A 55674-nucleotide genomic window follows, 5' to 3' on the forward strand; every position below is an offset into this window, starting at 1 on the left:
CGAGATACCAGCAGGCTGCTCGCCCACCTGCCCTCGCCGGCCACGCTGAAACCTGCTCCAACCCACTCGCCTTTTGTTCAGGGGTTATTGTCGCAATTGAGCTGAGCCAAGACGCTTGAGATTTATTTCTGGGGCGGTGCATCCATAACCCAACCTGGCGGGTAGTGGTTATCAGGCAGTCAGTGATTGCCATGCCCATGATCCCCAAGGAGTGCACACCATGAACCTCAAACCCATCTGCGCCCTGCTCGCCAGCTGCCTTGCGCTTGGCGTTACCACCGCCCATGCCCAGTCGGGTATACCGGACCCGATCAAGGTACCCGACGGCCACGTGATCGTGATGAAGACCGTAGGGGTGGGTGAGATCACCTACGAATGCCGCGACAAAGCCAATGCGCCCGGGCAGACAGAGTGGTTTTTTGTCGGGCCCAAGGCGGTGCTGAAAGACCGGGCCGGCAATACCGTGGGCAACTACTTCGGCCCACCGGCCACCTGGCAAGCCAAAGACGGTTCGAAGGTGACCGGCACCCAACTGGCCGTGGCACCTGCAGCGAAAGCCGACTTGCCCTACCAGTTGGTCAAGGCCAACCCAGCAGAAGGCCAGGGCGCCATGGAGGGGGTGAGTTACATTCAGCGCCTTGCCACCCGCGGCGGTATCGCCCCGGCCGAGGCCTGTAATGCACAGAACAAAGGCAAGCAGCAGGTCGTCAAGTATCAGGCTGATTACGTGTTCTGGGCAGCGAAGTGACCGGGCACTGACCAGCGCACTGGCCATTGATCATCTACGCTGCAGTCGAGCCCCTGGCCAGCCGGCCCGGGGCCGCGCCCACTGCCCAATGACCGCAAGGAACGCCGCCCATTGAACGCACCTGTTGTTCCTTTTGATTTCGAAGGTTGCCTGGCGGCCTGCGCCAACGGAGACCGCCGTGCATTGCAGGCGCTGTACGAACACGAGGGCGCCCGCCTGCTGGGCGTTGCCCAGCGTATCAGCCGTGACCGGGCCACGGCCGAAGACATCGTGCATGACGCCTTCATGCGTATCTGGACCGGTGCCGGCAGTTATGACCCCGCACGCGGTTCGGCGCGCGGCTGGGTGTACAGCGTGACGCGGCATCTGGCCCTGAACTTCATGCGCGACAGCCGACGCGAAACGGACCTCGACGACGCAGCCATGGCCGCAACCCCGACAATACCGCCGGAGGTCGAAGCCGCGCAGTTGTGGTCCGGCTCCGGGAAGCTTTACCACTGCCTTGAACAGCTGCAACCGGGCCCGCTGCGCTGCATTCTGCATGCTTACGTGGACGGTTGCAGCAATGCCGAGATCGCCACCTTGCTCGGTGCGCCGCTGGGCACGGTAAAGGCATGGATCAAACGAAGCCTGAAGGCGCTTAGAGCGTGCATGACATGAACCAGACAGCTGATGATGCCCATGACGACGAGCTTCACGCGCTGGCAGGCGAGTACGTGCTCGGCACCCTCGACGGCGAAGCTCACGCCGCCCTGCACAAGCTTCTGGGCACCGACCCCACCCTGAGGGCTGCCGTGGATGCCTGGGAGGCGCGGCTGCTCGACCTGACTCAACAGGCCCAACCCGTCCCCCCCAGCCCCCGCTTGTGGCGGCGTATTGAACGCAGCCTCAGCCAAACCCTGCAGGGCCGGCAGCGCCCTGTTGCACGTGGTTGGAATCGCCTGGGGCTGTGGCAGGGCCTGAGCGCCGCAGGGCTGGCCGCCAGCCTGCTGCTGGCGCTGGCCTTACTGACCCAAGCCCCACCCATGACAACCTACCTGGTAGTGCTGGCAGCCCCCTCCGGTCAAGCACCAGGCTGGGTGGTGCAAGCCAACGATGCCCGCATGATCGAGTTGCTCCCGTTGGGCGACGATGAAGTGCCGCCGGGCATGGCGTTGCAGTTCTGGACCAAGGGTGAACAGTGGCAGGCCCCGGTTTCCCTGGGGTTGGTCAAACCGGGCGAACCCTACCGTGTGCCGCTCAAAGGCTTGCCCGCAGTCGAGCCGAATCAGCTGTTCGAGCTGACCCTGGAGAAAGCCGGCGGCTCACCGACAGGCGCCCCTACCGGGCCAGTGAAGTTCATCGGCCGCGCAGTGAAAGTGATTTGATCAGCCACTCACTCGGCTGGGGTCGCGGCTTCACTCGCGGCCTGCGCTGCCAGCTTCTCCCGGTCGGCCTTGCTGATGTATTTGGGCTTGGTGCTGCGCGGGGCGAGCTTGGCGCTGGCTTTCTTGGCGTGGGCCTTGAGGAGTTGCTTGATTTTCTTCTGGCGGTTCATGGCTGGCTTCTGGCGGGTTACATGGCGGCCATCATACCCTGCCCCGGGGAACCAGACGTCAACCTCGTCGTAAAACTCAGGGGGCGGTGCACGTAGACGCTGTCCTGATACGGAACTGAACCTGTACGCTTCAGCGTCCCAAGCCCAGGAAGCCGACCATGCACAGCGAGCCCAACCACGCCCCTGCCTCCGACTGGGTCATCCGCAGCGCCCAGCCTGGCAGCGTGGAACGGATCGAAGCCTGGTTCGGCAGCCATGGGTACGACCCGCATCGGCACGACACCTACTCCATCGGCCGTACCCTGGCCGGGGTGCAGAGTTTTCACTACAAAGGCTCGCTGTGCCATGGCGTGCCGGGCAACACGCTGGTGTTGCACCCCGACGAATTGCATGACGGCATGGCCGGCACCGCTGCGGGTTTTCGCTACCGCATGGCCTATATCGACCCGGCGCTGATACAGCAGGTACTGGGGGGCGAGCCGCTGCCGTTCATTGCTGGCGGCGTGTCCAGCGACCCGCGCCTGTTCCACGCCAGTCAGGCCTTTGTCCAGGCACTCGACCACCCCCTGGAAAGGCTGGAGGAACAGGACGCCGTGTACGACCTGGCCATGGCCCTGCGCGCCGTGGGCGGTAAGCCGCGTGGGCGCAAGCGCCTGGATTACCGCTCGGCTGAGCGGGCCAGGGCCTTCATCATGGAGCACCAGCAGGCGGGCATAACCCTGGAGATGCTCGAAAAGGCCAGCGGCCGCGAGCAATGGAGCCTGTCCAGAGACTTCCGCGCGTTGTATGGCACCAGCCCTTACCGCTTCGTGACCCTGCGGCGCCTGGACACGGTCCGCAGGCTGTTACTCGATGGCTTCACGCTGGTGGACGCGGCCCTGGCCGCGGGCTTTCATGACCAGAGCCACATGACCCGTCACTTCACCCGCAGTTTCGGGGTGCCCCCCGCCCGCTGGGTTGAGCGCTTGCGCGCTGGGCGCTGAGTTGCAGGATCGTACAAGAAGCCGTTGCGCCCGCTGGGTAGGCTTGGCTCTCCAACAACGGAGAACCCGCCATGCCCGCATCAAAGCAGCAAGCCCCTGCACAGCCTGTGAACCTGAAGGCAAAAGCATCCATGATCGACCAGCAATGGAGCCCCCGGGTGGTCGCGGAAATGAACGACTACCAGTTCAAGGTGGTGCGTATCGAGGGCGAATTCATCTGGCATTCGCACCCAGAAACCGATGAGGCGTTTCTGGTCCTGGAGGGCACATTGCGCATCGACCTGCCAGCAGGTTGTGTGTGGGTGCAGCCGGGTGAGTTGTTTGTGGTGCCGCGAGGTGTAGAGCACAGGACGGCTGCACAGGGAGAAGCGAAACTGATGATGATCGAGCCACGCGGGGTGCTGAATACGGGCCATGAGGGGGGTGAGCGCACGGCGCAGAACGACCTCTGGATCTAGGGCCGCTTAGCGGCCCATCGCCGGCAACTCTGCCATTCGACCTGTGGGAGCGGGTTTACCCGCGAAACGGCCTGGGCCAAACTCGAGCCCAAACCGCCACAGCTGGAACGCGCCATGCTCACCACCCTTGCCATTGGTAATTACCGCTCGATCAACCACCTGGTGCTGCCCCTGGGCCAGCTCAACCTGGTGACCGGCGCCAATGGCAGCGGCAAGTCCAACCTGTACAAGGCCTTGCGCCTGCTGGCCGAAACGGCCCAGGGCGGGGTGATCGAGGCGCTGGCGCGGGAAGGCGGGCTGGACTCCACCTGGTGGGCGGGCCCGGAAATGAGCGCGCGCATGAAACGCGGTGAAGTGCCCATTGAAGGCCAGCACCCGAAGGAGGTCCGCCGCCTGCGCCTGGGGTTCGCCACCGAGGATTTCGGCTTCGCCATCTCCCTCGGCCTGCCCATTCCCCTGCCCTATCCCTCCGCCTTCATGCTCGACCCGGAAATCAAGTGGGAAGCCATCTGGGGCGCCGGGGCCTATCGCCCCGCGTCGTTGCTGGTCGAGCGCAAGAACGCCCTGGTACGCGCGCGCGAGGGCAAGGGCTGGGCGGTGCTGGACCAGCATGCAGACAGCTGCGAAAGCTTCTTCAACATCGTCGGCCGCCCACGCCAGGCGCCGGAAATCGGCGAGCTGCGCGCGTTCATCAACAGCTGGCGGTTCTATGACCACTTTCGCATCGACCGCGACGCCCCGTGCCGGCAGCCGCAACTGGGCACCCGCTCACCGGTGCTGCACCATGACGGGCGCAACCTGGCCTCGGCCCTGCAAACCATTATCGAAATCGGTGACGTCGAGGACCTGACCGCCGCCCTGGATGATGCCTTCCCCGGCAGCCAGCTGGAGATCGACGCACCACCAGGCGGGTTGTTCAGTGTAAGGCTGCATCAGCACGGGTTGCTGCGCCCATTGGGTGGTGCAGAGCTGTCGGACGGCACCCTGCGCTACTTGCTGTTGATGGCAGCCCTGCTCACCCCGCGGCCACCGTCCCTGATGGTGCTGAACGAACCCGAAACCAGCCTGCACGCCGACCTGCTGCCTGCACTGGCGCGGCTGATCATCCGCGCGTCGCAGCGCAGCCAGGTGTGGGTGGTGTCGCACAGCGCCGCACTGATCCAGGCCTTGAAGGCCTGCGAGGGGTGCAATGTGCTGGAACTGGAAAAGGTGCAGGGCCAGACCCAGTTGCGCGGCGTCGGGCTGCTGGATGAGCCGTTGTGGCGCTGGGTGGACTGAAGAGCCGTTGCTCGATGTGTAGCTCAGGGCTGTAAGCCACTCTGTGCGCTGCGTCACGTTCCGACGCAACTAGCACATCCGTACTATTTCCACCCCTTGCCCCCCTCCCGATACTCCCCCTGTTAACCGTTGCACACAGGAACGCCAGCGCCTTCAGGGCCGGCGGCCACGCCAGTGGCATCTAATGGAGTATCTGGAGTCGCTATGAACCCCCTATTCAGACTATCCCCGCTCACCTTGGCGATCACCCTCGCCGTGTTGCCGGACGCACACGCCGCGGACTATATCCTCAACAGTGGGCAGGACACCTTCAGCACTGACCGCGCCTATGACGGCACCGTCTCGCTGCGGCCCGGCGACGGTGTGCCTGCCAGCCTGACCATCAACAATGGCGCCGAACTCACCAGCAAAGGCGGCCGCATCGGTGGCACTTTCACTAACGACCAAGCCAGCACCGCCATGGCGACGGTCACAGTCCAAGGGCCGGGCACCCGCTGGACGGTCCCACGCACCAATGCCGTATTGGGCAACACCATCGTGGTTGGCGGCGCAGGCCAAGGCACGCTGAACGTGCTGGATGGCGGGCAGGTGTCTGTGCGTGACCTTCAGCTCAGCGACAACGGCAATGCGGGCAATGGCCTGTCCCGGGCAAACCTGGTGGTGAGCGGTCAAGGCTCGAAGGTGGATACGGTACAAGTCAGTTCTGGGGGGGTGTTCCTGTACGACTCGCGCATCACCCTCAAAGAGGGCGGGCAACTGGCCAGCGAACGCGTAGCCATCAACTCCATCAGCGATTTGTCGGGCGCTGGAACCCGCTGGGACAACACCGGCACCTTCCGCAACCGCAACGACCTGAGCTTGAGCAGCGGCGCCGTGCTGACCAGCGATTCGATGACCCTGGGCTCGGCCAACACCAGCCGCAACACCCTGGTCAGCGTAGCGGGTGAAGGCACACGCCTGGCCACCCGCGCCATGACCTTGGGCACCACCACGTCGAGCACCATCCTGGTGTTGGCCGACGGGGCGGAGTTAAGCAGCACTGACGGTATCGACATCAGTGAATTGACCAGTATCAACAGTGCCGCACGCGGCACCCTCGCCATCGGCGGTGCCGTGGTGCGTGACGACAGCCGCACCGACATTGATGGGATCACCGCTGGCCCCGCCAAGGCAGCCGGTCGTGTGGATCCGCAAACCGCCATACGCTTTGGCGCTGGCAGTGGTTCACTGGCGTTCAACCACACCGACAACAACCTGCAGTTCGCCAACAGCATCAGCGGCGCTGGCCGGGTGTATGCGTTCAGCGGCGATACCACCCTGAGCGGCGACGTGACCGGGTTGTCGGGCAGCACCGTGGTACGCGGCGGGCGCTTGGTGCTGGCCGGCGACGTGGACCAGACCAACCCGCGGGGCACCTCGCTGCTGAGTGTGGGCAACGGCACGCTGGTGGTGAACGGCACCGTGGGCCACACCGACACCGCAGGCAATTACAGCAACCGCGCCCAGGTGCTGGACGGTGGTGTACTGGCGGGTACCGGCCAAGTGGGCGCTACCCAGGTGGCCTCGGGCGGTACCCTGTCGCCGGGCGAAGGCGCGCTGGGCACCTTGTCGATCAAGGGTGACCTGGACATGGCCGCCGGCTCGCGCTACGCCGCCGACATCGCCGGCAATGGCGGCTCCGACCGCGTGAACGTCAGCGGCGCCGCCACCCTGCGTGGCACCCGCGTCGATGTCACCACGCTGAACGAGGCGCAAAGCTACCAGACCGGGCAAACCTACACCCTGCTGGCGGCCCAAGGCGGCGTGAAAGACGGCGCAGCGGCTGGCACCGCTTATGCCCAGGCCTTTACCAACTCGGCGTTCCTCAACGTAAGCCTGCAGCGCACCGCCAACGAGCTGAACCTCACCATTGCGCAGAAAACCACCACGCCACCGGTTGAACCGCCCGTGGAGCCGCCAGTCGAGCCGCCGGTTGAGCCACCTGTCGAGCCGCCTGTACAGCCACCCGTGGAGCCGCCTGTGCAACCCCCGGTAGAGCCACCCGTTGAGCCGCCGGTACAGCCACCTGTTCAACCCCCGGTAGAACCGCCGGTGCAGCCACCCGTGCAGCCCCCTGTCGAGCCACCGGTACAGCCGCCGGTCGAACCACCGGTCCAGCCACCTGTGCAGCCCCCGGTCCAGCCGCCAGAAGCCGGCACCCCTGGCATCTTCCAGACCGTGGCACTCACCCAGAACCAGTGGAACACCGCAGGCGCGCTGAGCGTGCTGGAACAGAGCGGCGAACCGCTGCGCCTGTACAACAACCTGCTGGTGCTGGACGCCGCCAGCGCCCGCAACGCCATCGACCAGTTGTCTGGCGACTACCACAGCAGCACCGGTACCGCGCTGATCGCCAACAGCCAGGTGGTCTCCGGCGTGCTGGGTACCCGCCTGCGCGGCCTGCTGGACAGCAACACCGTGCGCATGCCGTTGGGGGCGTCGAACCTGATGCCCACTACTCCGGAAGCACAGGGTGGTGCATGGGCGCAAACCTTCGGTAACTGGTCGAAGCTGGACGGTAACAACGGCTCCAGCGGCCTGCACCAGAGAACCGGCGGTGTGCTGGTTGGCGCAGACGGCAGCATCACCCAGGACTGGCGCGCCGGCGTGTACGGCGGCTACAGCCGCTCCAAGTTCGATGCCGACGACCGCGACGCCAAGGGCCACAGCGATAACTATCACCTGGGCCTGTACACCGGCGCCCAGTTCGATGCCCTGCGCCTGAGCGCAGACGTGGGCTACACCTGGCACAAGCTGGACAGCACGCGCAACGTGGCCTTTGCCGGCTTCAACGACCACTTGAAGGGCAAGCGCGACGCCAACACTCTGCAAGCCAGTGGCGAGGCGGCCTACCGCATCGGCCTGGGCGCAGTGGCGCTGGAGCCGTTCGTGGGCGTGTCGTACGTGAAGTACGATGCTGACAGCTTCCGCGAAAAAGGCGGTGCCGCGGCCCTGAAGGTGTCCAGCGAGAAACAGGACACCTGGTTCTCGACCGTGGGCATGCGTGCCTCTACCCACACCCGCGTGGCCAACCACGATACCCAGCTGTTCGGCTCGCTGGGCTGGCGCCGGGCCTATGGTGACCTGGACCCGCGCAACGAACAGGCGTTTGCCGGTGGGCCTGACTTCGCTGTGCAAGGCATTGCGCAAACGCGCAACGTGGCGCTGACCGAAGTGGGGGCCAAAGTGCAGTTGAACCGGCAGACCGAGGTCGGGCTGTCGTATCAGGGGCAGTTTGGGTCGGACACGCGGTTCCACTCGGTGAATGCGGGGGTTACGGTTCGGTTCTGAGGCCGGTGAGCCTTGGTATTCGGGGGCCGCTTGGCGGCCCTCGATCCTCAACACAAGCTCAGTCCCGATACCCCGGCGCTACCCGGTCCAGCATCCTTACCATTGCCTTCCACGCCAACGCCCCTGCATCGTGGTCGGTCAACTGCCCCTCCATCACCGGCCGCCCAGGGTCATTGAACTGCCGTTCGGTGTGCACGCACACCTCATGGGCCGGCAACACCAGCTTGCCACTGGCCATGGCGGTTACCTGGATCTCGCAGGCCTTCTCCAGGTAATACATGCGCATGAACGCCTCCCCCACCGTGCGCCCAACCGTCAGCAGGCCATGGTTACGCATAATCATCACCGGCTGCTGACCCAGGTCGGCCACCAGGCGCTGCTGTTCATCCAGGTTCAGCGCCACCCCTTCGTAATCGTGGTAGGCCACCTTCCCATAGAACTCCATCGACATCTGGTTCACCGGCAGCAAACCGCATTCCAGCGCCGCCACCGCGCACCCGGCCCGGGTGTGGGTGTGCAACACGCACTGGGCGTCTTCCCGTGCCCCATGGATGGCGCTATGGATCACAAAGCCGGCCGGGTTGACCGGGTATTGCGAAGGCTCGACGGCATTACCCTGCAGGTCGATCTTCACCAGGCTCGACGCGGTGATTTCCTCGTACAGCAACCCGTACGGGTTGATCAGGAAGTGGTGCTCCGGCCCCGGCACCCGCACCGAGATATGGTTGAAGATCAGGTCGGTCATGCGCAGGTGTGCGATCAACCGGTAGCAGGCGGCCAGTTCTTCGCGCAGCTCACGTTCATGCTTCATGTTCTTGCAGCCTCCCAGGCCATTGAAGTGGGGGCAGCGGTTACTTGCTGGCCCAGGCGTTGAACCGCTCTTCCAACTCATCACCATGGTCTACCCAGAACGCCACGTCCATCGACAGCGCGCCCTGCAGGTTCTGCCTGGAGGTGGGCACCCACTGGGCCAGGCCCGGGTCGAGTGCAGCGGCAGCCTGGGTATTGGTAGGCCCGTAGGGGATCTGCTGCACGTAACGCACCTGCACCTCGGGCTGGTTGGCATAGGCAATCAGCCGCTTGGCCTGCGCCACATGCTTGGAGCCCTTGATGATCGCCCAGTAGTCCATGCCATACAGGCTGCCCGGCCAGACCACCGCCAACGGCGCCCCGGCCTGCGCTGCGGCGGCAATGCGCCCGCTGTAGGTCGAGGTCATTACCACGTCCCCTGCGGTGAGCCACTGCGCCGGCTGGGCGCCCGCCTCCCACCACTGGATATAGGGCTTGAGCTCGCTGAGCTTGGCGAAGGCCCGGTCTACCCCCTGCGGGGTCGCCAGCACCTTGTAGACGTCCTCCACCTTGACCCCGTCTGCCATCAGTGCGAACTCCAGGTTGTATACCGCGCGCTTGCGCAGGCCGCGCTTGCCCGGGTACGTCTTCACGTCCCAGAAGTCTGCCCACGAGGTGGGCGCCTGGGCCAGCTTGTTGCGGTCGTAGGCAATGGCCACGCTCCACACCAGCGCCGCCGAGCCACAGGCCTGCGCGGCCTCGGGGATCAACTGGTCGGCGTGGCCGAGCTTGGCCCAGTCCAGCTGTTCGTACATGCCTTCATCGCAGCCACGCATCAGGTCGGGGCCCTCGATCTGCACCACGTCCCAATCCACATGGCCGGTATCGACCATTACCTTGATGCGGGCCATTTCCCCGTTGTACTCACTCTGGATCAGCTTGCTGTTGTCCTGCGCACTGAACGGCTGGAACACCGCCACATCCTGGGCTTTCTGGCCGGCGCCACCGTAGCCGACCACCACCATGTCCGGTGCAGCCTGGGCAGTGGCCATGCCAAGGCACAGCAGCAACGCGCCAAGGCCGGGCTTTTGTGCAAACGCTTTCATCGGTGAACCCTCTTTTTGTTTTTGTGGGTGACTGAAAACTAGTCCCGCAATAGTAAAAAAACAAGTTGATTTTTTACTATGGGTACATTTTCATTGAAGAATAAAAACAAAGCCGGAGCTCAACACCATGGCGACCTTCCCGCACCTGTTCCAGCCGCTGCAGATCCGTGGCAAGCGCCTTAAAAACCGCATCATGTCCAGCGGCCACGACACCTCGATGCCCACCGACAACCTGGTGAACGACCGCCTTGTCGCCTACCACAAGGCTCGCGCCGAGGGTGGCGTCGGGCTGATCGTGCTGCAGGTGGCCGGCGTGCACGACAGCGCGCGCTACACCTCCCATGTGCTGATGGCCACCGATGACAGCTGCATCGAGGGCTACCGCCGGCTGGCCGAGGTGTGCCATGCCGAGGGCACCGTGGTGCTGTCGCAGGTGTTCCACCCCGGGCGCGAGATCATGGAGTCCGCCGACGGCCTGCTCGCTGTTGCCTACTCGGCCTCCGCCGTGCCCAACGAGCGCTTCCGGGTGATGCCACGGGCGCTGGACCAGGCCATGATCGACGAGATCGTCGCCGGTTACGCCGCCGCCGCACGCCGCCTGCACCAGGCCGGTATTGATGGCGTCGAGGTGGTGGCCAGCCACGGCTACTTGCCGGCGCAATTCCTCAACCCGCGGGTGAACCGCCGCAGTGACGGCTACAACGGTACGCTGGAGCAGCGCCTGCGCTTTTTGCGCGAAGTGCTGGCGGCCGTGCGCGATGCCACCGACGAGCAGTTCATCATCGGCCTGCGCATCAGCGCCGATGAACGCGATGCCGAAGGCCTTACGGAAGATGAATCGCTCACGGCTGTGGGGGCCCTGCAAGGCAGCCTCGACTACGTGCACATCGTGGCGGGCACCTCGGCGTCGCTCGGCGGCGCCGTTCATATTGTGCCGCCGATGGCCATCGAGGCAGCCTACCTGGCCCGCGAGGCAGAAACCTTCAAGTCGCGCCTGAACATTCCGCTGTTCGTGACCGGCCGCATCAACCAGCCCCAGGAAGCCGAGTTGATTCTGGCGCGCGGCCAGGCCGACGTGTGCGGCATGACCCGCGCGCTGATCTGCGACCCGCTGATGCCGAACAAGGCCGACAGCGGCCGGGCTGAAGACGTGCGCGCCTGCATCGCCTGCAACCAGGCGTGCATCGGGCACTTTCACCGCGGCCTGCCGATTTCCTGCATCCAGCACCCGGAAACCGGGCGCGAACAACAATACGGCCAGTTGCCCCAAGCCGCCACGCGCAAACGCGTCATGGTGGTGGGCGGCGGCCCGGCCGGCATGAAAGCCGCTGCCGTGGCGGCGGCGCGGGGGCACCAGGTAACGCTGTACGAGGCCAGCGCCCAGCTGGGCGGCCAGGTACTGCTGGCCCAGTTGCTGCCGCGCCGCGCAGAATTTGGCGGTGCCAGCACCAACCTGCAGCGGGAGATGCAACTGGCCGGTGTCGAGGTGGTGCGCAACACCCGGGTAGACCGGGCACTGGTCGAACGTGTACGCCCGGACGCAGTGGTTGTGGCCACCGGTGCGGAGCCCTACTGGCCGCACTTCGAACGCGCCGGCGAACTGCAAGTGGTAGACGCCTGGCAACTGTTGCGTGACCAGGTGAAGCCCGGCCGCTCGGTGCTGGTGATGGACTGGCGTTGCGACTGGATTGGCCCAGGCATCGCCGAACGGCTGGTGCGTGCCGGCCATCAGGTGCAACTGGCGGTAAACGGCACCCACTGCGGCGAGAGCCTGCCGCTGTATGTGCGTGACCAGCTGGCCGGCGCGCTGCACAAGCTGGCAATACCCATCACCCCCTATGCCCGGCTGTACGGCTGCGACGACAACACCGTCTACCTGCAGCACACCGCCAGCGGCGAAGCGATGCTGTTCGAACACATCGACACCCTGGTGCTGTGCATGGGCCACCAGCCGGTCGATACCCTGGCCGAGCAGATCCGCGACCTGGCGCCTGTCTACCGCATCGGCGACTGCCTGGCCCCGCGCACGGCTGAAGAGGCGATCCATGAAGGTTTGAAAGTCGCCGCCGCCTTGTGAGCCTGTTTATACTCCGAGGCTTTGCAGGGTCGATCGGACATCGCCATGAGTCGCCACATCAGCAAAGCGCCACAGGCCGAGGACGGCGCCAGCGCGCCGCAGTTTCTGGGTACGCGCATCCGCGGCCTGCGCAAGCGCCGCGGCATGACCCTGGCCGAACTGGCCGCACAAAGCGAGCTCACGGCTGGCTACATCAGCCAGCTGGAGCGCAACCTGTCGTACCCGTCCATCCCGGCGCTGTTCAACATCGCCCGCAGCCTGGGCGTGACCATCCAGTGGTTTTTCGCAAGCGAAGCGGTCACTGCGCCCGAGGATGAAGGCTACGTGGTGCGCAAGAACAGCCGGCTGAGCGTGTATTACGAAGACGGCATCGTCGACCAGTTGCTCACCCCCCAGCCCAACCGCGAGCTGGAGATGCTGCATTCACGCTTCCCGCCGGGCACCTACAGCCAGACCAGCTACAGCCATGAAGGCGAAGAAGCGGGCTACGTGCTTAGCGGCCAGTTCGAGTTGTGGGTGGGCGAGCGGCATTTTGTGCTGGAAGAAGGCGACAGTTTCAGCTTCTCCAGCCAGAAGCCGCACCGCTATGGCAACCCTGGTGAAGCTGACGCTATTGTGATCTGGGTGATTACACCGCCGACCTTCTAACGGCCCAAACTTACAGGCAGTCCCCTGAAGGAGCCGGCCTGCCGGCGATGCGCTGCAAAGTAGCCCCAGCCCCCTATAAAAGGCCCCCGCCATGCCCCTACAACACAGACCCGTAACGCCCGAAGACATCCCAACCCTTTGCACCTTCCCGCAAAACGCTCAGGAACTGTTCTACATGTTCCCCAAAGCTCGCTACCCCCTCACCGAGCATCAGCTCTCCACCGCCATCGCCCAGCGCACCGAGTCCACAGTGTTCGAGAAAAACAACCGCACCGTCGGCTTTGCCAACTTCTACAAAGCCGAGATGCACGGCGTGTGCTGCATCGGTAACGTCATCGTTGCCCCTGACGCACGCGGCCAAGGCGTGGCGAGTTACATCGTGGAAACGATGACAGCGCTGGCATTTGACCGTTATCAGGCCACGGCGGTACACATTGCGTGCTTCAACGAGAACACTGCGGGTTTACTGCTGTACCCGAAACTGGGTTTCTTGCCTTTCGCAGTGGAAGAAAGATGCTCCCCAGAGGGGCACCGGGTGGCACTGATCCATATGAGCCGGGGTAGCGCGGGGCTGGGCTCATAAGCGGGGTTAGGGCCACTGGGCGGCCCTAAAGGTCTCTCAGTGCCGAGCATCACGGCAATATGGAATGCGCCGTTTCACGCCCGCATGGGGTTTGAGGCGATAGCCAGTCACGACCTGGAACCAAGGCTTGCGGCGATATTGAGTGAGGAATACCAACACGGGTTTGCTCCGAACAGTCGATGTGCCATGGCTTGGGCGGTGGCTTAGTACAGAATGCTCGGGCCACTCAGCCATTTGGAAAGCAGGCTGTTGGCACCAAGGCAGCGTGAGGCTGATTCAACGCCGCGGTATCCGATCTTGCTCAGCCACCGTTGCATTCAGCCGCCTGAGCATGGCCATGAGATTCCCATGCAATCCCGTACGGGTAGGTTTACGGCGCACCAGTTGCTGCTGAATCAGATATCCTGGGCCGTTGTAGACCTCTTCAAACGTACCGTCCCGGTTCATGCGAATACCGAGGTAATAGTCAGGCACATGGTGCACCGGGAATGTAAGGGTGGTGCCGAAGGTGGTCTTGATTTGCACATTGCGCCCCGCATCACAAATTGCATCGTGATGCCTGGTGAGCCCATCATTGAGTACCAGCCTGTACGCCAGGCTGGCCACAACCTCGCCGATATCGCCGACCAGCCTGCCGTCCAGGGTAAAGGGCTTGCCTGGATAGGCCGCCTGCAGTTGCCCAACAGCGGCGAATAGATCGTGTAGTGCGTTTTTGATCTTCAGTTCAATGGTCGCATCCATGGGCGTGCCTTAGCTGATAGCAGATTCGTGAGTGGTCAACGCACAGCGTCCCAGTGCCCAAGGCGCGTCGTTGCGGAGCTGGACGCTAACCTGATGCTGACCGAGCGCAGGTGTAGCCTGATCGCAAGCGGACCAAATCCCAGGGCTGATATATCAGTACTTGGCGCACACCACCAGGGTGCGCACAGTTGTGGATGCGATTACAGCAGCCTTCTCTGAATCAACCTCGGTATAGAAAAGGCCCGCCCAGCCACCCTTGACCCGCCTCACCCCCCGCCGCATGCTTGATCGCTCCACCCACGCTCAAGGACTGATCGCATGAAGCTGGAAACCCTCGCCCTCCACGCGGGCTTCACCTCCGACCCCACCACCCGGGCCGCGGCGGTGCCCATTTACCAGACCACCTCGTTCACCTTCGACGACACCCAGCACGGTGCCGACCTGTTCGACCTGAAGGTGGCCGGCAACATCTACTCGCGCATCATGAACCCCACCAACGACGTGCTGGAGCAGCGCATGGCCGCCCTGGAAGGTGGGGTGGGCGCGCTGGCGGTGGCCTCGGGCATGGCCGCCATCACCTACGCCATCCAGACCGTGGCCGAGGCTGGCGATAACATTGTTTCGGTGGCCAAGCTGTACGGCGGCACCTACAACCTGCTGGCCCACACCCTGCCGCGCATGGGCATCACCACTCGCTTCGCAGCCCACGACAACATCGCCGCCCTTGAGGCGTTGATCGATGAGCGCACCAAGGCGGTGTTCTGCGAGTCCATCGGCAACCCTGCCGGCAACATCGTGGATATCGCCGCACTGGCCGAGGCCGCCCACCGCCATGGCGTGCCGCTGATCGTCGACAACACCGTCGCCACCCCCGTGCTGTGCCGGCCGTTCGAACACGGCGCCGACATCGTCGTGCACTCGCTGACCAAGTACATCGGCGGCCACGGCACCAGCATCGGCGGCATCGTCATCGACTCCGGCACATTCCCCTGGGCCGACAACAAAGAACGTTTCGCCCTACTGAACACACCCGACCCGTCCTACCACGGCGTTACCTACACAGAAGCCTTCGGCCCCGCCGCCTTCATCGGCCGCTGCCGCGTGGTGCCCCTGCGCAACACGGGCGCGGCGCTGGCACCGTTCAACGCTTTCATGATTCTGCAAGGCCTGGAAACCCTGGCCCTGCGCATGGAACGCCACACCGAGAACGCCCTGAAGGTAGCCCGCTACCTGCAAGGCCACGAGCAAGTGGCGTGGGTTAAATACGCCGGCCTGCCCGACCACCCCGAACATGCACTGGCCCAGCGCTACACCGGCGGCAAGCCAGCGTCGACTCTGTCGTTCGGCATCAAGGGTGGCCAGGCGGCCGGTGCGCGCTTCATTGATGCCCTGCAACTGGTGCTGCGCCTGGTGAACATCGGCGACGCCAAGTCACTGGCCTGCCACCCCGCCTCCACCACCCACCGCCAGCTCAACGACGAAGAACTGGAAAAGGCCGGCGTGCCACGGGACATGGTACGGCTGTCGATCGGCATCGAGCACAGCGACGACATCCTCGCCGACCTGGCCCAGGCCCTGGAGGCCAGCCGCGGTTGACTCACCAGCGCCCTACCCAATGCCGACGGCGGGCGTCACTTCTGCATAACCGGATTGCCTTGCGATGACCCTGTTCTACCTGAAACTCATCGTCACCCCGCTGCTGATGTGGGCCATCTCCCTCGCGTCGCGGCGCTGGGGCGGCTTGTTGGGCGGGCTGCTGTCCGGGTTACCGATCACCTCGGCATTGGTGATGACTTTTTTGTGCCTGGAACAAGGCACAGCGTTCGCCCTTGGGGCCGTGCCTGGCGCGCTGGGCGGGCTGGCAGCGGTGCAGGCAACCTATGCTTTTTACCTGTTCGCTACGCGCAGGCTAGGCGTGGGGGCTGCAGTAGGGCTGGCGATACTGTTCTATGGCGTGGCTGCCTATGCCTTTACCCATTGGGGCAGTTTGTACCTGTCGATTGGCGTGGCGCTGGTGCTGATTGCCGTGTTGATAAACGCCAGTGGGCGCGAGCCCAAGCCAAAGGCCATGGCCCTGTCTCGACAGCGGTATTGGGAGATTCCCCTGCGCATGGTGTCGGCCACGTCCCTACTGATGGTTACCACCAGCCTGGCCAACTGGCTGGGGCCGGCGACCAGCGGGATGCTGGCGCCGATACCGGTGATTGCCTGGCCGTTGGTGGTGTTCGCGCATGTGCAAAACGGGCGCGCCGGCATGGCCGCGATGGTGCGGGGGAATGCGATTGGGGCGGTGGGGGTGATTGCGTTTTATCTGGTGTTGGCGGGGGTACTGGCGGCGTGGGGCGTGGGGCTTGCGGTCAGCCTGGCCATGGGGTGTGCCGTGATGCTGACCGTGGGGCTGGCGGCGGTGTTGCGGCGCAGGTAGCCCCTTTGTAAGAACAACTGACTTACACAGAATCTCAAAATTGGCGCAGTTCACTCTTGTGGGAGCGGGTTCACCCGCGAACACCGGCGCCAGCCGGTGCCATCCACCCTGATGTCAAGCAGCGCCCACCCGCTCCCCAGGCCAAATCACCGCCTGGGCCACAATCACATGCGTGCCATTGAACGTAAGCGCAGGCCCGCCATGAAGCTGATAGCCCAGCTGCAGGGCATCACTGACCCTGCGGCAAAAGGCAGCGTCATCGGGGCCGGTCAGAACGCGGTAAATGGGCATGCCGTCGGGTGGCAGGTTCATCGGGTTGATCCTTGGTGCGGTAGGTGTGGGGTTCCAATACTACTTGGAAACAGCCTGCAACCCGCAACGCAGGGCTGTCTATGTAAAACGCGATGGTGTTCCTGATAAACAATCAGAATTTAACCCTTTCTTGTAGGCCGTTTCCCAAAGATACTCCGTGAGCCTGTTTTTCGTTGCGCAAGGAAATCGTCGGTCCTAGTCTCGGCCCGTCGCTGCAAATTCAGCGACCGGTTTTGACAGACCGTCGATTGTTGTCCGTGTGCATACGCTTATGGCGGCTGTACGTGCGGGCACCTTCGTGTGCGCCGAGTGCCAACAATCTCGGTCTGTCAACCCGCGTACAGCTGCCACCCTCCCGTTTGACAGCGAGGTGGATAGCAGCTCAACCATTGTTGGAGCGTGAGCATGCTGAAAATCGTCCCAGACCCACCCCGTCACATTCTTTCCCTAGAAGACACACTAATCCAGGCCACGGATTACGCCCTGTGCGCGGCAACCGTCGTGCAGCATGCAATGGCACTACAGCCCAAATCGCCCGCGTCGGTGCTCATCATGGCGTCCATGCACGAACTGGAAACGCTGAGGGCATTGCTTGAGTCGGCATTGATCCAGGTGCAGATGCCCTCAGAACCAAGGGCCTGGCACTAAAGCCTGGTTGTGTAACGCCTGGGCTGTTAGAGCCACCAGGGTTTCCAGCCCAGGCAACGATGTCTTTAGGGGAGCTACCACCGTGCCCACAGAAGAAAACAAATTCACCGTCGGTAAAACCACCTTCTACCAAGGTGCCAATCAAACCCATCCCCTCTTCCGCATCGAACCTGGAATCCCCTGGCAAAGTGCACGTGAGCAGGCCTCGGAACTGATGGGCTATGCGCGGGATATGACGCTGGATGGTTTGATGGAAGATAAGCCCCAGTTGATCTGGGCATCCCACTATCTGTGCGCGCTGGCCAAGGCGCTGATGGATGATGCTGAGCTGGGCATGATGCGTTGATTCGCGCTGTCTGCAACCAAGCTGGCTCAGCAGCCATCAAAAAGCCCAGCATTGGGCTGGGCTTTATCCCTCAGGCCGAGGCTGTCCAGACAGCAAGCTCATAACCATCTGGATCGATGAAGTGGAATCGCTTCCCGCCAGGAAAGGTGAAAACTTCCCGGCTGATAATTCCGCCAGCAGCCTTAACCCGGGCCTCAGCTCCAGCAAGGTCGTCTGAGTACAAGATGACCAATGGGCCGCCTGGCCTGACTGGCTCGCCAGTGGTGAAGCCGCCGGTCAACCGACCGTCGCTGAACTCGGTGTATGTTGGGCCGTAATCGACGAAGGTCCAGCTGAACACCGCGCCGTAAAAATCCTTGCTGCGCTGAATGTCCTGGACGTTGAACTCAATGTTGTCGATCTGGCGGTCTGTTCCTCTGCTGCTCATGGGCACCTCCTTGTAAGAGGGTGGAATCTACCATAGCGACAATGGACCTGTTGCATCCTGTCCACGTATTCACTCTGGACAGTAGGTAATTAGAGTGCGCTGCTCGGGTAAGCGTCATCCATCGCGCCGGCTTTAAAAGATCATGGACCTACTCTCCGTGCTCGTTAGTCCCACTCATCCAATGCTCGCAGACGCTGAAGAGCGTGTTTGTACTTACACATTAAGGAGAAGCCACTGCGAGCGGTTCCAGACACACTTTGTTGGTAGATTCCCTCACAATCCGATTTAACATATTCCTTCCAATGAGACTGTGAAGCCTTGAGTAGAACAGGAACTTCCTCATAAGTCGAATAACTATCGGGGTGCTCAGTCATCTGCTGGGCGTGAGCCAATTTCTCCTGGTACTTAAGCTCGACTTTGTCGTCAGCACTGCGCTTCATTACGGAAAGACACATGTCGCTGTCATTCGTGGTATGAACATCTGGTCTGCGTAAGCACTCCTGCCAGACAGCTTCAACCTTCGCAGCGACTGGCGAACCGCCTCGTCTAACTCCTCTTCGCGGCCAACGTCAGCATGGGAAGTACTCATCACGAGCAGCGATCCCATGCAGATCCCTGTAAATACATTTTTCATGTGGCTCACTCCTTGAGATAGCGCTAAAGACAGTGAATATTGCCGTAATCAGAAGCTCCACGCTATGAGACGGGGCGTTTTCAATTTTGTGGCTCGGATCAGGCAGCATGCTGACAGGGCGAGCGGTATGAGCAGTGCACTCGCTTAGCTCCAGCGCAGCCTCAGCGCCCCCTGAACTGGATGTGCTTATCTACAACATCGGCATCTGGGAGCAATATGCGTTCACCGAGCAGTACGCAGTTCTGAGCGACAGTGGTGCCTCGATCAGCAGGCTGGTGAACGTGAACATCACCGCCACGCTGCTACTGCTAAAACGCTTGATCCCGAAGTTGCTCGGTTCGTCCAGGCCGCAAGTCATTCTGACGGGCTCCACCTCGGCACTGCGCCAGAGCGGCAGGCCAGAAGTGTCGTTCGGTGCAACCAAGGCCGCGCTCAATGGACTTGCAGACGCGCTACGTCAGAGTTTCAGGCAGCAGAACCTAGCGGTGACTGTGCTGCAATTAGGGTATCTGATACGGTTGACCCGTTATCTACGCCGATGGGGGATGCTCTAGAGCGAAGCGGTGGCGAGCGGATTCCCGTCCACGATGTGGTTGGGATGGTGGGTACGCTTATGCGGCTTTCTACCGCGTCCTTTGTGCCCGAGCTGGTGATGCCGGCGATCAGGGATGAGCGGTTCTGATCGGGTGGTGATGATATGCCACGTGCATCACCTGGATCGGATGTGACGTTGTCTGTGCGAAAAAATCGGAATTAGCCCCTTCCTTGTAAGCCGTTTCCCAAAGATACTCCGGGCGCACGTTTTTCGTTGCACATGAGCAGTGTGGATTCTAGTCTCGCCCGGTCGCTGCCAATTCAGCGACCGGTTTTGACAGACCGCTCACGTTGTCCTCATGTGCACGCCTTTATGGCGGCTGTACGTGCGGGCACCTATGGTGCGCCGAGTGCCAACGTCTCGGTCTGTCAACCCGCGTACAGCTGCCACCCTCTTGTTTGACAGCAAGTTCGAGGCAGCTCCATATCCCACGTTGGAGCTGAACCATGCTAAAGATTGTTCCTGATCCGCCTCCCGCCCTTCTCTCCCTTGAAGACACTCTGATACAGGCCACTGACTACGCGCTCTGCGCGTTGACCGTTGTTCAGCAGGCAATTCAATTGCAGCCCAAGTCACCCGCCTCCATCCTGATGATGGCATCCATGCACGAGCTTGAGACGCTGCGCGCGTTGCTTGAGTCGGCATTGATTCAGGTGCAAATGCCGTATGAGCCACGGTTGCGGCATTGAGTTTGTGATTGGTTACGCCTGGGTTGTGCGTGGTGCGGCTAGGCCAGCCCAGGCATCAGCGTGTTTCGGGGAGCGACAAAGATGGCCACAGAAGAAAACAAATTCACCGTCGGTAAAACCACTTTCTACCAAGGCGCGAACCAGACCCACCCCCTCTTCCGCATCGAGCCCGGCATCCCCTGCCAGAGCGCACGCGAGCAGGCTTCGGAGCTGATGGGCTATGCGCGGGATATGACGTTGGATGGGTTGATGGAAAATAAACCTCAACTGATTTGGGCTTCCCATTATCTGTGCGCGTTGGCCAAGGCACTGATGGATGATGCTGAGTTGGGGATGATGCGGTGAAGTAGGTCTGCGCTTTCGGATGCATTGAAGACCTGGTTCAGTGTTCGGCTTTGAAGACTGCCTACTTTCAGGGGCAGATCAACGTAATTGATCAGCTCGCAGCCTCAACTCCATTGGCTGAGACATTAGACTCGAGCCCGGACGCAGAGGCTCAGCGGGGCCAACTGGCTCAAAGCCGCTCGTTTTATACAGCTGCATCGCTGGGCTGTCTGCGATGGTCACACCCAAGCGCACGCGGAAAGTGCCGCGGTTTTCAGCCCAAGCAACAGCCGTCTCAAGTAACGCCCTACCGATGCCAAGACCACGTGCTTCAGGCGCGACCCACATTTGAAAGATTTCAACGAGCTCGTGGTCGGCGTCTGATGCCTTGCACCAGATCAGGCCATGAACCACGTCATTGTGGATACCGAGGAAAGCTTGAGCGCTGCTGACACTGGTTACAGTAGCAACGCGCTCTTCCAAGCAGGATCGTCTCTTGTGGACTCATGCGCGTAAGTACTCCCAAAGGCATCCGGGCACTCCTGCAGCGCCCGTAGCCTCAGATTCTTGTAAGACCGCCAGTCGTTGGCTGCGATAGGGCGAACTGAGAAAATGGCAACTCCGTTTGGTCTTGATTTAGCCAACGACTGATTCACTTACCGGGCCAGGCACCGGGTCGACGTTGGCATCACGTCTGTTCGATTCACCATCAAGCTTCCGAAACCCAACGCCCACGTATCAGCTTTTTGAGCTCGGCAATGCTCAGCGTCACATCTCTGGCTCGATGGACCATAGCATGGCAGTTGGCGCACAACGTCACGAGGTCTGTCTCGGGGTTCACTACCTGCTCACCACCTAATTTTGAAATAGGGACTACATGGTGGACGTGAACGAAGCCCTTGCCGTGTTCACCGTAGGCCTGTTCAAAATCAAATCCGCAAGCTTTACAGTCCAGGCCATGGAACGCGATGGCCTTTATCCGGAGGTCTTTCCGACGCTCATAGCGGGTGCTGAAGTAGGTGGTCTTGCTACCTTCCACGAATGACTCGAGGCCCAGGTTTTCATCATCCGTCACTGTTGCTGAGACTGGCGGTTGCACAGGCAATAGCTTGGCGTGGCTCAAGATGGTGTCGTAATCGGTCTTAGCGATCGGTCGGACACCGTCACGCCAGTAATTTGTAACTCGACTCGATGGGACGCTCTCAAGATACTGACCTTCAAGCTTCGCAGGGACAGCACTCTCAAACGCGGCGAAATCCTCAATAAATGCGAAGAGATCCCCCTTTCCACTTTTCGGGTCAGGGTAGACCTTACCGACGCGTGCTTTGCCAAAGTAATGGGGAGACGTACTGAGGCGTTTGGGCACGAAGGCTCGATCCGTGATTCGTCCTTTGTAGTAAATCACCTCAGTGCCTTCAACGAGCCAGGCTTTGTAGCGCTTGGGGAAATGATAGACAGAGCCTGTCTCGTCTTCCCACTGAGACGTATCGTTTTCTACGATCACGACGGGCATTGGATTTCCTCTCGATGGTGGCGATAGCCTACCAAGGAAGAGGACGTTTCCTACAGTGCAATCGGAGTAGTGACGAGTTACGCATCTGTCTGTTAGTAAGGACGCGGGTTCAGATCCCCCCGGCTCCACCAAATGATCAAACAAAAACGTCCACGGACGTCTTTGTTTGTGCCTGAAAGCCAGTAAATACGCTGCTTCCAGCGCTTTTGCGGTCTTTCAAGAGTTTTTGAGTTCCAGCCATTCTGGTATTCCAGGCGGTATTCCAGCTCACCCAGTGCTAATCTTTGGAATACCGAATCAGTGCTTGAGGACAATCTCATGCCTGCTCAAAACCTCCGCCTCTCCGATCGACAACTCAAGGGGAGTCAAACCCGCGTCCAAGGATTACGTCCTCACGGACGGTGACGGTTTGCAGCTCCGAGTACGCAGCAATGGCTCGTTGCTGTGGAATTTCAACTACCGCGAACCGGTGACCAAGAAGCGCATCAACATCGGCTTCGGGACCTATCCCGAACTGTCGCTGGCGAACGCACGAAAGAAGGCAGTCGAAGCGCGCGAGCTGCTCACCCAAGGGATCGATCCGAAGGTGCAGCGCAATACGTTGAATGAAGCCAAGCGCGCAGAAACGGAACACACCTTCGAAAACGTGGCCACCGCCTGGTTCGAGCTCAAGAAAGACTCGGTCACCCCGGCCTACGCCGAGGACATTTGTAGTGGTCAACTCATTCCGGACACAGTTTTGAGTTTTTCTTCCGCTTTTGCCGGAGCCAGCCCATCGTTGAACTGGTGGGGCCGTATCCAGTTGTAATGGCTCATCAGGTACTGGCTGATGTCTCGTTGAGCTTGCTGCCCAGTCAGGTACCCCGTGGTCGGTATCCACTCTGATTTCAAGCTACGAAATACTCGCTCCATCGGCGCGTTATCCCAGCAGTTGCCTCGGCGGCTCATGCTCTGGCGCATGCGGTAGCACCACAGTCTCTGGCGGAACTGACGGCTGCCATATTGCGACCCCTGGTCGGAGTGGAACAGCAGCCCTTGAGGTTTGCCGCGTTGTTCTTAAGCCACATCCAGCGCTTTGACCGCGAGGTCTGCGTCCGGCTTGTCTGATAGGGCCCAACCCACTACTCGGCGTGCGTAGAGATCCAAAACAACTGCCAGATAGTGCCATTTGCCCTGCGCCCAAACGTAAGTGATGTCGCCACACCAGATCTGATTTGGCGCTTCGACATCAAACGCACGGTTCAAAATATTCGGAATATCTGGCCGCTCTACCGTCGCCTTTTTGTAGGCGTGTGATCCCGGCTGCTTGCTGACCAGCGCCAGTTCACGCATCAGGCTGCGCACCTTGAACCGCCCGATTTGCTCACCTTCTTCTTGCATCATTGCCTTGATGCTACGGCTGCCGGGCGCACTTCGTCCTCGCGTGAACAGCTCATTCACTCGACTGCGCAATCGCAGTCGCTCAACGTCCGGAGTTCGTCTTCTATGACGATGTGCGTAGTAACTTGAGCGAGTGATTTCCAACACCTCGCACAACCAATCAATGGGCTCATGGGCGCTGAACTGGCGGATCAGCGAGTACGCTCGAGATCTTCCGACATCAAGAGCGCGGTAGCTTTTTTAGTATTGATTTCTCGCGTTCAAGGCGCGTGATTCGGGCTTCGAGCTCTTGGATTTTTTGCTGCTCTGGCGTCAACGCCTTGCTGGCGGGCGTGATGCCGCCGCGTTCCTGCTGAAGCTGGTTAACCCATCGGCGCAGGGCCGACTCGACCAAGCCGAGCGAGCGGGCTGCTTCGGCATGACTGTAGCCTTGGTCGAGCACCAGGCAGGCAGCTTCACGCTTGAATTCGGGGGTAAAGGTACGACGTTGGTTGGTCATCAGACACCTCTCTGTGGCGAGCATTCTCGCCTAAATGGGTGTCCGGTTTCATTAGACCACTACAAGTTGAGCGAATGCTCACTCACGATAGTTGATCACCGAACCGCTTCTCCATGCTATCCAACAACTGGTCACGAGCATCCTCGCCCCCCTAACCGAGCAGGCTGGTTCCCCATCCGCTTGTATCTCCGCCGCCATAAGCGCATCTGTATTGGTTAAGATGCGCTCCTTAGCTTGCACATGGGTGCGGTGAAGCCGCCCTAGCAGCGCTGCCAGTCAGCGCTTTGATTTGGAGTATCTTCAGTTGAACCACGCGGTCCACAACAAACTGGTTTCATTTATCTGGTCGATTGCCGACGACTGCCTGCGGGACGTGTATGTGCGCGGAAAATACCGTGACGTCATCCTACCAATGGTGGTGCTCCGGCGGCTCGATGCCCTGCTTGAAGCCAGCAAGACGAAGGTGATGGAGGAACTGGCCTTTCAACAACGTGAAATGAGCCAGACTGAACTGGACGACAGCGCCCTGCGTGCCGCTTCCGGTTATGTCTTCTACAACACCAGCAAGTGGACGCTAAGCCAACTACACAAGACCGCCACCAACAACCAGCAGATCCTCCTGAGCAACGTTGAGGAATACCTCGACGGCTTTAGCGACAATGTCAAAGACATCATCCGGCGCTTCAACCTCAAGTCGCAGATGCGCCACATGGCCAGCAAAGACGTCCTGCTTGACGTACTGGAAAAATTCACCTCGCCCACCATCAACCTCACCCCGCACGACTGCGAGGATCCGCAAGGCAACCGCCTGCCGGCCCTGAGCAACCTAGGCATGGGCTATGTGTTCGAAGAGCTGATCCGCAAGTTTAACGAAGAGAACAACGAGGAAGCCGGCGAGCACTTCACCCCGCGCGAAGTGATCGAGCTGATGACCCACCTGGTCTTTGATCCGATCAAGGACCGCCTGCCCACCGTGATGACCATCTACGACCCTGCATGCGGCAGTGGCGGCATGCTCACCGAGTCGCAGAATTTTATCGAAGAAAAATACCCGGATTCGACCATCCAGCGCGACATCCACCTCTACGGCAAGGAGATCAACGACGAGACCTATGCCATCTGCAAGTCGGACATGATGATCAAGGGTAACAACCCGGCCCACATCCGCCCCGGCTCAACCCTATCGGTAGACGAATTCGCTGGCAGCCGCTTCGACTTTATGCTGTCCAACCCACCCTACGGTAAAAGCTGGGCCAGTGAGCAGAAGTTCATTAAAGACGGCAGCGAGGTGATCGACCCGCGCTTCAAGGTTAGCCTCGCGGACTATTGGGGAAACGCCGAGATACAGGACGCCACCCCGCGCTCCAGCGACGGCCAGTTGCTGTTTCTGATGGAAATGGTCAACAAAATGAAAGCTCCTGGCGACAGCGGTCTCGGCTCACGTATCGCCTCGGTGCATAACGGCTCCAGCTTGTTTACCGGCGACGCCGGCGGTGGAGAGAGCAATATCCGCCGCCACCTGATCGAAAACGACTTGCTCGATGCCATCATCCAGTTGCCCAACAACCTGTTCTACAACACCGGCATCACCACCTATATCTGGCTGCTCTCCAGCAATAAGCCAGCGCAGCGCCGAGGCAAGGTGCAACTGATCGACGCTAGCCTGCTATACCGCAAACTGCGCAAGAACCTCGGCAACAAAAACTGCGAATTCGCCCCCGAACATATCGAGCTGATCACCCAGACCTACCTGGACCTGGCCAGCATCGACCGGCTGGCAGGTGACGACGGCATTACCGCGCAGGTGTTCGACAACCGCGACTTCGGCTACCACAAGGTCAGTATCGAACGGCCAGACCGGCGCAGGGCACAGTTCAGTGCCGAGCGCGTCGAAACCCTGCGCTTCGACAAAGCCCTGCGCGAACCCATGCAGTGGATTTATCAGCAATGGGGCGAAGCGGTGTACCAGGACGATACCCTGGCCCAGCATGAAAAGACCATTCTCGCTTGGTGCGAAGAGCAAGGCATGGAACTCAATGCCAAACAGCGTAAGAAGCTGCTGAATCTAGAAACCTGGGCCAAACAGTCCTTGTTGGTCACCGTGGCCAACTACCTGATGCAGGCCGTGGGAAGCGAGGAATATGACGACTTCAACTTGTTCGCCAAGCTGGTGGACAAGGTGCTCAAGCAACTGAATAAGGAGGCCGGGATCAAGCTCGGCGCTAGCGAGCGCAACCAGTTGCTCAATGCCGTCAGCTGGTACGACGAAAACTCCGTAAAGGTCATACGCAAGGTGGAAAATTTCGACCGCGCCGAATTAGCTGCACTTCTCGAACGTCTGAACTGCCATGAGGCCGAACTGCCCGATTTCGGCTATTACCCCAACGGCAAGGCCGGCGAGTTCCTCACTTACGAATCCAACAGCGACCTACGCGACAGCGAAAGTGTCCCTCTGGCCGATTCCATACACCGCTTCTTCAAGGCCGAAGTGCAACCCCATGTGGCGGAAGCTTGGATCAACCTGGAGTCGGTGAAGATCGGCTACGAAATCAGCTTTAACAAATACTTTTACAAGCATCAGCCGTTACGCAGCATGGACGAGGTAGCGCGGGAGATTGTGGTGCTGGAGCAGCAGGCTGAAGGGTTGATTGCGGATATTTTAGGGCTGGAGGTTAAGGATGTGTCGGGGGTGAGCCTTGGTTAAGCATCTGGAGAGATCTCCCTCGTATAACTCTTATAAGGACTCGAATCTTCAATGGCTTGGAGTTGTTCCAAGCCACTGGGAAATGACTCGACTGGGTGGTCTTTTTAAAGAACGCCGCACCAAGGTGTCAGATAAGGATTTTCCGCCGCTATCAGTAACTAAGAATGGAATTCTTCCTCAGCTTGAAAGCGCGGCAAAAACCAATGACGGCGACAACCGTAAACTGGTTAGGTCTGGCGACTTTGTCATTAACAGCCGTTCAGACAGGAAAGGGTCTAGCGGTGTGTCTGAGACGGATGGTTCTGTATCGCTCATTAATATTGTCTTGGAGCCGCGCGGTATAAACAGGGATTATTGCAAGTACCTCTTTAAAAGCTATTCGTTTGTGGAGGAATTTTACAGAATCGGCCATGGCATTGTTGCTGACCTGTGGACGACCCGTTATGACGAGATGCGGTCCATCGTCTTGGCTTTTCCTCCGCTTACTGAGCAGGCCACTATCGCCAATTTTCTTGACTGCAAAGGTGCAAAAATTGATCAGGCAATCCAGATCAAGAAGCGCCAGATCGAACGGCTCAAAGAGCGCAAGCAGATACTGATCCAGCTGGCCGTAACCTGCGGCCTTAAATCTGATGCACCCATGCGGGACTCTGGTATTGAATGGATTGGTGAAATCCCAGGGCATTGGACTGTCATGGCCAATCGTGCCTTGTTCCGTGAGCGCGTGGAGCCTGGGCAGGAGGACTTACCCTTATTGTCAGTCTCCATCCATTCCGGCGTGTCCGAAGAAGAGATTCCCGAAGAACAAAATATTCGTGCTCGTGTAAAAATTGAAGATAAATCCAAGTATAACTGCGTCCGCCCCGGTGATATTGCCTTCAATATGATGCGCGCCTGGCAGGGGGCAATTGGTGCGGTAAGTGTGGATGGAATGGTTAGCCCCGCATATACAATTGCAGTGCCCCGCTCTAGCCTTGATGCTCGATACTTCGAGTACCAGTACCGTACTCCCGGTTTTATCCAGCAGATGGACCGGTATTCCAAGGGCATTACGGATTTTCGCAAACGGCTGTACTGGGACGGTTTCAAGCAACTGATAACTCTTGTTCCTCCGATTGAAGAGCAGCGTGCCATCGTCAAGTTCATCGACCAGGCTATGCTCAAGCAGACCGCTACCGTCACACTGCTGGAACAACAAATTACCAAGCTCATAGAGTACAAAGCTACTTTGATCAATAGCGCCGTCACCGGTAAGATCAAGGTACCGGGCGTGGTGGAGCCAGATACCCAAGATAGGTAGTTGGTTTTATGAACGCCCAGCAGCACCTGCAGCATTTACTTGAGGCTGGCGGTGAAAGGGAGTCATTAGAGTTTAAGGAAGCGAGAACGGCTATGACTCATAAAACTCGCTAACTACTTCTGAACCCTGAGCAATAAGGCTAATCCCATAATATAAAAACCTGCTGGTAGCCTTGAAAAAGTCAGGAGTCATCAAACCTAGGGGCAGGCTTTGACACATTTATGGGGCGTGGGGCGGGTTGGCGCACACAAATAATACCCGCAGGCATGGTGTGTACTCATTTGACTAAACAGATTGCGCTAGACGGATCTGCCGAATTGTTAGACATTCAGGAGGCTGTGGGCCAGCTCTGTTAATCGTTGCACTGTCAGGTAAGCAGCGGCGAATGTCTGCCCACGTTAGCTGGGTAGTTTTAGACTTTTAACCCCGCGCCGGGCTCGCCTGGCAAAGATAAGAAAGAACAGGCACAAGGAAGCCGGCATGGTAAGCAAGACTAACGAACAGGCGCTGGAAGCTAACATCGAGAAATACCTGACCGGCACATGCCTAGAAGAGCAGGCACTTGGCTGTGACAGCGCAGTACCCGTGCCAACGGGCCTCAACCACGGGTATCAACTGGGCCGAGCTCAGGATTTCAATGCCCAATACGCTGTGGATAGCCGTTGCTTGTGGAAATTTCTTGAGGCTAGCCAGGGCGAAGAGTTGAAGCGTCTCAAGCAACGCTACGAAGATTGGGATTTGCGCATCCTCGAACGCTTCGACCGGCTGGCGAAGAAGTACGGCGCACTGCACCTGCTCAAGCGCGGCCTGGCCATCGACGATGTGCACTTCAACCTGATGTATCCCGCACCGCTTGCCAGTAGTTCGGAGCGGGTCAGACAGCAGTTTGCGGCGAATATCTTTAGCAGCACCCGCCAGGTGCGTTACTCCCTGAGTAATCCGCTGGAAGAGATCGATCTAGTGCTGTTTATGAATGGCTTGCCCTTCGCCACGCTCGAACTGAAGAATCCCTGGACGGGCCAGAATGCCCGTTATCACGGGCAAAAGCAGTACAAACAGGACCGCGACGCGGGCCAGCCGTTACTGCAATTCGGCCGCTGCCTAGTGCACATGACGGTAGACACCGAAGAGATCTACATGACCACCAAGTTGGCGGGTGTCGCGACCTTCTTCCTGCCATTCAACAAGGGCCATAACCACGGGGCTGGCAACCCGCCCAACCCCGCAGGGCACAAGAGCGCCTACCTGTGGCAGGAGATTTTCAGTCGCGAAAGTGTGGCCAACATCATCCAGCACTTCGTGCGCCTGGACGGCAGCAGCAAGATGACATTGGCCAAGCGTACGCTGTTCTTTCCGCGTTACCACCAACTGGATGTGGTGCGCCGCCTAGTGACGCATGCCAGCCAGCATGGCGTGGGTCAGCGCTATCTGATCCAGCACTCGGCCGGCTCAGGCAAATCGAACTCCATCACTTGGGCAGCCTATCAGTTGATTGAAACCTACCCGGCTTCGCTGGAGGTTGTCGGCGCGCGCGCTTTAGATGTGCCGCTGTTCGACTCGGTGATTGTGGTGACCGACCGCCGCCTGCTGGACAAACAATTGCGCGAGAACCTCCGCGAGTTCTCCGAGGTGAAAAACATCATCGCTCCGGCGCTGAAGTCCTCTGACCTCCAGCGGGCGCTGGAGCAGGGAAAAAAAATCATCATTACCACCATCCAGAAATTCCCGGTGATCGTGGATGGCATCGACGACATGGCCGGCAAACGCTTTGCCGTGATCATTGACGAGGCACACAGCTCGCAGGACGGTAGCAGCCACGGCACGATGAACAAGGTGATGGGCGGCGACGAGCAAGACGATACTCAGGAGAAGATCCTCAGCGCCATCAAGAACAGCAAGATGCGCGGCAATGCCTCGTACTTCGCCTTCACCGCCACGCCGAAAAACAGCACGCTGGAGAAGTTCGGCGAGCAGCTGGCCGATGGCCGCTTCACGCCCTTCCACCTGTACTCAATGAAGCAGGCCATTGAAGAGGGCTTTATCCTCGATGTGCTGGCCAACTACACCACATACCGTAGCTACTACGAAATTCAGAAGTCCATCGAGGACAATCCGCTGTTTGACACGCTGAAAGCACAGAAGAAGTTACGCGCCTATGTCGAGCGCGACCAGCAGACCATCGATGTTAAGGCCGAAGTGATGCTGGAGCATTTTATAGAACAGGTGGTCACGCCGAAAAAGCTTAAGGGCCAGGCCAAGGGCATGGTCATAACCCAAAACATCGAAGCTGCCATCCGTTATCACAGGGCAATCAGCCGCTTGTTGGTCGCTCGCGGCAACCCGTTCAAGGCGCTAATTGCCTTCTCCGGCGAAAAATTGGTTGATGGTATCGAGTACACCGAAGCCGGCATCAACGGCTTCGCCGAAGCAGATACGCGAGACAAATTCGACACCGACGAATACCGATTGCTGGTAGTGGCCAACAAGTACCTGACAGGCTTCGATCAGCCTAAGCTGTGTGCCATGTACGTGGACAAGAAGCTGCAGTACGTACTCGCTGTGCAAGCGCTGTCTCGCCTTAATCGTGCTGCGCCGAAGTGGGGCAAGAAGACCGAAGACCTGTTCGTTCTGGATTTCTTCAACCAGGTGGAGGACATCAAAGCCTCCTTCGACCCGTTCTACACGGCTACCAGCCTATCCGGAGCGACGGATATCAATGTGCTGCACGAACTCAAGGACCAGCTGGACGAGGTCGGCGTCTACGAGTGGCCGGAAGTAGAGGCATTTGCCACGCAGTATTTCGACAACGTCGATGCTGAAAAGCTGGCTGTGCTGATCGATATCGCCGCTGAGCGCTTCGACGTGGAACTAGAGCTAGAGGAGGAGGCCAAGGTCGATTTCAAGATCAAGGCCAAGCAGTTCGTGAAGATCTACGGCCAGATGGCCTCGATCATGCCGTATGAGATTGCGGCCTGGGAAAAACTATTCTGGTTCCTCAAGTTTCTGATCCCGAAACTCAAAGTGCAGGACAAAGACGCCGACGAAATCGACGCTCTGCTTAACTCGGTTGATCTCGCGTCCTATGGGCTGGAACGGGTCAAGTTGAACCACAGCATTGCGTTGGATGATGCGGAAACCGAGCTGGACCCAGCCAACCCAAATCCGCGTGGGGTACATGGTGGTGAGCAGGAGAAAGACCTGCTGGACCAAATCATCCAGAGCTTCAACGAGCGTTGGTTCCAGGGCTGGGGTGTGACCACGGAAGAAAAGCGCGTGAAATTCCTGAGTATTCTAAAGGGCATTCAGGAACATCCGGACTTTGAGCCAAAGTACCAAAAGAGCCAGGACGAAGACCATCGTGCACTGGCGTTCGAGAAGATTTTCGAGGAAGTCATGCTGATGCGCCGCCGCCAAGACCTAGAGCTTTACCGGCTGGTAGCCAGTGATGAAGCGCTTAAGTCTTCGTTGCAGCAGAGCATGAGAGGCATGTTGGGCTGAAGTAAGCTCAAGCTCGGTTTTTGATAGATTCGATGCTAACTCGCTAATGGGGCGGAGCTCAAACAGCACCGTCCATCGGAATCCAGGCCACGCAGCGTTCCAACTGGTATTCCAAGCGAGTTGACCAAACATTTGTTCACCAGCCAAAACAAATAGATACCGACTTGTTTCAGATTACCCCGGCGATGCGGAACCACCCGAACAAACCAAAACGCGAAGCTAATCTCCCCCAACCCGCCCATCTTCAAAACCCAAACAACAAAAAAGCCACCCGAAGGTGGCTTTCTCGTTTTCAATAATGGTCGGGACGGAGTGATTCGAACACTCGACCCCTTGCACCCCATGCAAGTGCGCTACCGGGCTGCGCTACGCCCCGACTGGGCTTTGAAGCATGTTCCCCTTACCGCTGAGAACGATGAAGAAGATACCCTAACCTTTTGATTAATGGAAGCTTTTTTTCAAAAAAATCCATCAATCATCAACCAAGGTCACTTCTTCAACACCACCAACACATCCTCCAACTCAACAATCATCTGCCGAATCAGCTGCTTGTACTGGCTTGACTCATCCTTCACCTCATCACTGGAAAGCCGCAACCGCGCCCCGCCAATGGTGAAGCCCTGGTCGTACAGCAGGGCACGGATCTGGCGGATCATCAGCACGTCTTGGCGCTGGTAATACCGCCGGTTGCCCCGCCGCTTCACAGGGTTGAGTTGGTCGAACTCCTGCTCCCAATACCGCAGCACGTGCGGCTTAACGGCGCAAAGTTCGCTCACTTCACCAATGGTGAAGTACCGTTTGCCCGGGATGGGGGGCAGTTCGTCGTTATGGCTTGGTTCCAGCATAGGCCTCAACCCGGGCCTTCAACTTCTGCCCTGGACGAAAGGTGACGACGCGCCGTGCGGTGATCGGGATTTCTTCCCCGGTTTTGGGGTTGCGGCCCGGCCGCTGGCGTTTGTCGCGAAGGTCGAAGTTACCGAAACCCGATAGCTTCACCTGCTCGTTCTCTTCAAGTGCGTGCCGAATTTCTTCGAAAAACAGCTCGACCAGCTCCTTGGCCTCACGCTTGTTAAGCCCCAGCTCCTCGTACAGCCTTTCGGCCATCTCAGCTTTCGTCAGAGCACCCATGCCGTTATTTCCTTAACGTGGTGTTCAACCTTTGTTCTAGCGAGGTGAGGATGTTCTGCAGGGTAGTGTTCACCTCATCGTCGTTAAGAGTGCGCGATGGATGCTGCCAGGTCAAGCCGACGGCCAGGCTTTTTCTATCAGGATCAATACCTTTACCCTGGTACACATCAAACAGCCTGAGGTCTGTGAGCCATTCGCCTGCATTGTCACGAATTACGTCAAGCACGTCCTGAGAAGCTACATCACGTCCTGCAATTAACGCCAGGTCACGACGGGTTTCCGGGAACTTGGACAGTTCGCTGAATGTGGGCAGGCGGCCTTCCACTACCTGGGCCAGCACCAGCTCGAACACGAACACCGGGCGGTCCAGGTCCAGGGCTTTGGCGAGCTCTGGGTGGAGGGCGCCAAGGTAACCGACCAGCTTGCCGTCGCGCTGAATTTCAGCGGTTTGGCCTGGGTGCAGGGCGGGGTGTTTGCCGGCAGCGAAGGTGAAGTCGCTGAGGGCACCGGTGTAGCCCAGCAGGGCTTCCACGTCGGCCTTCACGTCGAAGAAGTCGATAGTGTCGCGGCCGTTGGCCCAGCCTTCTGGCAGGCGGCTGCCAGTGACTACGCCGGCGATCATCGGTTCTTGCTGCAGGTCACCCAGCTGGCCGACAAAGCGCAGGCCGCTTTCAAACAGGCGCACGCGGTCTTGCTGGCGGTTCAGGTTGTGCTGCAGTGCCTTCACCAGGCCCGGCCACAACGAGGCGCGCATGGCGGCCATGTCGTTGGAGATGGGGTTGGCCAGCAGCAGCGGCTGCACGCCGGGGCTGAACAGCTCGAACAGTTTCGGGTCGATGAAGCTGTAGGTGATGGCTTCCTGGTAACCGCGGGCGACCATCAGGCGGCGCAGGGTGGGCAGCTCGCCACGGGTTTCCGGGCGGGCTTGCGGGGCCAGGCGGGCCTGCGGGTAGCGCACGGGCAGGTTGTTGTAGCCGTACAGGCGGGCCAGCTCTTCGATCAGGTCGACTTCCAGGCTGATGTCGAAGCGGTGGCTTGGCACGGTGACGGTCCACTGCCCTGCCCCGTCGGCCTGGATGCCCAGGCCGAGGTTGGTGAGCAGTTGCTCGACCTGGGCCGGGTCCATGTCCATGCCGAGCATCTGGGCGATGCGGTCGGCCCGCAGGGTCACCGGAGCCACGTTGGGCAGGTGCTGCTCGCTGACGGCTTCGACGATGGGGCCGGCTTCGCCGCCCACAATCTCCAGCAACAGGGCGGTGGCGCGCTCCATGGCTTCGCGGGCCAGGTGCGAGTCTACGCCGCGCTCGTAGCGGTGGGAGGCATCGGTGTGCAGGCCGTAGGAACGGGCTTTACCGGCGACGGAAATCGGCTCGAAGAAGGCGCTTTCCAGGAACAGGTCGCGGGTTTTTTCGGTGTTCACGCCGCTGTGCTCGCCACCCATCACGCCGGCAATGGCCAGGGCGCGAGTGTGGTCGGCGATCACCAGGGTGTCGGCGCGCAGGGCGACTTCCTGGCCGTCGAGCAGCACGAGCTTCTCGCCCTCTTCGGCCATGCGTACGCGGATGCCGCCGTTGATTTCCGCCAGGTCGAAGGCGTGCATCGGCTGGCCGAGTTCGAGCATCACGTAGTTGGTGATGTCGACGGCGGCGTCGATGCTGCGTACGTCGCTGCGGCGCAGGCGCTCGACCATCCACAGCGGGGTGGGCTTGCTGAGGTCGACGTTACGGATGACGCGGCCCAGGTAGCGCGGGCAGGCAGCCGGTGCGCTGACGTCGACCGGGCGCACTTCGTCGTGGGCGGCCACCACGGCAGGCACCAGCGGGCGGGTGACGGGCACGTCGTACAGGGCGCTGACGTCGCGGGCCAGGCCAGCGATGGACAGGCAGTCACCACGGTTGGGGGTGAGGCCGATCTCGATGCTGGCGTCGTCCAGGCTCAGGTACTGGCGGATGTCGTCGCCCACCGGGGCGTCGGCTGCCAGTTCCAGCAGGCCGTCGTTTTCTTCGCTGATCTGCAGCTCGGCGGCCGAGCAGAGCATGCCGAACGACTCGACGCCGCGCAGCTTGGCCTTCTTGATCTTGAAGTCGCCTGGCAGCTCGGCACCGATCATGGCGAACGGGATCTTGATGCCTGGGCGGGCGTTGGGGGCGCCGCACACCACCTGGAAGGTGTCCTGGCCGTTGCTCACCTGGCACACGCGCAGCTTGTCGGCGTCCGGGTGTTGTTCGGTGGATAGGATTTCGCCCACCACAATGCCGGTGAACTGGCCGGCAGCGGGGGTTACGCTGTCGACTTCAAGGCCGGCCATGGACAGGCGGGCAACCAGTTCATCACGGGAGACTTGCGGGTTTACCCAACCGCGCAGCCACTGTTCACTGAATTTCATGCTGTTCTCCTAGAATGTGCGTCGATGGGCCTAGCGGAATTGGGCAAGGAACCGCAGGTCGTTATCGAAGAACAGACGCAAATCGTTGACGCCATACCGCAACATGGCCAGGCGCTCGGCGCCCATGCCGAAGGCGAAGCCCTGGAACTCTTCTGGGTCTATGCCAGACATGCGCAGCACGTTCGGGTGCACCATGCCGCAGCCCATCACTTCCAGCCAGCCGGTTTGCTTGCACACGCGGCAGCCTTTGCCGGAACACATCACGCACTGGATGTCGACTTCGGCGGACGGCTCGGTGAAGGGGAAGAACGACGGACGGAAGCGCACGGCCAGTTCTTTTTCGAAGAACACCCGCAGGAACTCTTCGATGGTGCCCTTGAGGTCGGCGAAGTTGATGCCGCGGTCGATCAGCAGGCCTTCAACCTGGTGGAACATCGGCGAGTGGGTGATATCGGAGTCGCAGCGGTATACGCGGCCCGGGCAGACGATGCGAATCGGCGGCTGGGTGGACTCCATGGTGCGTACCTGTACCGGCGAGGTGTGGGTGCGCAGCAGCATGTTGGCGTTGAAGTAGAAGGTGTCGTGCATCGCCCGCGCCGGGTGGTGGCCGGGGATGTTGAGCGCTTCGAAGTTGTGGTAGTCGTCTTCCACCTCGGGGCCTTCGGCAATGCCGTAGCCAATGTGGGTGAAGAACTGCTCGATGCGCTCGAGTGTACGGGTGATGGGGTGCAGGCCACCGGTGGCCTGGCCACGGCCTGGCAGGGTCACATCAATGCACTCGGCAGCCAGGCGCGCGCTGAGCTCGGCCTCTTCGAAGGCGGCCTTGCGTGCGTTGAGCACCACGGTGACGCGCTCTTTGGCGTCGTTGATCAGCGCACCCACTTTGGGGCGCTCTTCGGCTGGCAGGTTGCCCAGGGTCTTCATCACCTGGGTCAGCTCGCCTTTCTTGCCGAGGTAATTGACCCGGATCTGTTCCAGGGCATTGATGTCTTCAGCGCGCTCCACGGCCTCCAGGGCTTGGGAGACCAGCGCATCCAGGTTTTCCATGTACAGACTCCAGATACGAAAATAGGGGAAGAGCTTTGAAGGCTCTTCCCCTATCGATGACGTTCAATGCCCGGCGACGCTGGCGCCGCCGGGTGATTGTCGCGGGTACTTAAGCCAGAACGGCTTTAGCTTTCTCGACAATCGCAGCAAACGCCGCTTTTTCGTTCACTGCCAGATCGGCCAGAACCTTACGGTCGATTTCGATCGAAGCCTTTTTCAGGCCAGCAATCAGACGGCTGTAGGACAGACCGTTGGTGCGGGCACCGGCGTTGATACGAGCGATCCACAGTGCGCGGAACTGACGCTTCTTCTGGCGACGGTCGCGGTAGGCGTATTGGCCTGCCTTGATGACCGCTTGCTTGGCTACGCGGAATACGCGCGAGCGTGCACCGTAGTAACCTTTAGCCAGTTTCAGAATTTTCTTGTGACGCTTACGAGCGATGACGCCACGCTTAACACGAGCCATGAGTAACTTCCTCTATCTTAACCAGAATTAACGAACGCGCAGCATGCGCTCGACTTTTGCCACGTCAGACGGGTGCAGCAAGCTGGCACCGCGCAGTTGACGCTTACGCTTGGTCGACATTTTGGTCAGGATGTGGCTCTTGAAAGCGTGCTTGTGCTTGAAGCCCGAAGCTGTCTTCAGGAAGCGCTTCGCAGCACCGCTCTTGGTTTTCATTTTTGGCATGTTGGAACTCCGCATTCGATAAAATTACACATAATCATCAGGCCTGCCGTGCCCGGGAGATTACTTCTTTTTCTTGGGGGCGATGACCATCATAAGCTGGCGTCCTTCCATCTTCGGATGCTGCTCAACGGTGCCGTATTCGGCGAGGTCGGCTTCGACCCGCTTCAACAGCTCCATGCCCAGCTCCTGGTGGGCCATCTCACGACCACGGAATCTCAGAGAGATCTTGGCCTTGTCCCCATCGGTAAGGAAACGTACCAGGTTGCGTAGTTTTACCTGGTAATCCCCATCCTCCGTCCCTGGACGAAACTTGATTTCTTTGATCTGGATTTGCTTCTGGTTTTTCTTGGCTTCGTTGGCCTGCTTCTTCTTCTCGAAGAGGTGCTTGCCGTAGTCCATGACCTTGCAGACAGGCGGTACCGCGTCTGCAGAGATTTCTACCAGGTCCAGCTTCGCTTCATCAGCGATACGCAGCGCTTCATCAATCGAGACGATGCCAACCTGCTCGCCGTCTGCGCCAATTAACCGAACCTCGCGGGCCGAGATATTCTCGTTGATCGGGGCCTTCGGTACAGCACGCTTATCGTTTCTCATTTCACGCTTAATAGTCATTACTCCGATTCTTGGCGACCACGCCGGGAAACCGCTTGTGTCAGAAGCTCAGCGAATTGCGCGACGGGCATGGAGCCCAGGTCTGCGCCTTCGCGAGTACGCACGGCTACGGTTTGCGTTTCGACTTCGCGGTCCCCTATAACCAAAAGGTACGGGACCTTGAGCAAAGTATGCTCGCGGATTTTAAAGCCGATTTTCTCATTTCTCAAGTCCGACTTGGCACGGAAACCGCTACCGTTCAGAGATTTCTCCACTTCAAGGGCGAAATCGGCCTGTTTGTCGGTGATGTTCATGATCACGGCCTGGGTAGGTGCCAGCCACGCCGGGAACACACCCGCGTAGTGCTCGATGAGCATGCCGATGAAGCGTTCGAACGAACCGAGGATGGCGCGGTGCAGCATCACCGGGCGCTTGCGGGCGTTGTCTTCGGCAATGTAGCTGGCGTCCAGGCGCTCGGGCAGGTTCGGGTCGTACTGCAGGGTACCGCACTGCCAGTTACGGCCCAGGCAGTCGCGCAGGGTGAACTCGATCTTGGGCCCGTAGAAGGCGCCCTCGCCCGGCTGGTATTCCCATTCCAGGCCCGACTCGTTCAGGGCGTCGGCCAGTGCACCTTCGGCACGGTCCCACAGCTCTTCGGAGCCCACACGTTTGGCCGGGCGGGTGGACAGCTTCATGGCGACGTCGGTGAAGCCGAAGTCCTTGTACACGTCCAGGGTCAGCTTGATGAAGTCGGCGGCTTCTTTCTTCACCTGTTCTTCGGTGCAGAAGATGTGCGCGTCATCCTGCACAAAGCCACGTACGCGCATGATGCCGTGCAAGGCACCGGAGGGCTCGTTACGGTGGCAGGCACCGAACTCGGCCAGGCGCAGCGGCAGGTCGCGGTAGCTTTTCAGGCCCTGGTTGAACACCTGCACGTGGCACGGGCAGTTCATCGGTTTTACCGCGTAGTCGCGGCTTTCCGACGAGGTGGTGAACATGTTCTCGGCGTAGTTGGACCAGTGGCCGGAACGCTCCCACAGAATACGGTCGACCACTTGCGGGGTCTTGATTTCCTGGTAGCCATTTTCGCGCTGCACGGCGCGCATGTACTGCTCAAGCACCTGGTACACGGTCCAGCCGTTGGCGTGCCAGAACACCATGCCCGGGGCTTCTTCCTGCAGGTGGAACAGGTCGAGCTGCTTGCCGATTTTGCGGTGGTCGCGTTTTTCGGCTTCTTCGATGCGCTGGATGTAGGCCGCCAGCTGCTTCTTGTCAGCCCAGGCGGTGCCGTACACACGTTGCAGCTGCTCGTTCTTGGCATCGCCACGCCAGTAGGCGCCGGACAGCTTGGTCAGCTTGAATGCTTTGAGGAAGCGCGTGTTTGGCACGTGCGGGCCACGGCACATGTCGACGTATTCTTCGTGATAGTACAGGCCCATGGCCTGCTCATCGGGCATGTCTTCGACCAGGCGCAGCTTGTAGTCTTCGCCACGGGCGGTGAACACATCGATGACTTCTGCGCGCGGGGTCATCTTCTTGATGACGTCGTAGTCCTTCTCGATCAGCTGCTGCATGCGCTTTTCGATGGCGGCCAGGTCATCAGGGGTGAAGGGGCGCTCGAAGGCGATGTCGTAATAGAAGCCTTCGTCGATCACCGGGCCGATCACCATCTTGGCGGTCGGGTACAGCTGTTTCACCGCGTGGCCGACCAGGTGGGCGCACGAGTGACGGATGATCTCCAGTCCCTCTTCATCTTTAGGGGTGATGATCTGCAGCTTGGCGTCGTTCTGAATGAGGTCGCAGGCATCGACCAGCTTGCCGTCGACCTTGCCGGCGACGGTGGCCTTGGCCAGGCCGGCGCCGATGGACGCGGCAACTTCAGCTACGGACACGGCATGATCGAACGAACGTTGACTGCCATCGGGAAGAGTAATGGTGGGCATGGCGCCTCCTCTCCTAGTGGTGACCCCTACCAAAGGTCACGTGGGTTGGGATGAGCCAGTACAAGATCCGACCTGCCTTCCGTTGACGGGAAGCCTGCCTCACAGTGGCAGAAGCCTTTCGGCTTGCGAGGGACGAACCAGATGACTGGAAAAAACAGCTACAGGCTGCATGCTGTTAGCTGCGAGCCGAGCATGCTAGCACGCACCTCTTGCGCCAGGCAGATTTATTTGGAAATTGCAGTTTCAGGTGAACTTACCCGGTAAGTTTCCTATCAGACTTTCGGAAGCAACCTACTCTTGATGAGAACCAACCCCAAGGAGTAACCGGTTATGCGAGTTCCGTCTCTTCTGGCCCTGGCGGCCGCTGGCGCACTGCTGCTGCCAATGGCTGCGAACGCTGGCAATTTCCCTGCCGGCAAGGAGGGTGCCTACATGGCCCAATGCACGCAGGTGGCCAGCGGCCAGGGCGTTGACGCCGCCGCGGCGAAAAAGCACTGCGAATGTGGCGCGCAAGCGATCAAGAAAAATTTCAGCGACAAAGAAATTGCTGACCTGGACAGCAAGGATGGCGTGGACGCCAAGCTGATGCAGCGGGCACAGAGCGTTGTGCAGCAAGCCTGCGCACCTAAAAGCTGAAGCCCTGCCGCCAGCGCAATCCACCCGTTGATTGCGCTGGATCAACATCCGGCTCAGGTAAAAGGCGCTAGATGCGCAGAATTAGACTATGATGTACATCGTGCTCCGTAGCCTCGGCCGCATTGCACCACCGAAAATACTAAATGTTCTGGAGATTCACCCATGTCCAATCGCCAAACCGGCACCGTCAAATGGTTCAATGATGAGAAAGGCTTCGGCTTCATCACCCCAGCAGGCGGCGGCGACGACCTGTTCGTTCACTTCAAGGCCATCGAATCTGACGGCTTCAAGAGCCTGAAAGAAGGCCAGACTGTTTCCTTCGTCGCCGAGCGCGGCCAGAAGGGCATGCAGGCTGCACAGGTTCGTCCGGAGTAATTCGGATAGCTGTAAAAAACCCGCCCTTGTGGCGGGTTTTTTTTGGGCTGATTGGTTTAACCCTGTGGGAGCGGGTTTACCCGCGAAGCAGGGAGCGCGGTGTGTGGCACCGGCTCCGCCGGTGTTCGCGGCTAAAGCCGCTCCCACAGGGCTTGCGCCAGCTTTGAGATTTTGTGGGAGACAGTTGCTCCCACAAGATAGATGCCAGCGTTCAGAATTTTGGCAGACAGACAATTCCACAGGCTTTTTAATCAACTAATCCATACTGCGCTACCGCGCGGACAGTGGCTCAATAAGCAAACCACATTCCCTGTGGGAGCGGGTTTACCCGCGAAGCAGGCAGCGCGGTGTGTGGCACCGGCTTCGCCGGTGTTCGCGGCTGAAGCCGCTCCCACAAAGTGGATTGCGCCAGCTTTGAGATTTTGTGGGAGACAGTTGCTCCCACAGGTTGCTGCTGGCTGCCTTGAGAGCCAGCCAGCCAGGTGTTAAGGGTTAACCGCAGTTCACGCGGGTAACACGGCCCTGCTCGTCCACGTTCAGGTTCAAGCGCTCGGAGCGGTATTCCAGCGTGACCACGTCATGCGGCTTCAGGATACGGGCCATTTGCGAGCCACTGGCTTTGCGCGCCTGCTCCAGCAGCTCGGGGCTGCCTTGCTTGCCAACGGCAAAATCGGCACCACTGGCCTCGCAGCGGCCGTCGTTGCCAGCCGGTGCCGCCGGCGCCTGGGTGCCACCAGCATCACCGCCAGTGCTGCAACCCGCCAGCACACCAGCCACCGCCAGGGTTGCCAACAAAGCACGGGTACGGAACATGAAGCCTCCTAGATCGAATGGGAACTGCCTGATCCGACCATCGCACCAGGAATTCGTTGCAAAACCGCCCGAGTCTGCCTGAACGCCCCGAGTCAGGCGCGGCATAATCGTGACCGAATTTTACCGCTACAATCAAAGGCCCCTTGGTTTGCCCTGCAAAGTCATGATTTACTTTGAGAAGTGAAGGCATAGTGCCTCCTGCGAATACCAGGGTCCGGTGTTCGTTTTTTCGTCCAGGCCGCAAGCGAGAGCCTTCCATGAGCAGCCACAGCATCGATGCCGACATCAAGGTCAAATGGGCGGAGGGCCAGAGCGCGTACAGCCCCGGCACCCCGGAAGAACTGCTGCTGATCGCCGTCGACCTGCTGGTGCGTGACCGTGGCGGCGAAGCGGCGCGCAGCTTTATCGACCAGGTGGTCGAGCGCTACGCGCCCCGCCCCGCTACTTGAGGCGTGCCAGGCGCTCGGCCAGCAGGTCGAACAGGCCCTGGGCATCACCCTCCTCCACCCACATTACATTGGCAGGTTGCTTGAGCACGCCGTACCAGTCGGCAACCGTCTGGCCGAAGGTGGGCCCTTCGCGGCTGTCGACACTCATGTGAATGCGCCGGCCGCTGAACATCTGTGGCTTCAGCAGGTAGGCGATCACGCTGGCATCATGCACCGGGCCGCCCGGCATGCCATACAGCTGCATGTCATGGGTAATGTAGGCATTGAGTATGTCTACTACGCGCTTGCTGGCCTGGGTGTTCACGGCCGCCAGTTGCTTGAGGCGCGCTTGGCTGGTCAATAGCTTGTGGGTCACATCCAGCGGCAAGTACGTCAGCTGCACGCCGCTGGCCAGCACCACTTGAGCGGCATGGGGGTCTGCGTACAAGTTGAATTCGGCAACCGGCGTGATGTTACCGCCGTTGAAATGAGCACCGCCCATCACCACCACTTCCTTGATGCCCTGGGCAATTTCCGGGCGCTGGATCAGCGCCAGTGCCAGGTTGGTCTGCGGGCCGAGCATCGCCACCGTGATGCTGTGGGGCTTGGCAGCACCCAGGGTATCTACCAGGTACTGCACTGCGTTGCCCGCCGCCAAGGGCTTGGCCGGCTCGTGCACCTGCACGCCGGTGATGCCCTCCTCCCCGTGCACTTCGGCAGCGTAGATGGGCGCGCGCACCAGGGGCCGGCCAGCACCGGCATACACCGGGATATCCTCGCGGCCCGCCCACTCACGGGCCAGCCGGGCATTGCGCGAGGTTTTCTCCAGCCGCACGTTGCCAGCCACCGTGGTGATGGCGCGGACCTTGAGTTCATCCGGCGACGCCATGGCCAGGAACAGCGCCACCACATCGTCCGCACCGGGGTCTGTGTCGATGATCAGGTCGATGGGGGCGGCTTGAACGCTCGACGCTGCGGCCATGAAGGCGATACCTTGTAGCAGGGGTTTCAGCATGATGATGGCACTCCTGTTGCCAATGGGTTGTGGCTAGCCAGGGCTCAGAACGTGACCCCGGAGATCAGTGCAATATTGCTGTAGGGCTGGCATTCACCAGTGCGCACGATGGCGCGGGCACTGCGCGACAGCACCTTGAAGGCCTCGTGGTCCAGCCATTCACGCTTGCCCAGCTTGCCTTTCAGGCGCTCGATTTCCACCAGCGCCGGGGGTACCACCGTTTGCATTTCCTCGGCCAGCACGTGGCGCTCCACCTGCAATTCGCTCAACACCACCCGCAAAACGTTGGCAAAGTCAGGCAGGCCGGGCGTGACTGCCAGGTCGATCAGCTCCACCCCGGGGGGCACCGGCAGGCCGGCATCGCCGATCACCAGGATATCGCCATGCCCCATGCCCGCAATGGTGCGGGACAGGGCGACGTTCAGCAGTGGTGTCTTTTTCATGGCGCGACCTCGGCCAGATGGGGAATGGAGGGTTGGGCCCCGGCGCGGGTCACCGACAGCGCCGCGGCGCGCTGGCCGAACGCGATGGCATCGCCCTCCTTCAGCCCGCGCACCAGGCCGGCCGCGAAGCCGCCAATGAAGGTGTCACCGGCAGCCGTGGTGTCCAGCGGCTGCACCACCGGCGCCGGGTAGTGCTGGTGCCCATCAGCGCTCACCCGCAGCGCGCCCTGCGCGCCAAGGGTGATGATCACCTTGCCAGCGCCCAGCGCCAGCAGCCGCTCACCTGCCTGTAGCGCGCTGGCCTGGTCGTTGACCGGTATGCCGGTCAGCGCCTCGGCCTCGCTTTCGTTGGGCGTGAGGTAGTTGATGTGCGGGTACCACGGTGCCGGCAGCGGGCCACTGGCAGGCGCCGGGTTGAGGATGACCTGCTTGCCCAGCTCATGGGCCCTGGCCAGGGTCCAGGCGACCGTTTCCAGCGGCACCTCCAGCTGGCAGATCACCACTTCGGCTGCTTGCAGCAGCGCGTCGAAGCGCTGAACCGCCTGCGGTGTCAGCAAGCCGTTGCCGCCCGGGATGATGACGATGCAGTTCTGGCTGGCCGCATCCACGGTAATCAGCGCCACGCCACTGGACACGCCCGGGCAGGTAATCACGCCCTGGCAATCGATACCCTCGGCCGCCAGGCCGTCCCGCAGTTGCTGGCCGTAGCCGTCATCGCCCACGCTGCCGACCATGGCCACGCTGCCGCCCAGCCGCGCCACCGCAACGGCCTGGTTGGCACCCTTGCCGCCCGGGGCGGTAAAAAAACGGTCGCCGGCCAGCGTCTCACCGGGCCGGGGCAGGCGCTGGGCGCGCGCCACCAGGTCCATGTTCAAACTGCCGACTACCACCACCTTCGCACTCATGACATTTCCTTAGCGGTGATCGTTGAACAAGTCCGGGCGCGGCCCGGTGGATTCGCGCAGCACAATGCGTGGGGCCACGATGCGTTGCTCCGCCTGGCCAACACGCGGCGCAACGATACGCGCCAGCAGCAGCGACGCGGCGCTCTCGCCCAGTTCGCGGATGGACTGGCCGACCGTGGTCAAGGGTGGATACACGTAGCGGCTGAGTTCGATATCGTCAAAACCGATCACCGACAGCTCGGCAGGAACGCTGATATTGCGCTCAGCCGCCGCGCGCAATACGCCAAACCCGATCATGTCGTTACCGGCGAAGATGGCCGTGGGCCGCTTGCCGCCGAGCAGGGCCGCGGCGGCGGCATGGCCACCCGGGCTGGTAAAGTCGCAGTGCTGCACACGGCCGGGTATTACCGGCACACCGGCCTCGCCCAGGGCGCGATGGAAGCCGCCCAGGCGCAGCTGGGTCACCCCGGTGTGCGCCGGGCCGCCGATGTAGGCGATATCGCGGTGGCCCAGCTCCAGCAGGTGCCGGGTGGCCAGGTAAGCGCCCTGTTCGTGGTCGATGCGCACCAGGTCGGCATCCACGCCTTCAAGCTCGCGGTCGACGATCACCATCGGCGTGCGCACGCCGGCCAGGCTCTGCAGCAGGTCGTCGTCCTGGCCTACCGAGCCGACTACCAGCCCGTCGATGCGCTTTTCCAGCAGCACGCGCAGGTAGTTGCGCTGCTTTTGCGGGTTGTCGTCCGAGTTGCACAAAATCACGCAGTAGCCGTTGCGCTCGCAGGCATCCTCGATGCCCCGGGCCAGCTCGGCAAAGTACGGGTTGACGCTGTTGGGCACCAGCAGGCCGATGGTGGCGGTGCTGCGCGCTTTCAGCGAACGCGCCACGGCGCTGGGCACGTAGTCCAGCTGGCGGATCGCGTCTTCGACCTTCTGCCGTACCGGCTCGCTGACGGGCCGGGTCTTGTTCAGCACATGGGACACGGTGGTGTAGGAAATACCGGCCAGCGCTGCGACATCTTTGATGGTTGCCATGTTGTCAGGTCCGCCGGGCTGCACGCCGGCTGCGGTAAGTGTCGAGCACCACGGCGATGACGATGACCGCCCCGGTGATGATGCGTTTGGTCGGCTCGCTGGCGCCAATTTGTGCCAGGCCTGCGGCCAGCACCGAAATGATCAGCACCCCGAAGAACGTACTGATGACCGAGCCGCGCCCGCCCATCAGGCTGGTGCCGCCGATCACCACGGCGGCGATCACCTGCAGCTCCAGGCCGGAGCCAGCGTTGGGGTCGGCCGCCTCCAGGCGCGACACCTGGAACAGCGCCGCCAGGCCGGCCAGCAGGCCCATCAGGGCGAACACCAGCACTTTATACGGGCGCGGGTCGATACCGGCCAGGCGCACGGCTTCTTCGTTGGTGCCGATGCCGATCAGGTAGCGGCCGAACACCGTACGGGTCAGTATCAGTTGAGCCAGCACGATCACCAGCAAGGCGATGATGAAGGAAGGCGAGATGCCAAAGGCCACAGGGTTGGAAAACCAGGCATAGGTATCGCCGATGTACGCGGTGCGCGAATCGGTGAGCTGATAGGCCAGCCCACGGGCCATCTCCAGCACGCCCAGCGATACGATGAACGAGGGAATGCGCCAGGCCACAGTCACGGCACCGGTCACGCTGCCGGCCAGGGCAGCCACCGCCATGCCCAGCAGCGCGGCGGGCACCATGCCCCAGCCCCACCCCAGAATGGCCACGCTGACCGTGGACGCCGCCAGGGCCAGCACCGAGCCCACCGACAGGTCGATACCGCCGATGATCAGCACGAAGGTCATGCCCACCGCCAGCACCATCAGGTCGGGGATCTGGTTGGCCAGGGTGCTGAAGGTGTTATACGACCAGAAATGGCTGCTCAGGAACGAGAACAGCACGATCATCGCCAGCAAGGCGCCGGCGAGGCCCAGGTAGGTACCCAGGCCCAGATAAGTACCGCTGCGGCGCGCCGGGGCAGCGCCTTGGTTGTCGAGCGGGGTGGTTTTCATGCATCCATCCTGGGAGCTGCGTTGTGCAGCATTGCGTCACGTTTCTGATAACCGGCAAAGGCCGCGGCCAGCAGTTGGTCCTGGCTCCAGTGCTCGCGCTGGAAGGTGTCTATGAGGCGCCCGGCCGACAACACGGCGATGCGGTCACAAATCAGCATCAGCTCGCGCAGGTCGCTGGACACCACCACCAGCGCCTTGCCCTGGCGGGCCAGCGCTGCCAGCAGGCCATAGATGTCGAACTTGGCCCCCACATCGATGCCGCGGGTGGGCTCGTCGAACAGCAGCACTTGGCAGTCGCGCTCCAGCCAGCGGCCTATCACCACCTTCTGCTGGTTGCCCCCCGACAACTCGCCCACCACCTGATGCGGGCCGGCACTGCGAATGCGCATGGCCTGGATCTGCCGCTCGGCCAAGGCCCGCTCCGCATCGGCGTTCAGCACGCCGGCGGTGGAAACCGCGCCCAGGTTGCCCAGGGCAATGTTCGCGCTGATCGACTGGGTCAGCAGCAGGCCCTCGCCCTTGCGGTCTTCGGTGATCAAGGCGATGCCGGCCTTGACCGCAGCCTTGGGCGAGTCGATGCTCACCCGCTGCGGCGGCTGGCCCAGGGCAACACTGCCACTGTCGGCCGCGTCTGCGCCGTAGATCAGGCGCAGCAGTTCGGTACGCCCGGCACCGATCAGGCCGGAAATGCCAAATATCTCCCCTGCCCGCACCTCGAACGACACATCGCGCACCTTGTCGCCACGGCTCAGGTTGTTCACCTGCAGCAGCGGCGCCCCCAGCTGCCGCTGGCCCAGGTCGATGTGCTCGCCCAGCTCACGCCCCACCATCAGGTTGACCAACTGGTCGCTGGTGTAGCGCTGAATGGGCTCATCGCACACCAGCTTGCCGTCGCGCAGTACCACGATGCGCTGGGCGACCTGTTGCAGCTCTTCAAGCCGGTGGGAGATGTAGACGATGGCCACGCCACGCTGGCGCAGGCGTTCGATCTGGGTGAACAGCAGCTCCACCTCGCGCGCCGTGAGCATGGCGGTGGGCTCGTCCAGAATCAGCACGTGGCAGTCGCCGATCAGGTTACGGGCGATCTCGACCATCTGCTGGTGGCCAATGCCCAACTCGCCAACCGGCGTATCCGGGTCGATGGCATCCAGGCCCACCTGGGCCATGGCGGCGCTGGCCAGTTGGCGCAGGCGTTTGTGGTTGACCCAGCCAAAGCGGCTGGGCAGGTTGTCCAGAAACAGGTTTTCGGCCACGGTCAGGGTGGGCAGCAGGTTCAGCTCCTGCATCACCATGCGCACGCCCAGGCGCTCGGCGTCGCTGCGGCTGGCCGGCGCATAGGGCTGGCCACGGTACTGCATGTGCCCGGTGGTGGGGGTTTCCAGGCCACTGATGAGCTTGGACAAGGTGCTTTTGCCGGCGCCGTTCTCACCCGTCAGGGCCAGCACCTCGCCGGCGCGCAGGGTCAGGCTGACCTCGCCCAGCACCGGCTGGGCGTAGGTTTTGCCAAGGCCGCTGGCGGCCAGCACCACGTGTTGGGCCGATGCAGACATGGCCGTCTCTCCTGGCAGCATCAGGGCTGTTTGGTGATCAGTTCGACCGGGGTCTGGATGACGTTGTCGGCATCCACATCGGGCTTATCGCCCTTGACCATTTTCAGCGCCGCCTGAATACCGAACACCGCCTGCTGGCTGGCCGCCTGGTCCAGGGTGGCCAGTACGCGGCCATCGGCGATCATGGGCTTGATGGCGTTGATGTTGTCATAGCCCACCACTTTCACTTGGCCTGCCTTGCCGGCAGCGCGCACGGCAGACACGGCGCCCAGGGCCATGCTGTCGTTGCCGGCCAGCAAAGCTTTCAGGTCGGGGTATTCGTTGAGCATGGAGGCCGCGACCGCATTGCCCTTGTCGATTTCCCAGTTGCCGCTTTGCACCGACACGATCTTCATCTGTGCAGCGTCCATCGCATCCTTGAAGCCGGCCGTGCGCTGCTGGGCGTTGGTGGTGGTAGACACGCCTTCGATGATGCCCACCTGGTCGCCGGCCTTGAGCTGTTTGGCCAGGTAGTCACCCACCATGCGGGCGCCCTTGCGGTTGTCGGGGCCCACAAAGGGCACGCTGATGCCTTTGCTCTTGAGCAGCTCAGGGTCCAGGCGGTTGTCGATGTTGATCACCACCACGCCCTGGTCCATGGCTTTTTTCACCGCCGACACCAGTGCCTTGGAATCGGCAGGGGCAATTACCAGTGCCTTGGCGCCGGCGTTGACCATTTGTTCAACGATGCGGATCTGTTCGCCGGTGTCGGTTTCGTTCTTGATGCCGTTGGCAACCAGGTCGAATTCGCCAGCGTGGGCTTTCTGGTAGTCCTTGGCGCCGTCTTCCATGGTGCGGAAGAACTCGTTGGCCAGGGACTTCATCACCAGGGCGACCTTGGGCTTGTCTTCTGCGTGGGCGGCAGACAACGGCAGGGCCATGGACAGGGAGGTTACAGCGGCAATGGCCAGCAAGCGGCCGGGGAATGGCAGTTTCATGGACGATGACTCCGAATCTTGTGTTTTTTATCGGAAAGCAAACGTTTGCGTTGGCTAACTATGAGAACAAGACTTGGTTTTGTCAATTGCGTTTGGTGGTAACCCTGCATAGCAGATTATCCAGACTTTTTCCGAAAAGCCGAACACCTTTTCCTACGCGTGTTCGGGATTGCGAATGGAATACTCGTACATCACAGGGTTGGCAACGGGGTGGGATTACGCGCACAGCGCGCCAATCGCGACCCGGGCAGGCCCTGCGCACGCAGCGCAGACGCGGCTGGTACGAAACATGCCTGAAGCTCTGCGCGACTCATAACGACCATCTCAATAGGAAGAGAGAACAAGAACGATGAATGCCGCATTGAAAACCTTCGCCCCCAGCGCACTCGCCCTGCTGCTGATCCTGCCCGCCACCGCTTCGGCCAAGGAAGCCGAAACCCAACAGAAACTGGCCAACGTGGTCATCCTCGCCACCGGCGGCACCATTGCCGGGGCCGGCGCCAGCGCTGCCAACAGCGCCACCTACCAAGCCGCCAAGCTGGGCATCGACAAGTTGATCGCCGGCGTACCGGAACTGGCTGATGTCGCCAACGTGCGCGGCGAACAGGTGATGCAGATTGCCTCGGAAAGCATTTCCAACGAAGACCTGCTGAAACTGGGCAAGCGCGTGGCTGAACTGGCCGACAGCAAGGACGTGGATGGCATCGTCATCACCCACGGCACCGACACCCTGGAAGAAACCGCCTACTTCCTGAACCTGGTGGAAAAAACCGACAAACCCATCGTGGTGGTGGGCTCAATGCGTCCCGGTACCGCCATGTCGGCTGACGGCATGCTCAACCTGTACAACGCCGTGGCCGTGGCCAGTGACAAGCAGTCCCGCGGCAAGGGCGTACTGGTTACCCTGAACGACGAGATCCAGTCGGGCCGTGACGTGAGCAAGGCAGTGAACATCAAGACCGAAGCCTTCAAGAGCGCCTGGGGCCCGATGGGCATGGTGGTGGAAGGCAAGTCCTACTGGTTCCGCCTGCCGGCCAAGCGCCACACGCTGGATTCGGAGTTCGACATCAAGCAGATCAGCAGCCTGCCCCAGGTGGACATCGCCTATGGCTACGGCAACGTGACCGACACGGCGTACAAGGCGCTGGCGCAAAACGGTGCCAAGGCGCTGATCCATGCAGGCACCGGCAACGGTTCGGTGTCGTCGCGGGTGGTGCCGGCGCTGCAGGAGCTGCGCAAGAACGGCGTGCAGATCATTCGTTCGTCCCACGTCAACCAGGGTGGTTTCGTGCTGCGCAATGCCGAGCAGCCGGATGACAAGAACGACTGGGTGGTGGCGCATGACCTGAACCCGCAGAAGGCGCGCATTCTGGCGATGGTGGCCATGACCAAGACCCAGGACAGCAAGGAATTGCAGCGCATCTTCTGGGAGTACTAAGGCCCGGGGGCCGCAAGGCGGCCCCAACTTCCCCGCCAATGGCCAGCGTATACAAACACCCTGGCAGCCTCACACAAGACACCCCTCCCCCAAACACGCCCTAATAAGCCATCGCTGCCAACTGCGATGGCCGCTCGCCAGATGCGGGCGGTTCCCGTATAACAAGCGCGCCGTACAGGCAGCCAAAAACAAAAGAGGGATGTGCAAATGGTCAAACCGCAATCGCTGTGCAGCCTGGCCCTGGCAGGCTTGCTGGCCAGCCAGGCGGCACCCGCCTACGAGCTGTACGCCGATGACGACACCCACCTCAACGCCGACATGCTGGCCGTGTGGGGCATGTTCAACAGCCGCAAGAACTATGACGGCACCACCGGCGGCTCTACCTGGCGCGAAGGTTTCATCAAGTACGGCGTCAGCGGCGACCAGGGCCTGGCAGGCAATGGCACTTTGTACGGCGCGCTGAACTGGGTGAGCTCGGGCACCTGGGGCGACGGCGATGCCGCCGGCAACACCGTCGGCACCGAACGCACCACCAAAACCGAAGAAGCCTACCTGGGCTGGCGCTCCGGCGACCTGTTCCCGGTGCTGGGCAAGGACGGCGTGGACGTTTCCGCCGGCCGCCAGGTGGTGCGCCTGGGCAGCGGTTTTCTGATCAACGACGACGGCCCCAACCTGGGCAAGGGCCCAGCCGATGGCGCCCTGAACCGTGGCGGCGCCTTTTACCTGGCCGCACGCCACGCCTTTGACCGCACCGCCGTGCTGCGCCTGGGCGGCAAGGACGGCCTGCATGGCAGCGTGGTATGGCTGAAGTCCGATAACCGTGCCCAGGCCGAAACCGAACTGGGCGCCGGCACCCTGGACTACACCAACGAACTGGGCACCGTGGGGCTCACCTGGATTCACGGCATCGATGTGGCCGACCAGTGGGCCAGCGAGTTCCTAAAAGCCCGCGAAGGCATGAACGTCTACAGCCTGCGCGGCGAAGGCAGCGCCGGCATCGAAAACGCCAGCTTCGGCTTCGAGTACGCCTGGCAGGACAAAGACCACGGCCCGGAAAAAGCCTGGTACCTGCAGGCCGCCTACACCTTTGCCGACGTGCCCTGGGCGCCGCAGCTCACCTACCGCTACACACGCTATTCGGCAGGCTGGGACTCGCTGTTCAGCGGCCTGTCGAGCGGTTACGGCACCTGGTTCCAGGGTGAGGTTGCAGCCAACTACGCCGGGCCGTTCAACAGCAACACCGGCATTCACCACGTGGGGCTGAAGGCCACCCCGCTGGAAAACGTCACGGTCGGTGCGCTGTACTTCGACTTCAACACTGTCAGCACGCGCAACCGCCTGAACCTCGACGCACGTGAGCTGGACCTGTACGTGGAATGGGCCGTGAACCAGCACCTGATCATCAGCCCGCTGGTGGGCCTGTACCAGCCGCGCAAGGATGAAAGCAATGGTGGCAACCAGGTCGGGGGCAACGGCACCAACATGTACAGCCAGCTGACGGTTGCCGTGCCGTTCTGAGGCCACTCGCTACCTGAACTGATACTCCAGCCCGGCGCCGGCATACCACGCGCGCCCGGGCGCGGCTTCGTAGTAGCGGCTGTTGCTGTCGCCCACGATCACCGAGCCCACGTACTGGCGGTCGAACAGGTTGTCCAGACGCACCAGTTGGTGGAATGTCCAGGGCCCTGTGTGCTGCTCGAAGCGGGTGCGCCAGTTGAACACCGCATAGGCGGGGGCCGCCTTGGCGTTATTGCTGTCCTCCACGTACACCTGGCTACGGTACTGGCCTTCAACGCCCATGCTCACCCACTGTGCGGGCTTCCACACCAGTTCGGCATACAGGTTGTCCCGGGGCACGCCCGGCAGGCGGTTGCCGCTGTCGATCACCTTGCCGCCCTGGCTGAAATCATCGGCGTACCGGGCGTCGGTGCGGGTGTACACCCAGGTGGTCTGCCAGTGGTCACTCAGGTCGCTGTGCAGGCTGGCTTCGATGCCACGGCGCAGGGTACGGCCGGCGTTGCGATAGCTGGTACGGCCGTCGGTGGCTTCGGCGACGATGATTTCATCGTCGGTGTGGATCTCGTACGCCGCCACATTCAGCCGGGTGCGCTCGCCCATGCGGTACTTGGCGCCTACTTCGTACTGGGTGCTGGTAGCCGGGCTCAGGCCGAAGTTGAAGCGTTCCTGGGTGCCTGGCGCGTAGGCCATCTCTGCCTGGGTGGGGGTTTCGAAGCCCTTGCCGACACTCACGTAGCCGCGCAGGTCGGGCGTGAAGGCGTACATTACCGACAACGACGGGTTGGCTTTCTGGTAGCGCTTGCTGCCGCTGGCATCGCCGTTGGCCAGGTAGTGGTCGTCCACCTGCATCTTCATGGTGCTGTAGCGCACGCCCAGCTCGCTGGTCCAGTTGCCGATTTCCCAGTGCGCCTGGGCATAGGGGTCCAGGCTGGTTGCCGTGTCCTTTTCGTCGCGGCGCAATTCGCCTTTGACGCCCAGCTGGCTGCCACGGAAGTTCTGGAAGCCACGGCGGTCGTCGGTGCTCTGGTCGTAGTCGGCGCCTACGGTGAAGGTGAAATTACCCGGCACGCTTGCCACCGGCTGTACCCAGCGCAAGGTGCCACCGTGGAACTCGCGGTCGAAGTCCACCACCCCGCCACCGCGCTGGCTGTTGGACGCCACCTGCCTTGGGATGGACAGGTACTGCACCACGCTGCGCCGGCCGGCATACAGGTTGAATTGCAGGGTGGCCTCACCGAAGTAGCGCTCGTAGTTCATGCCCAGTTGCTGGTGGTCGATGCTTTTGCGGGTGTTGTAGGTCTCGGCCGCCGCTGCCGTGGAACGGGGGTCATGTTTGTAGGCCGACCACACCTGGCCCAGCGGGTCCTGGGTGTTGTTCTGCTCCAGGCTGCTGTAGATGAAGGCCAGGCGTGAATCTTCGTCCGGCTTGACGTGCACCTTGGCAAAGGTCTGGTCACGGCGCGCAGCACTGTGGTCGCGGTAGCCATCGGTGTCCATGCGCGAGGCATCCAGCACAAAGCCACCGGTAGCGTTGCCGCCTTCAGCAGACAGGTGATGCTTGCTGAACCCATCGCTGCCAACCGTCGTCTGCGCCCCCACACGGGCTGGCCCCTGACCATCCCGGCTGAACATCTGGATCACGCCACCGGCATTGCTGCCGTACAGGGTGGCCGCCGGGCCGCGCAGCACTTCGATGCGGTCGGCCACGTCCAGGTTCAGCGTGGCCGCCTGGCCCTGGCCGTCCGGCGTGCTGGCGGGGATGCCATCGCTCAGCAGCTTGATGCCCCTTACCCCGAACGCGGAACGGGCGCCATAACCACGGGAGGATACCTGCAAGTCCTGGGCGTAGTTCTGGCGGTTCTGCACCACCAGCCCTGGCACCTTGGTCAGCACTTCTGACAGGTTCACACCCAACTGGCCATCCGTGCCGTTGGACAGGTCCACCGTGTCGACGGAAAACGGCAGGTCGAACGTGCTGGTGGGCGTGTAGGCGCCGGTCACCACCATGGGGTCGATGACGATGGCGCCGGGCGCGTCGGCCAGCGCTTCGGCACAGGTGCCGAAGCCACCGACCAAGACCAGTGCCAGGCGTGTGGGCGATTTGAAACGTAGAACCATTCGATACATGAGTCATTTCCAGAGAGTGCCGCCATTACAGCAGACCCTGGCAGCAAGCGCGAACACTGTGGCCGCGGCGTGTGGAACTCGCCCTTCAAGGTGTTGCGAAATTCCTTACACTCAAATACTGTATGTGCATACAGCAAAACAAGGAAATGCCTGTGTCCAGCACCGCCTCTGCCACCCCGACCAGCTACCAACAATTGGGTATGCGTATCCAGAAGATCATCAACAACCCCCTGGCTCAACGCAGCCGGGCCGCGTTGATCTTTCGGCTGGACCAGGAAACCCCGGAGGACTGGGACACCTTGCTGGCAGAAATTGCCGAGAACGACAACGTCACCCTCGCCCACCGTGACGATGGCGGCGTGCAGATTTTCTGGACCGTCCCCAAAGAAGACTGACCGCGCATGAGAGCCTTGCTTATCGCTGCCACCTGCCTGGCAGCCCTCGCGCCGCTGGCTCAAGCGGACGCGCCACGCACCTTCCAGGAAGCCAAGAAAGTGGCATGGACGCTGTACGCCCCGCAGTCCACCGAGTTCTACTGCGGGTGCAAGTACAAAGGCAACCAGATAAACATGGCCTCGTGCGGCTACACCCCGCGCAAAAATGCCCAGCGCGCATCACGTATTGAATGGGAACACATTGTGCCGGCGTGGCAGATCGGCCATCAGCGCCAGTGCTGGCAAACGGGTGGGCGCAAGGCCTGCTCGCAGCATGACGACGCCTACAAGCGGGCTGAAGCCGACCTGCACAACCTGGTGCCCAGCATTGGCGAGGTGAACGGCGACCGCAGCAACTTCAGCTTCGGCTGGCTGCCCGAGCAAAGCGGGCAGTATGGCCGGTGCCTGACCCAGGTGGACTTCAAGGCGAAAAAGGTCATGCCACGGCCGTCGATCCGCGGCATGATCGCGCGCACCTACTTCTACATGAGCAAGCAGTACAACCTGCGCCTGTCGCGGCAGGACAGGCAGCTGTTCGAGGCGTGGAACAAGACCTACCCGCCGCAACCCTGGGAATACCAGCGCAACCAGCGGGTAGCGTGCCTGATGGGGCGGGGCAATGACTTTGTCGGGGCGGTTGACCTGAAGGCCTGCACCGAAGGGCCGTACAGCGCCAGCCGATAGTGGCTGGCGCTGCCCTTAACGGGCGGCGCCGTGCTGGATGACGATGGAGTCGGTACCCAGCTTGGCCATGACCTCATCGCGCCGGGCCTGAGCTTCTTCACGGCTGGGGAACGGCCCCATCAGCACCACAGGCTTACCGTTGCGGTACTCCACGGATGACGGGATGCCCTTCTCGATCAGGCGGGCAGTCATGTCGCTGAGCGCACCCATGTTAGCCCCCTGAATCACCTCTACATCCCACCCCTCGGGGGCAGGCTGGTCGGCCAGCGCCTCGGCGCGGCGCTGCAGGTCGGCACCGCCACACAGTTCGCGAATGCGCAGGTTGCTGCCGGTATCATCGACGATGATGTCGTACTGCCCGTCACGCTTGATGGCCACATAGCTGCGGTAGGCCTGGTATTGCCCGGCATCGTCCTTACCGCGCACCTGGCCGCAGATAGTGCCCTGGGTGTCGATGCGCACGTTGCCGAACTTGGCCGTTTTGGGGTTTTGCAGGTGTTCTGCCACCTGCTTGTGCACGCCCTCGACCTCGTTGTCACAGCCCGCCAGGGCGAGCACCGCCATTACCACAGCCAGTTTGCGCACGCGTATACCTCCAGATTCGAAGGGGCGGAGTCTACCATGCCCGGCACGGGGCCGAAGCGCGACCAAACGTTACACGCTGCGTCAGGCGCACATGCAAAAAGGGCGATCATTGCTGATCGCCCTTTCCGGATTTGGTAGGCACAATTGGACTCGAACCAACGACCCCCACCATGTCAAGGTGGTGCTCTAACCAACTGAGCTATGTGCCTGTCGTGTGGTGCGCATCTTAGTGATGCACGGCACTGCTGTAAAGCTTTTTTTGCAGAAAAATCAAAACCTTTGGCGTGCACAACGCCGCCCTGCCGCTGGCCCGGTGCCGGCCATGAAAAAAGGGATGACCCTTTCGGATCACCCCTTCT

Annotated in this window: 53 protein-coding genes, 2 tRNA genes and 3 pseudogenes; 28 read left to right on the top strand and 30 right to left on the bottom strand. The window is 61.0% G+C overall.

Going from position 1 to position 55674, the window contains the following annotated elements; all coding sequences use genetic code 11:
* The first annotated feature begins 220 nt into the window (after positions 1-220).
* From PPA02S_RS12850 to PPA02S_RS12860, 3 genes are all read left to right on the top strand, one after another.
* Positions 221-748: a DUF3455 domain-containing protein gene (locus tag PPA02S_RS12850; RefSeq protein WP_028633747.1), complete on the top strand. Its 528-nt coding sequence runs from the start codon at positions 221-223 to the stop codon at positions 746-748.
* A 111-nt stretch (positions 749-859) separates the two neighbouring features.
* Complete coding sequence (locus PPA02S_RS12855) at positions 860-1408, top strand: sigma-70 family RNA polymerase sigma factor (protein ID WP_028633746.1); 549 nt, start codon at positions 860-862, stop codon at positions 1406-1408.
* The gene (locus PPA02S_RS12860) at positions 1405-2115 is read left to right on the top strand and encodes an anti-sigma factor (protein ID WP_028633745.1); all 711 of its coding nucleotides are present in this window, start codon (positions 1405-1407) and stop codon (positions 2113-2115) included. The genes PPA02S_RS12855 and PPA02S_RS12860 overlap by 4 nt, the downstream gene beginning before the upstream one ends.
* Positions 2116-2123: 8 nt before the next feature.
* Here PPA02S_RS12860 and PPA02S_RS22675 read toward each other — a convergent pair whose 3' ends face one another.
* A complete protein-coding gene (locus PPA02S_RS22675) occupies positions 2124-2285 on the bottom strand; it encodes a DUF2986 domain-containing protein (RefSeq protein WP_080667858.1) in 162 nt (53 codons plus the stop codon).
* A gap of 158 nt (positions 2286-2443) precedes the next feature.
* Between PPA02S_RS22675 and PPA02S_RS12865 the strand changes: the two genes are divergently transcribed.
* The 4 genes from PPA02S_RS12865 (at position 2444) to PPA02S_RS12880 (ending at position 8334) form a co-directional block, all read left to right on the top strand.
* The gene (locus PPA02S_RS12865) at positions 2444-3268 is read left to right on the top strand and encodes an AraC family transcriptional regulator (protein ID WP_028633744.1); all 825 of its coding nucleotides are present in this window, start codon (positions 2444-2446) and stop codon (positions 3266-3268) included.
* A gap of 71 nt (positions 3269-3339) precedes the next feature.
* Complete coding sequence (locus PPA02S_RS12870; RefSeq protein WP_028633743.1) at positions 3340-3726, top strand: cupin domain-containing protein; 387 nt, start codon at positions 3340-3342, stop codon at positions 3724-3726.
* Between the two features lie 114 nt (positions 3727-3840).
* Positions 3841-5004: an AAA family ATPase gene (locus PPA02S_RS12875; RefSeq protein WP_028633742.1), complete on the top strand. Its 1164-nt coding sequence runs from the start codon at positions 3841-3843 to the stop codon at positions 5002-5004.
* Between the two features lie 285 nt (positions 5005-5289).
* Entirely contained in the window at positions 5290-8334 is a 3045-nt protein-coding gene (locus PPA02S_RS12880) for an autotransporter domain-containing protein (protein WP_028633741.1), read from the top strand.
* Between the two features lie 58 nt (positions 8335-8392).
* Here the strand turns inward: PPA02S_RS12880 and PPA02S_RS12885 are convergent, their stop codons facing one another.
* Both PPA02S_RS12885 and PPA02S_RS12890 read right to left on the bottom strand, forming a co-directional pair.
* Positions 8393-9145, bottom strand: coding sequence for a class II aldolase/adducin family protein (locus PPA02S_RS12885; RefSeq protein WP_042141719.1), 753 nt, complete (start codon positions 9143-9145; stop codon positions 8393-8395).
* A gap of 40 nt (positions 9146-9185) precedes the next feature.
* Positions 9186-10229 (bottom strand): ABC transporter substrate-binding protein, encoded by a 1044-nt coding sequence (locus tag PPA02S_RS12890; RefSeq protein WP_028633739.1) that lies wholly within the window; start codon positions 10227-10229, stop codon positions 9186-9188.
* A gap of 127 nt (positions 10230-10356) precedes the next feature.
* Between PPA02S_RS12890 and PPA02S_RS12895 the strand changes: the two genes are divergently transcribed.
* The 3 genes from PPA02S_RS12895 (at position 10357) to PPA02S_RS12905 (ending at position 13537) form a co-directional block, all read left to right on the top strand.
* Positions 10357-12306 carry an oxidoreductase gene (locus PPA02S_RS12895; protein ID WP_028633738.1) on the top strand — a complete coding sequence of 650 codons (1950 nt, stop codon included), beginning with the start codon at positions 10357-10359 and terminating at the stop codon, positions 12304-12306.
* A gap of 45 nt (positions 12307-12351) precedes the next feature.
* Entirely contained in the window at positions 12352-12954 is a 603-nt protein-coding gene (locus PPA02S_RS12900) for a cupin domain-containing protein (protein WP_028633737.1), read from the top strand.
* A gap of 91 nt (positions 12955-13045) precedes the next feature.
* A complete protein-coding gene (locus tag PPA02S_RS12905; RefSeq protein WP_028633736.1) occupies positions 13046-13537 on the top strand; it encodes a GNAT family N-acetyltransferase in 492 nt (163 codons plus the stop codon).
* A gap of 276 nt (positions 13538-13813) precedes the next feature.
* Here PPA02S_RS12905 and PPA02S_RS12910 read toward each other — a convergent pair whose 3' ends face one another.
* Entirely contained in the window at positions 13814-14278 is a 465-nt protein-coding gene (locus PPA02S_RS12910) for a DUF6998 domain-containing protein (protein WP_028633735.1), read from the bottom strand.
* Positions 14279-14596: 318 nt separating this feature from the next.
* Between PPA02S_RS12910 and PPA02S_RS12915 the strand changes: the two genes are divergently transcribed.
* Entirely contained in the window at positions 14597-15874 is a 1278-nt protein-coding gene (locus tag PPA02S_RS12915; RefSeq protein ID WP_028633734.1) for a bifunctional O-acetylhomoserine aminocarboxypropyltransferase/cysteine synthase, read from the top strand.
* A 64-nt stretch (positions 15875-15938) separates the two neighbouring features.
* Positions 15939-16703 carry a hypothetical protein gene (locus PPA02S_RS12920; protein WP_028633733.1) on the top strand — a complete coding sequence of 255 codons (765 nt, stop codon included), beginning with the start codon at positions 15939-15941 and terminating at the stop codon, positions 16701-16703.
* A 114-nt stretch (positions 16704-16817) separates the two neighbouring features.
* Here the strand turns inward: PPA02S_RS12920 and PPA02S_RS12925 are convergent, their stop codons facing one another.
* On the bottom strand, positions 16818-17015 hold the full coding sequence (locus PPA02S_RS12925; protein ID WP_028633732.1) for a DUF1737 domain-containing protein: 198 nt from the start codon (positions 17013-17015) through the stop codon (positions 16818-16820).
* A gap of 405 nt (positions 17016-17420) precedes the next feature.
* Here PPA02S_RS12925 and PPA02S_RS12930 point away from each other — a divergent pair, with 405 nt between their 5' ends.
* Both PPA02S_RS12930 and PPA02S_RS12935 read left to right on the top strand, forming a co-directional pair.
* Complete coding sequence (locus PPA02S_RS12930; protein ID WP_028633731.1) at positions 17421-17663, top strand: hypothetical protein; 243 nt, start codon at positions 17421-17423, stop codon at positions 17661-17663.
* An 82-nt stretch (positions 17664-17745) separates the two neighbouring features.
* Entirely contained in the window at positions 17746-18009 is a 264-nt protein-coding gene (locus PPA02S_RS12935; protein ID WP_028633730.1) for a DUF3077 domain-containing protein, read from the top strand.
* A 70-nt stretch (positions 18010-18079) separates the two neighbouring features.
* On the opposite strand, the gene PPA02S_RS12940 is transcribed toward PPA02S_RS12935, so the two are convergent.
* Together PPA02S_RS12940 and PPA02S_RS23495 are read right to left on the bottom strand one after the other, a co-directional pair.
* On the bottom strand, positions 18080-18436 hold the full coding sequence (locus tag PPA02S_RS12940; protein WP_028633729.1) for a VOC family protein: 357 nt from the start codon (positions 18434-18436) through the stop codon (positions 18080-18082).
* A 164-nt stretch (positions 18437-18600) separates the two neighbouring features.
* Positions 18601-18903: pseudogene (locus PPA02S_RS23495) on the bottom strand (lysozyme inhibitor LprI family protein); the annotation flags it as partial.
* 349 nt (positions 18904-19252) lie between these two features.
* On the opposite strand from PPA02S_RS23495, the gene PPA02S_RS12955 reads away from it, so the two are divergent.
* From PPA02S_RS12955 to PPA02S_RS12965, 3 genes are all read left to right on the top strand, one after another.
* Positions 19253-19624 carry an SDR family NAD(P)-dependent oxidoreductase gene (locus PPA02S_RS12955; protein WP_245614692.1) on the top strand — a complete coding sequence of 124 codons (372 nt, stop codon included), beginning with the start codon at positions 19253-19255 and terminating at the stop codon, positions 19622-19624.
* Between the two features lie 487 nt (positions 19625-20111).
* Positions 20112-20354, top strand: a complete 243-nt coding sequence (locus PPA02S_RS12960; RefSeq protein WP_028633726.1) for a hypothetical protein — start codon at positions 20112-20114, stop codon at positions 20352-20354.
* An 81-nt stretch (positions 20355-20435) separates the two neighbouring features.
* Positions 20436-20699, top strand: coding sequence for a DUF3077 domain-containing protein (locus tag PPA02S_RS12965; RefSeq protein WP_028633725.1), 264 nt, complete (start codon positions 20436-20438; stop codon positions 20697-20699).
* Between the two features lie 78 nt (positions 20700-20777).
* Here PPA02S_RS12965 and PPA02S_RS23340 read toward each other — a convergent pair whose 3' ends face one another.
* Entirely contained in the window at positions 20778-21092 is a 315-nt protein-coding gene (locus tag PPA02S_RS23340; protein ID WP_245614697.1) for a GNAT family N-acetyltransferase, read from the bottom strand.
* A gap of 295 nt (positions 21093-21387) precedes the next feature.
* Positions 21388-22191: an HNH endonuclease gene (locus PPA02S_RS12975; RefSeq protein WP_028633724.1), complete on the bottom strand. Its 804-nt coding sequence runs from the start codon at positions 22189-22191 to the stop codon at positions 21388-21390.
* 318 nt (positions 22192-22509) lie between these two features.
* Here PPA02S_RS12975 and PPA02S_RS22685 point away from each other — a divergent pair.
* A pseudogene (locus PPA02S_RS22685) lies at positions 22510-22900 on the top strand (integrase arm-type DNA-binding domain-containing protein); the annotation flags it as partial.
* An 8-nt stretch (positions 22901-22908) separates the two neighbouring features.
* On the opposite strand, the pseudogene PPA02S_RS22690 reads toward PPA02S_RS22685, so the two are convergent.
* Positions 22909-24070, bottom strand: a pseudogene (locus tag PPA02S_RS22690) (IS3 family transposase).
* A gap of 304 nt (positions 24071-24374) precedes the next feature.
* On the opposite strand from PPA02S_RS22690, the gene PPA02S_RS12995 reads away from it, so the two are divergent.
* From PPA02S_RS12995 to PPA02S_RS13005, 3 genes are all read left to right on the top strand, one after another.
* Positions 24375-26774 (top strand): type I restriction-modification system subunit M, encoded by a 2400-nt coding sequence (locus tag PPA02S_RS12995; RefSeq protein WP_033727997.1) that lies wholly within the window; start codon positions 24375-24377, stop codon positions 26772-26774.
* Positions 26775-26856: 82 nt separating this feature from the next.
* Positions 26857-28074 carry a restriction endonuclease subunit S gene (locus PPA02S_RS13000; protein ID WP_154660063.1) on the top strand — a complete coding sequence of 406 codons (1218 nt, stop codon included), beginning with the start codon at positions 26857-26859 and terminating at the stop codon, positions 28072-28074.
* Positions 28075-28554: 480 nt separating this feature from the next.
* The gene (locus PPA02S_RS13005) at positions 28555-31572 is read left to right on the top strand and encodes a type I restriction endonuclease subunit R (protein ID WP_028633357.1); all 3018 of its coding nucleotides are present in this window, start codon (positions 28555-28557) and stop codon (positions 31570-31572) included.
* 299 nt (positions 31573-31871) lie between these two features.
* Here the strand turns inward: PPA02S_RS13005 and PPA02S_RS13010 are convergent.
* The 9 genes from PPA02S_RS13010 to thrS form a co-directional block, all read right to left on the bottom strand.
* Positions 31872-31948, bottom strand: a tRNA-Pro gene (locus PPA02S_RS13010).
* Positions 31949-32060: 112 nt separating this feature from the next.
* The gene (locus PPA02S_RS13015; protein ID WP_014591553.1) at positions 32061-32417 is read right to left on the bottom strand and encodes a MerR family transcriptional regulator; all 357 of its coding nucleotides are present in this window, start codon (positions 32415-32417) and stop codon (positions 32061-32063) included.
* Positions 32398-32700, bottom strand: coding sequence for an integration host factor subunit alpha (ihfA, locus tag PPA02S_RS13020; RefSeq protein ID WP_003250679.1), 303 nt, complete (start codon positions 32698-32700; stop codon positions 32398-32400). The genes PPA02S_RS13015 and ihfA overlap by 20 nt, the downstream gene beginning before the upstream one ends.
* A 4-nt stretch (positions 32701-32704) precedes the next feature.
* Positions 32705-35086 (bottom strand): phenylalanine--tRNA ligase subunit beta, encoded by a 2382-nt coding sequence (gene pheT, locus PPA02S_RS13025; RefSeq protein WP_028633358.1) that lies wholly within the window; start codon positions 35084-35086, stop codon positions 32705-32707.
* 30 nt (positions 35087-35116) lie between these two features.
* Complete coding sequence (gene pheS / locus PPA02S_RS13030; RefSeq protein ID WP_028633359.1) at positions 35117-36133, bottom strand: phenylalanine--tRNA ligase subunit alpha; 1017 nt, start codon at positions 36131-36133, stop codon at positions 35117-35119.
* A 109-nt stretch (positions 36134-36242) separates the two neighbouring features.
* Positions 36243-36599 carry a 50S ribosomal protein L20 gene (rplT, locus tag PPA02S_RS13035; protein WP_003250671.1) on the bottom strand — a complete coding sequence of 119 codons (357 nt, stop codon included), beginning with the start codon at positions 36597-36599 and terminating at the stop codon, positions 36243-36245.
* Between the two features lie 27 nt (positions 36600-36626).
* A complete protein-coding gene (gene rpmI / locus PPA02S_RS13040; RefSeq protein ID WP_003250667.1) occupies positions 36627-36821 on the bottom strand; it encodes a 50S ribosomal protein L35 in 195 nt (64 codons plus the stop codon).
* Between the two features lie 60 nt (positions 36822-36881).
* Complete coding sequence (infC, locus tag PPA02S_RS13045; RefSeq protein ID WP_012052879.1) at positions 36882-37433, bottom strand: translation initiation factor IF-3; 552 nt, start codon at positions 37431-37433, stop codon at positions 36882-36884.
* Positions 37433-39355, bottom strand: coding sequence for a threonine--tRNA ligase (gene thrS / locus PPA02S_RS13050; protein WP_028633360.1), 1923 nt, complete (start codon positions 39353-39355; stop codon positions 37433-37435). The genes infC and thrS overlap by 1 nt, the downstream gene beginning before the upstream one ends.
* 330 nt (positions 39356-39685) lie before the next feature.
* Between thrS and PPA02S_RS13055 the strand changes: the two genes are divergently transcribed.
* Positions 39686-39991 carry a hypothetical protein gene (locus PPA02S_RS13055; RefSeq protein ID WP_028633361.1) on the top strand — a complete coding sequence of 102 codons (306 nt, stop codon included), beginning with the start codon at positions 39686-39688 and terminating at the stop codon, positions 39989-39991.
* A 162-nt stretch (positions 39992-40153) separates the two neighbouring features.
* The gene (locus PPA02S_RS13060; RefSeq protein ID WP_028633362.1) at positions 40154-40366 is read left to right on the top strand and encodes a cold-shock protein; all 213 of its coding nucleotides are present in this window, start codon (positions 40154-40156) and stop codon (positions 40364-40366) included.
* Between the two features lie 492 nt (positions 40367-40858).
* Here the strand turns inward: PPA02S_RS13060 and PPA02S_RS13065 are convergent, their stop codons facing one another.
* Positions 40859-41179 (bottom strand): I78 family peptidase inhibitor, encoded by a 321-nt coding sequence (locus PPA02S_RS13065; protein WP_028633363.1) that lies wholly within the window; start codon positions 41177-41179, stop codon positions 40859-40861.
* A gap of 257 nt (positions 41180-41436) precedes the next feature.
* Between PPA02S_RS13065 and PPA02S_RS13070 the strand changes: the two genes are divergently transcribed.
* Positions 41437-41628, top strand: a complete 192-nt coding sequence (locus PPA02S_RS13070) for a hypothetical protein (RefSeq protein WP_028633364.1) — start codon at positions 41437-41439, stop codon at positions 41626-41628.
* Here PPA02S_RS13070 and PPA02S_RS13075 read toward each other — a convergent pair.
* Genes PPA02S_RS13075 through PPA02S_RS13105 form a run of 7 tightly spaced genes read right to left on the bottom strand, consistent with a single transcriptional unit; the run spans position 41621 to position 48529 of the window.
* Positions 41621-42622, bottom strand: a complete 1002-nt coding sequence (locus PPA02S_RS13075) for a nucleoside hydrolase (protein WP_028633365.1) — start codon at positions 42620-42622, stop codon at positions 41621-41623. The two genes, PPA02S_RS13070 and PPA02S_RS13075, sit on opposite strands and share 8 nt — an antisense overlap.
* Before the next feature lie 44 nt (positions 42623-42666).
* The gene (gene rbsD / locus PPA02S_RS13080) at positions 42667-43065 is read right to left on the bottom strand and encodes a D-ribose pyranase (RefSeq protein WP_028633366.1); all 399 of its coding nucleotides are present in this window, start codon (positions 43063-43065) and stop codon (positions 42667-42669) included.
* Positions 43062-43970: a ribokinase gene (rbsK, locus tag PPA02S_RS13085; RefSeq protein ID WP_028633367.1), complete on the bottom strand. Its 909-nt coding sequence runs from the start codon at positions 43968-43970 to the stop codon at positions 43062-43064. Before rbsK ends, rbsD begins: the two co-directional genes overlap by 4 nt.
* A gap of 9 nt (positions 43971-43979) precedes the next feature.
* Positions 43980-45002: a LacI family DNA-binding transcriptional regulator gene (locus tag PPA02S_RS13090; RefSeq protein ID WP_028633368.1), complete on the bottom strand. Its 1023-nt coding sequence runs from the start codon at positions 45000-45002 to the stop codon at positions 43980-43982.
* Positions 45003-45006: 4 nt separating this feature from the next.
* Positions 45007-46002 (bottom strand): ABC transporter permease, encoded by a 996-nt coding sequence (locus tag PPA02S_RS13095; RefSeq protein WP_028633369.1) that lies wholly within the window; start codon positions 46000-46002, stop codon positions 45007-45009.
* Positions 45999-47552 (bottom strand): sugar ABC transporter ATP-binding protein, encoded by a 1554-nt coding sequence (locus tag PPA02S_RS13100; protein ID WP_028633370.1) that lies wholly within the window; start codon positions 47550-47552, stop codon positions 45999-46001. Before PPA02S_RS13100 ends, PPA02S_RS13095 begins: the two co-directional genes overlap by 4 nt.
* 20 nt (positions 47553-47572) lie before the next feature.
* Positions 47573-48529 (bottom strand): sugar ABC transporter substrate-binding protein, encoded by a 957-nt coding sequence (locus PPA02S_RS13105; protein WP_028633371.1) that lies wholly within the window; start codon positions 48527-48529, stop codon positions 47573-47575.
* A gap of 349 nt (positions 48530-48878) precedes the next feature.
* On the opposite strand from PPA02S_RS13105, the gene PPA02S_RS13110 reads away from it, so the two are divergent.
* Positions 48879-49967, top strand: a complete 1089-nt coding sequence (locus tag PPA02S_RS13110; protein ID WP_028633372.1) for an asparaginase — start codon at positions 48879-48881, stop codon at positions 49965-49967.
* A gap of 207 nt (positions 49968-50174) precedes the next feature.
* A complete protein-coding gene (locus tag PPA02S_RS13115) occupies positions 50175-51485 on the top strand; it encodes an alginate export family protein (RefSeq protein WP_028633373.1) in 1311 nt (436 codons plus the stop codon).
* A gap of 9 nt (positions 51486-51494) precedes the next feature.
* Here the strand turns inward: PPA02S_RS13115 and PPA02S_RS13120 are convergent, their stop codons facing one another.
* Entirely contained in the window at positions 51495-53603 is a 2109-nt protein-coding gene (locus tag PPA02S_RS13120) for a TonB-dependent receptor family protein (protein ID WP_028633374.1), read from the bottom strand.
* A gap of 161 nt (positions 53604-53764) precedes the next feature.
* Between PPA02S_RS13120 and PPA02S_RS13125 the strand changes: the two genes are divergently transcribed.
* Positions 53765-54007 (top strand): DUF1654 domain-containing protein, encoded by a 243-nt coding sequence (locus PPA02S_RS13125; protein ID WP_028633375.1) that lies wholly within the window; start codon positions 53765-53767, stop codon positions 54005-54007.
* A gap of 6 nt (positions 54008-54013) precedes the next feature.
* Positions 54014-54730, top strand: a complete 717-nt coding sequence (locus PPA02S_RS13130) for an endonuclease (protein WP_042141747.1) — start codon at positions 54014-54016, stop codon at positions 54728-54730.
* Between the two features lie 15 nt (positions 54731-54745).
* Here PPA02S_RS13130 and PPA02S_RS13135 read toward each other — a convergent pair whose 3' ends face one another.
* The gene (locus tag PPA02S_RS13135; protein ID WP_028633377.1) at positions 54746-55315 is read right to left on the bottom strand and encodes an SPOR domain-containing protein; all 570 of its coding nucleotides are present in this window, start codon (positions 55313-55315) and stop codon (positions 54746-54748) included.
* Between the two features lie 132 nt (positions 55316-55447).
* A tRNA-Val gene (locus tag PPA02S_RS13140) sits at positions 55448-55524 on the bottom strand.
* Between the last annotated feature and the right edge of the window lie 150 nt (positions 55525-55674).

The organism is Pseudomonas parafulva NBRC 16636 = DSM 17004, from assembly GCF_000730645.1.
GTDB classification, from domain to species: Bacteria; Pseudomonadota; Gammaproteobacteria; order Pseudomonadales; family Pseudomonadaceae; genus Aquipseudomonas; species Aquipseudomonas parafulva.

Coding starts and splice junctions, on each gene's coding strand:
- PPA02S_RS12850 (WP_028633747.1), top strand. CDS start 221: ATGAACCTCAAACCCATCTGCGCCCTGCTCGCCAGCTGCCTTGCGCTT.
- PPA02S_RS12860 (WP_028633745.1), top strand. CDS start 1,405: ATGAACCAGACAGCTGATGATGCCCATGACGACGAGCTTCACGCGCTG.
- PPA02S_RS22675 (WP_080667858.1), bottom strand. CDS start 2,285: ATGAACCGCCAGAAGAAAATCAAGCAACTCCTCAAGGCCCACGCCAAG.
- PPA02S_RS12865 (WP_028633744.1), top strand. CDS start 2,444: ATGCACAGCGAGCCCAACCACGCCCCTGCCTCCGACTGGGTCATCCGC.
- PPA02S_RS12870 (WP_028633743.1), top strand. CDS start 3,340: ATGCCCGCATCAAAGCAGCAAGCCCCTGCACAGCCTGTGAACCTGAAG.
- PPA02S_RS12875 (WP_028633742.1), top strand. CDS start 3,841: ATGCTCACCACCCTTGCCATTGGTAATTACCGCTCGATCAACCACCTG.
- PPA02S_RS12885 (WP_042141719.1), bottom strand. CDS start 9,145: ATGAAGCATGAACGTGAGCTGCGCGAAGAACTGGCCGCCTGCTACCGG.
- PPA02S_RS12890 (WP_028633739.1), bottom strand. CDS start 10,229: ATGAAAGCGTTTGCACAAAAGCCCGGCCTTGGCGCGTTGCTGCTGTGC.
- PPA02S_RS12895 (WP_028633738.1), top strand. CDS start 10,357: ATGGCGACCTTCCCGCACCTGTTCCAGCCGCTGCAGATCCGTGGCAAG.
- PPA02S_RS12900 (WP_028633737.1), top strand. CDS start 12,352: ATGAGTCGCCACATCAGCAAAGCGCCACAGGCCGAGGACGGCGCCAGC.
- PPA02S_RS12905 (WP_028633736.1), top strand. CDS start 13,046: ATGCCCCTACAACACAGACCCGTAACGCCCGAAGACATCCCAACCCTT.
- PPA02S_RS12910 (WP_028633735.1), bottom strand. CDS start 14,278: ATGGATGCGACCATTGAACTGAAGATCAAAAACGCACTACACGATCTA.
- PPA02S_RS12915 (WP_028633734.1), top strand. CDS start 14,597: ATGAAGCTGGAAACCCTCGCCCTCCACGCGGGCTTCACCTCCGACCCC.
- PPA02S_RS12920 (WP_028633733.1), top strand. CDS start 15,939: ATGACCCTGTTCTACCTGAAACTCATCGTCACCCCGCTGCTGATGTGG.
- PPA02S_RS12925 (WP_028633732.1), bottom strand. CDS start 17,015: ATGAACCTGCCACCCGACGGCATGCCCATTTACCGCGTTCTGACCGGC.
- PPA02S_RS12930 (WP_028633731.1), top strand. CDS start 17,421: ATGCTGAAAATCGTCCCAGACCCACCCCGTCACATTCTTTCCCTAGAA.
- PPA02S_RS12940 (WP_028633729.1), bottom strand. CDS start 18,436: ATGAGCAGCAGAGGAACAGACCGCCAGATCGACAACATTGAGTTCAAC.
- PPA02S_RS12960 (WP_028633726.1), top strand. CDS start 20,112: ATGCTAAAGATTGTTCCTGATCCGCCTCCCGCCCTTCTCTCCCTTGAA.
- PPA02S_RS12965 (WP_028633725.1), top strand. CDS start 20,436: ATGGCCACAGAAGAAAACAAATTCACCGTCGGTAAAACCACTTTCTAC.
- PPA02S_RS12975 (WP_028633724.1), bottom strand. CDS start 22,191: ATGCCCGTCGTGATCGTAGAAAACGATACGTCTCAGTGGGAAGACGAG.
- PPA02S_RS13000 (WP_154660063.1), top strand. CDS start 26,857: ATGACTCGACTGGGTGGTCTTTTTAAAGAACGCCGCACCAAGGTGTCA.
- PPA02S_RS13005 (WP_028633357.1), top strand. CDS start 28,555: ATGGTAAGCAAGACTAACGAACAGGCGCTGGAAGCTAACATCGAGAAA.
- PPA02S_RS13015 (WP_014591553.1), bottom strand. CDS start 32,417: ATGCTGGAACCAAGCCATAACGACGAACTGCCCCCCATCCCGGGCAAA.
- ihfA (WP_003250679.1), bottom strand. CDS start 32,700: ATGGGTGCTCTGACGAAAGCTGAGATGGCCGAAAGGCTGTACGAGGAG.
- pheT (WP_028633358.1), bottom strand. CDS start 35,086: ATGAAATTCAGTGAACAGTGGCTGCGCGGTTGGGTAAACCCGCAAGTC.
- pheS (WP_028633359.1), bottom strand. CDS start 36,133: ATGGAAAACCTGGATGCGCTGGTCTCCCAAGCCCTGGAGGCCGTGGAG.
- rplT (WP_003250671.1), bottom strand. CDS start 36,599: ATGGCTCGTGTTAAGCGTGGCGTCATCGCTCGTAAGCGTCACAAGAAA.
- rpmI (WP_003250667.1), bottom strand. CDS start 36,821: ATGCCAAAAATGAAAACCAAGAGCGGTGCTGCGAAGCGCTTCCTGAAG.
- infC (WP_012052879.1), bottom strand. CDS start 37,433: ATGACTATTAAGCGTGAAATGAGAAACGATAAGCGTGCTGTACCGAAG.
- thrS (WP_028633360.1), bottom strand. CDS start 39,355: ATGCCCACCATTACTCTTCCCGATGGCAGTCAACGTTCGTTCGATCAT.
- PPA02S_RS13055 (WP_028633361.1), top strand. CDS start 39,686: ATGCGAGTTCCGTCTCTTCTGGCCCTGGCGGCCGCTGGCGCACTGCTG.
- PPA02S_RS13060 (WP_028633362.1), top strand. CDS start 40,154: ATGTCCAATCGCCAAACCGGCACCGTCAAATGGTTCAATGATGAGAAA.
- PPA02S_RS13065 (WP_028633363.1), bottom strand. CDS start 41,179: ATGTTCCGTACCCGTGCTTTGTTGGCAACCCTGGCGGTGGCTGGTGTG.
- PPA02S_RS13070 (WP_028633364.1), top strand. CDS start 41,437: ATGAGCAGCCACAGCATCGATGCCGACATCAAGGTCAAATGGGCGGAG.
- PPA02S_RS13075 (WP_028633365.1), bottom strand. CDS start 42,622: ATGCTGAAACCCCTGCTACAAGGTATCGCCTTCATGGCCGCAGCGTCG.
- rbsD (WP_028633366.1), bottom strand. CDS start 43,065: ATGAAAAAGACACCACTGCTGAACGTCGCCCTGTCCCGCACCATTGCG.
- rbsK (WP_028633367.1), bottom strand. CDS start 43,970: ATGAGTGCGAAGGTGGTGGTAGTCGGCAGTTTGAACATGGACCTGGTG.
- PPA02S_RS13090 (WP_028633368.1), bottom strand. CDS start 45,002: ATGGCAACCATCAAAGATGTCGCAGCGCTGGCCGGTATTTCCTACACC.
- PPA02S_RS13095 (WP_028633369.1), bottom strand. CDS start 46,002: ATGAAAACCACCCCGCTCGACAACCAAGGCGCTGCCCCGGCGCGCCGC.
- PPA02S_RS13100 (WP_028633370.1), bottom strand. CDS start 47,552: ATGTCTGCATCGGCCCAACACGTGGTGCTGGCCGCCAGCGGCCTTGGC.
- PPA02S_RS13105 (WP_028633371.1), bottom strand. CDS start 48,529: ATGAAACTGCCATTCCCCGGCCGCTTGCTGGCCATTGCCGCTGTAACC.
- PPA02S_RS13110 (WP_028633372.1), top strand. CDS start 48,879: ATGAATGCCGCATTGAAAACCTTCGCCCCCAGCGCACTCGCCCTGCTG.
- PPA02S_RS13115 (WP_028633373.1), top strand. CDS start 50,175: ATGGTCAAACCGCAATCGCTGTGCAGCCTGGCCCTGGCAGGCTTGCTG.
- PPA02S_RS13120 (WP_028633374.1), bottom strand. CDS start 53,603: ATGGTTCTACGTTTCAAATCGCCCACACGCCTGGCACTGGTCTTGGTC.
- PPA02S_RS13130 (WP_042141747.1), top strand. CDS start 54,014: ATGAGAGCCTTGCTTATCGCTGCCACCTGCCTGGCAGCCCTCGCGCCG.